Origin of the sequence: Pseudomonas ulcerans (genome assembly GCF_036324125.1) — a bacterium.
Taxonomy (GTDB): Bacteria; Pseudomonadota; Gammaproteobacteria; order Pseudomonadales; family Pseudomonadaceae; genus Aquipseudomonas; species Aquipseudomonas ulcerans.
Genome location: NZ_JAZDQN010000004.1, coordinates 114,258 through 169,876, shown reverse-complemented (window position 1 = coordinate 169,876; position 55,619 = coordinate 114,258). Strand labels below are relative to the sequence as shown.

Annotated in this window: 54 protein-coding genes (2 of these 54 cut by a window edge); 17 read left to right on the top strand and 37 right to left on the bottom strand. The window is 65.8% G+C overall.

The window, feature by feature from the left end; all coding sequences use genetic code 11:
* The 4 genes from V0R59_RS05705 to V0R59_RS05690 all read right to left on the bottom strand — a co-directional run.
* On the bottom strand, positions 1-189 hold the 5' portion of the coding sequence (locus V0R59_RS05705) for a sulfonate ABC transporter substrate-binding protein (protein WP_330072729.1). Its footprint begins 777 nt before the window's first position; only the first 189 of its 966 coding nucleotides appear in the window; the start codon lies at positions 187-189; its stop codon lies beyond the left edge, outside the window.
* 99 nt (positions 190-288) lie between these two features.
* The gene (ssuE, locus tag V0R59_RS05700; RefSeq protein ID WP_330072728.1) at positions 289-882 is read right to left on the bottom strand and encodes an NADPH-dependent FMN reductase; all 594 of its coding nucleotides are present in this window, start codon (positions 880-882) and stop codon (positions 289-291) included.
* 328 nt (positions 883-1,210) lie between these two features.
* On the bottom strand, positions 1,211-1,849 hold the full coding sequence (locus V0R59_RS05695) for a peroxiredoxin (protein ID WP_330072727.1): 639 nt from the start codon (positions 1,847-1,849) through the stop codon (positions 1,211-1,213).
* A 170-nt stretch (positions 1,850-2,019) separates the two neighbouring features.
* Positions 2,020-3,351 carry an OprD family porin gene (locus tag V0R59_RS05690; protein ID WP_330072726.1) on the bottom strand — a complete coding sequence of 444 codons (1,332 nt, stop codon included), beginning with the start codon at positions 3,349-3,351 and terminating at the stop codon, positions 2,020-2,022.
* 344 nt (positions 3,352-3,695) lie between these two features.
* Here V0R59_RS05690 and tauA point away from each other — a divergent pair, with 344 nt between their 5' ends.
* Entirely contained in the window at positions 3,696-4,670 is a 975-nt protein-coding gene (gene tauA / locus V0R59_RS05685) for a taurine ABC transporter substrate-binding protein (RefSeq protein WP_330072725.1), read from the top strand.
* 36 nt (positions 4,671-4,706) lie between these two features.
* On the opposite strand, the gene V0R59_RS05680 is transcribed toward tauA, so the two are convergent.
* The 3 genes from V0R59_RS05680 to V0R59_RS05670 form a co-directional block, all read right to left on the bottom strand.
* Complete coding sequence (locus V0R59_RS05680) at positions 4,707-7,163, bottom strand: TonB-dependent siderophore receptor (protein WP_330072724.1); 2,457 nt, start codon at positions 7,161-7,163, stop codon at positions 4,707-4,709.
* Between the two features lie 88 nt (positions 7,164-7,251).
* Positions 7,252-8,235 carry a FecR domain-containing protein gene (locus V0R59_RS05675; protein WP_330072723.1) on the bottom strand — a complete coding sequence of 328 codons (984 nt, stop codon included), beginning with the start codon at positions 8,233-8,235 and terminating at the stop codon, positions 7,252-7,254.
* Positions 8,232-8,753 carry a sigma-70 family RNA polymerase sigma factor gene (locus tag V0R59_RS05670; RefSeq protein ID WP_330072722.1) on the bottom strand — a complete coding sequence of 174 codons (522 nt, stop codon included), beginning with the start codon at positions 8,751-8,753 and terminating at the stop codon, positions 8,232-8,234. The genes V0R59_RS05675 and V0R59_RS05670 overlap by 4 nt, the downstream gene beginning before the upstream one ends.
* Positions 8,754-8,932: 179 nt before the next feature.
* Here V0R59_RS05670 and V0R59_RS05665 point away from each other — a divergent pair, with 179 nt between their 5' ends.
* Positions 8,933-9,835 carry a hypothetical protein gene (locus tag V0R59_RS05665; protein ID WP_330072721.1) on the top strand — a complete coding sequence of 301 codons (903 nt, stop codon included), beginning with the start codon at positions 8,933-8,935 and terminating at the stop codon, positions 9,833-9,835.
* Between the two features lie 12 nt (positions 9,836-9,847).
* On the opposite strand, the gene V0R59_RS05660 is transcribed toward V0R59_RS05665, so the two are convergent.
* The 13 genes from V0R59_RS05660 to pobA all read right to left on the bottom strand — a co-directional run bounded on the left by V0R59_RS05660 (position 9,848) and on the right by pobA (position 28,904).
* Positions 9,848-11,122, bottom strand: a complete 1,275-nt coding sequence (locus tag V0R59_RS05660) for a VWA domain-containing protein (protein ID WP_330072720.1) — start codon at positions 11,120-11,122, stop codon at positions 9,848-9,850.
* Positions 11,123-11,124: 2 nt separating this feature from the next.
* Entirely contained in the window at positions 11,125-12,378 is a 1,254-nt protein-coding gene (locus V0R59_RS05655) for a VWA domain-containing protein (protein WP_330072719.1), read from the bottom strand.
* 45 nt (positions 12,379-12,423) lie between these two features.
* The gene (locus V0R59_RS05650; RefSeq protein WP_330072718.1) at positions 12,424-12,927 is read right to left on the bottom strand and encodes a hypothetical protein; all 504 of its coding nucleotides are present in this window, start codon (positions 12,925-12,927) and stop codon (positions 12,424-12,426) included.
* Positions 12,928-12,937: 10 nt separating this feature from the next.
* A complete protein-coding gene (locus V0R59_RS05645) occupies positions 12,938-13,639 on the bottom strand; it encodes a hypothetical protein (protein ID WP_330073013.1) in 702 nt (233 codons plus the stop codon).
* A 70-nt stretch (positions 13,640-13,709) separates the two neighbouring features.
* Positions 13,710-15,158, bottom strand: coding sequence for a formylglycine-generating enzyme family protein (locus V0R59_RS05640; RefSeq protein WP_375547335.1), 1,449 nt, complete (start codon positions 15,156-15,158; stop codon positions 13,710-13,712).
* 91 nt (positions 15,159-15,249) lie between these two features.
* A complete protein-coding gene (locus V0R59_RS05635; RefSeq protein ID WP_330072716.1) occupies positions 15,250-16,470 on the bottom strand; it encodes an ABC transporter permease in 1,221 nt (406 codons plus the stop codon).
* On the bottom strand, positions 16,457-17,152 hold the full coding sequence (locus V0R59_RS05630) for an ABC transporter ATP-binding protein (RefSeq protein ID WP_330072715.1): 696 nt from the start codon (positions 17,150-17,152) through the stop codon (positions 16,457-16,459). Before V0R59_RS05630 ends, V0R59_RS05635 begins: the two co-directional genes overlap by 14 nt.
* A gap of 6 nt (positions 17,153-17,158) precedes the next feature.
* On the bottom strand, positions 17,159-19,114 hold the full coding sequence (locus V0R59_RS05625) for a vWA domain-containing protein (RefSeq protein WP_330072714.1): 1,956 nt from the start codon (positions 19,112-19,114) through the stop codon (positions 17,159-17,161).
* On the bottom strand, positions 19,111-20,166 hold the full coding sequence (locus tag V0R59_RS05620) for a hypothetical protein (protein WP_330072713.1): 1,056 nt from the start codon (positions 20,164-20,166) through the stop codon (positions 19,111-19,113). The genes V0R59_RS05625 and V0R59_RS05620 overlap by 4 nt, the downstream gene beginning before the upstream one ends.
* The gene (locus V0R59_RS05615; protein ID WP_330072712.1) at positions 20,166-22,874 is read right to left on the bottom strand and encodes a virulence factor SrfC family protein; all 2,709 of its coding nucleotides are present in this window, start codon (positions 22,872-22,874) and stop codon (positions 20,166-20,168) included. Before V0R59_RS05615 ends, V0R59_RS05620 begins: the two co-directional genes overlap by 1 nt.
* The gene (locus V0R59_RS05610) at positions 22,871-25,951 is read right to left on the bottom strand and encodes a virulence factor SrfB (RefSeq protein WP_330072711.1); all 3,081 of its coding nucleotides are present in this window, start codon (positions 25,949-25,951) and stop codon (positions 22,871-22,873) included. Before V0R59_RS05610 ends, V0R59_RS05615 begins: the two co-directional genes overlap by 4 nt.
* A 17-nt stretch (positions 25,952-25,968) precedes the next feature.
* Positions 25,969-27,432, bottom strand: a complete 1,464-nt coding sequence (locus V0R59_RS05605; RefSeq protein ID WP_330072710.1) for an SrfA family protein — start codon at positions 27,430-27,432, stop codon at positions 25,969-25,971.
* A gap of 293 nt (positions 27,433-27,725) precedes the next feature.
* Positions 27,726-28,904: a 4-hydroxybenzoate 3-monooxygenase gene (gene pobA, locus V0R59_RS05600; protein ID WP_330072709.1), complete on the bottom strand. Its 1,179-nt coding sequence runs from the start codon at positions 28,902-28,904 to the stop codon at positions 27,726-27,728.
* Between the two features lie 155 nt (positions 28,905-29,059).
* Between pobA and V0R59_RS05595 the strand changes: the two genes are divergently transcribed.
* Positions 29,060-29,917 carry a helix-turn-helix domain-containing protein gene (locus tag V0R59_RS05595; protein ID WP_330072708.1) on the top strand — a complete coding sequence of 286 codons (858 nt, stop codon included), beginning with the start codon at positions 29,060-29,062 and terminating at the stop codon, positions 29,915-29,917.
* 17 nt (positions 29,918-29,934) lie between these two features.
* Here the strand turns inward: V0R59_RS05595 and flgN are convergent, their stop codons facing one another.
* The 3 genes from flgN to flgA form a co-directional block, all read right to left on the bottom strand.
* Complete coding sequence (gene flgN, locus V0R59_RS05590) at positions 29,935-30,363, bottom strand: flagellar export chaperone FlgN (RefSeq protein ID WP_330072707.1); 429 nt, start codon at positions 30,361-30,363, stop codon at positions 29,935-29,937.
* 39 nt (positions 30,364-30,402) lie between these two features.
* Positions 30,403-30,699 (bottom strand): flagellar biosynthesis anti-sigma factor FlgM, encoded by a 297-nt coding sequence (gene flgM, locus V0R59_RS05585; protein ID WP_330072706.1) that lies wholly within the window; start codon positions 30,697-30,699, stop codon positions 30,403-30,405.
* A gap of 89 nt (positions 30,700-30,788) precedes the next feature.
* Positions 30,789-31,466: a flagellar basal body P-ring formation chaperone FlgA gene (flgA, locus tag V0R59_RS05580; protein ID WP_330072705.1), complete on the bottom strand. Its 678-nt coding sequence runs from the start codon at positions 31,464-31,466 to the stop codon at positions 30,789-30,791.
* 159 nt (positions 31,467-31,625) lie between these two features.
* Here flgA and flgB point away from each other — a divergent pair, with 159 nt between their 5' ends.
* The 11 genes from flgB (at position 31,626) to flgL (ending at position 41,634) form a co-directional block, all read left to right on the top strand.
* A complete protein-coding gene (flgB, locus tag V0R59_RS05575) occupies positions 31,626-32,036 on the top strand; it encodes a flagellar basal body rod protein FlgB (protein WP_330072704.1) in 411 nt (136 codons plus the stop codon).
* Positions 32,037-32,052: 16 nt separating this feature from the next.
* Positions 32,053-32,460 (top strand): flagellar basal body rod protein FlgC, encoded by a 408-nt coding sequence (gene flgC / locus V0R59_RS05570; protein ID WP_330072703.1) that lies wholly within the window; start codon positions 32,053-32,055, stop codon positions 32,458-32,460.
* Between the two features lie 3 nt (positions 32,461-32,463).
* Positions 32,464-33,135 (top strand): flagellar hook assembly protein FlgD, encoded by a 672-nt coding sequence (locus V0R59_RS05565; protein WP_330072702.1) that lies wholly within the window; start codon positions 32,464-32,466, stop codon positions 33,133-33,135.
* 28 nt (positions 33,136-33,163) lie between these two features.
* Positions 33,164-34,312 (top strand): flagellar hook protein FlgE, encoded by a 1,149-nt coding sequence (flgE, locus tag V0R59_RS05560; RefSeq protein ID WP_330072701.1) that lies wholly within the window; start codon positions 33,164-33,166, stop codon positions 34,310-34,312.
* A gap of 4 nt (positions 34,313-34,316) precedes the next feature.
* The gene (locus V0R59_RS05555) at positions 34,317-35,072 is read left to right on the top strand and encodes a flagellar basal body rod protein FlgF (protein WP_330072700.1); all 756 of its coding nucleotides are present in this window, start codon (positions 34,317-34,319) and stop codon (positions 35,070-35,072) included.
* Between the two features lie 29 nt (positions 35,073-35,101).
* Positions 35,102-35,884 carry a flagellar basal-body rod protein FlgG gene (gene flgG, locus V0R59_RS05550; protein WP_330072699.1) on the top strand — a complete coding sequence of 261 codons (783 nt, stop codon included), beginning with the start codon at positions 35,102-35,104 and terminating at the stop codon, positions 35,882-35,884.
* Positions 35,881-36,543 carry a flagellar basal body L-ring protein FlgH gene (locus V0R59_RS05545; protein WP_330072698.1) on the top strand — a complete coding sequence of 221 codons (663 nt, stop codon included), beginning with the start codon at positions 35,881-35,883 and terminating at the stop codon, positions 36,541-36,543. The genes flgG and V0R59_RS05545 overlap by 4 nt, the downstream gene beginning before the upstream one ends.
* A gap of 16 nt (positions 36,544-36,559) precedes the next feature.
* The gene (locus tag V0R59_RS05540) at positions 36,560-37,666 is read left to right on the top strand and encodes a flagellar basal body P-ring protein FlgI (RefSeq protein ID WP_375547334.1); all 1,107 of its coding nucleotides are present in this window, start codon (positions 36,560-36,562) and stop codon (positions 37,664-37,666) included.
* Positions 37,666-38,544, top strand: coding sequence for a flagellar assembly peptidoglycan hydrolase FlgJ (flgJ, locus tag V0R59_RS05535; RefSeq protein ID WP_330072696.1), 879 nt, complete (start codon positions 37,666-37,668; stop codon positions 38,542-38,544). The genes V0R59_RS05540 and flgJ overlap by 1 nt, the downstream gene beginning before the upstream one ends.
* A gap of 271 nt (positions 38,545-38,815) precedes the next feature.
* Positions 38,816-40,420 (top strand): flagellar hook-associated protein FlgK, encoded by a 1,605-nt coding sequence (flgK, locus tag V0R59_RS05530; RefSeq protein ID WP_330072695.1) that lies wholly within the window; start codon positions 38,816-38,818, stop codon positions 40,418-40,420.
* Between the two features lie 17 nt (positions 40,421-40,437).
* Positions 40,438-41,634 carry a flagellar hook-associated protein FlgL gene (gene flgL, locus V0R59_RS05525; protein WP_330072694.1) on the top strand — a complete coding sequence of 399 codons (1,197 nt, stop codon included), beginning with the start codon at positions 40,438-40,440 and terminating at the stop codon, positions 41,632-41,634.
* Positions 41,635-41,788: 154 nt separating this feature from the next.
* Here the strand turns inward: flgL and ycaC are convergent, their stop codons facing one another.
* The 14 genes from ycaC to fliF form a co-directional block, all read right to left on the bottom strand.
* The gene (gene ycaC, locus V0R59_RS05520) at positions 41,789-42,415 is read right to left on the bottom strand and encodes an isochorismate family cysteine hydrolase YcaC (protein WP_330072693.1); all 627 of its coding nucleotides are present in this window, start codon (positions 42,413-42,415) and stop codon (positions 41,789-41,791) included.
* 140 nt (positions 42,416-42,555) lie between these two features.
* A complete protein-coding gene (gene fliR, locus V0R59_RS05515) occupies positions 42,556-43,344 on the bottom strand; it encodes a flagellar biosynthetic protein FliR (protein WP_330072692.1) in 789 nt (262 codons plus the stop codon).
* Between the two features lie 6 nt (positions 43,345-43,350).
* Positions 43,351-43,620, bottom strand: coding sequence for a flagellar biosynthesis protein FliQ (fliQ, locus tag V0R59_RS05510; protein ID WP_330072691.1), 270 nt, complete (start codon positions 43,618-43,620; stop codon positions 43,351-43,353).
* Positions 43,621-43,633: 13 nt separating this feature from the next.
* Positions 43,634-44,377: a flagellar type III secretion system pore protein FliP gene (gene fliP, locus V0R59_RS05505; protein ID WP_330072690.1), complete on the bottom strand. Its 744-nt coding sequence runs from the start codon at positions 44,375-44,377 to the stop codon at positions 43,634-43,636.
* Positions 44,374-44,769, bottom strand: coding sequence for a flagellar biosynthetic protein FliO (fliO, locus tag V0R59_RS05500; protein WP_330072689.1), 396 nt, complete (start codon positions 44,767-44,769; stop codon positions 44,374-44,376). The genes fliP and fliO overlap by 4 nt, the downstream gene beginning before the upstream one ends.
* On the bottom strand, positions 44,766-45,236 hold the full coding sequence (fliN, locus tag V0R59_RS05495) for a flagellar motor switch protein FliN (RefSeq protein ID WP_375547331.1): 471 nt from the start codon (positions 45,234-45,236) through the stop codon (positions 44,766-44,768). Before fliN ends, fliO begins: the two co-directional genes overlap by 4 nt.
* Positions 45,229-46,308 (bottom strand): flagellar motor switch protein FliM, encoded by a 1,080-nt coding sequence (gene fliM / locus V0R59_RS05490; protein ID WP_330072688.1) that lies wholly within the window; start codon positions 46,306-46,308, stop codon positions 45,229-45,231. The genes fliN and fliM overlap by 8 nt, the downstream gene beginning before the upstream one ends.
* A 3-nt stretch (positions 46,309-46,311) precedes the next feature.
* Positions 46,312-46,776, bottom strand: a complete 465-nt coding sequence (locus V0R59_RS05485) for a flagellar basal body-associated FliL family protein (protein WP_330072687.1) — start codon at positions 46,774-46,776, stop codon at positions 46,312-46,314.
* 308 nt (positions 46,777-47,084) lie between these two features.
* On the bottom strand, positions 47,085-48,251 hold the full coding sequence (locus tag V0R59_RS05480; protein ID WP_330072686.1) for a flagellar hook-length control protein FliK: 1,167 nt from the start codon (positions 48,249-48,251) through the stop codon (positions 47,085-47,087).
* Between the two features lie 8 nt (positions 48,252-48,259).
* Positions 48,260-48,709, bottom strand: a complete 450-nt coding sequence (fliJ, locus tag V0R59_RS05475) for a flagellar export protein FliJ (RefSeq protein ID WP_330072685.1) — start codon at positions 48,707-48,709, stop codon at positions 48,260-48,262.
* 5 nt (positions 48,710-48,714) lie between these two features.
* Positions 48,715-50,085, bottom strand: a complete 1,371-nt coding sequence (gene fliI, locus V0R59_RS05470) for a flagellar protein export ATPase FliI (protein ID WP_330072684.1) — start codon at positions 50,083-50,085, stop codon at positions 48,715-48,717.
* Positions 50,082-50,771 (bottom strand): flagellar assembly protein FliH, encoded by a 690-nt coding sequence (locus tag V0R59_RS05465; RefSeq protein WP_330072683.1) that lies wholly within the window; start codon positions 50,769-50,771, stop codon positions 50,082-50,084. Before V0R59_RS05465 ends, fliI begins: the two co-directional genes overlap by 4 nt.
* A complete protein-coding gene (fliG, locus tag V0R59_RS05460; protein ID WP_330072682.1) occupies positions 50,758-51,756 on the bottom strand; it encodes a flagellar motor switch protein FliG in 999 nt (332 codons plus the stop codon). Before fliG ends, V0R59_RS05465 begins: the two co-directional genes overlap by 14 nt.
* Positions 51,749-53,449, bottom strand: a complete 1,701-nt coding sequence (gene fliF, locus V0R59_RS05455; RefSeq protein ID WP_330072681.1) for a flagellar basal-body MS-ring/collar protein FliF — start codon at positions 53,447-53,449, stop codon at positions 51,749-51,751. Before fliF ends, fliG begins: the two co-directional genes overlap by 8 nt.
* A gap of 152 nt (positions 53,450-53,601) precedes the next feature.
* Here fliF and fliE point away from each other — a divergent pair, with 152 nt between their 5' ends.
* The 3 genes from fliE to fliS all read left to right on the top strand — a co-directional run.
* Complete coding sequence (gene fliE / locus V0R59_RS05450) at positions 53,602-53,919, top strand: flagellar hook-basal body complex protein FliE (RefSeq protein ID WP_330072680.1); 318 nt, start codon at positions 53,602-53,604, stop codon at positions 53,917-53,919.
* Positions 53,920-54,030: 111 nt separating this feature from the next.
* A complete protein-coding gene (fliD, locus tag V0R59_RS05445) occupies positions 54,031-55,416 on the top strand; it encodes a flagellar filament capping protein FliD (protein ID WP_330072679.1) in 1,386 nt (461 codons plus the stop codon).
* A gap of 24 nt (positions 55,417-55,440) precedes the next feature.
* Positions 55,441-55,619: the 5' end (the start) of a flagellar export chaperone FliS gene (gene fliS, locus V0R59_RS05440; protein ID WP_330072678.1), read on the top strand. Its footprint extends 217 nt past the window's final position; only the first 179 of its 396 coding nucleotides appear in the window; its start codon is at positions 55,441-55,443; the stop codon falls past the right edge of the window.

Genomic DNA, 55,619 nt, shown 5'->3' with positions numbered 1-55,619 from the left:
CCATTGCACTTGCACGCCCTGGGCGGCGAGGCGTTTTTCCAGGGAGCCCTTGGCCTTGAGCAGGACCAGGGTGCCGTATTTCTGGTAGCCGATACGCAGGGTCTCGGCCTGGGCTTGGGTGATGGCGCCGAAGGTGACAGCCGCAGCGAACAGAGCGGCCAGACCACGACGCAAAACGACAGTGCGCATAGCGCTCTCCTTTTGCAGTTGTTGGGTTCGGGCTGCACCTGCTTGCCTCGTTGTCGGGCGAGTAAGGTGGAGGTGACACGATGAAACGGTTGTGGCCGGTCAGATGCTCCAGCGGGCACTGATCAGGCGTTCGTTGAGCAGGCCGGGCGCCAGGGGTTTCGGGCGGCGGGCCAGGGCACTGTGGAACAGCTCCAGCGATTCGTTCAGGCGCTGCTCCAGGGCAGGCGCCAGGTGGGCCGGGAGGTTGCCCTGGCCGTAGGCGATCTGGCTGTCGTCGGCGAAGATCCCTTGCAGGGTCTCCTGCGCCTTGAGGGCCGAAAGCACGGGCTTGAGGGCGTAGTCCACGGCCAGCATGTGGGCGATGCTGCCGCCGGTGGCGACGGGCAGCACGACCTTGTGGTTCAGGGCGCGCTCGGGCAGCAGGTCGAGCAGGGTCTTCAGGGCGCCGGCGAAGGAGGCCTTGTACACCGGGGTGGCGACGATCAGGCCGTCGGCCTGTTCCACCAGTTGCTGGAAGTGCTGCACCTGCGGGCTGTCGAAGCGGGCATGGAGCAAGTCTTCGGCGGGGAAGTCCCGCACCTGGAAGGTCACCACTTCCACGCCCTGGCCCTGCAGCCAGTCGCGGGCGCGTTCGAGCAGGACGCCGGAGCGTGAACGCAGGCTGGGACTTCCACCAATAGAAACGACCAACATTGAATGCGCATCCTTGGAACTGAACTGAAGGGCCCGCGAGTTAGGTGGCTCGCTGGAATGGAGTGACAGTAACAGGGTGTCGCATATATCTAGAAATCATATTTTTTCATTTGTTTATATGAATTGGAGATAAGACATCGGCCGGCACAAAACCCTGTGGGAGCTGGCTTGCCAGCGATGACGTTGGTGAATTCACTGCCGCAATCGCTGGCAAGCCAGCTCCCACAAGGTTCTCCACAAGGTTCGAGAGTGGTGAACAGCAGGCAAAAAAAAGGGCCGTCGAAACGGCCCGAAAATCCCTGCTATGGCTAGAGCACTACGATGAATCTCAACGGTTCGGCTGCGGGGTCAAGCGCAGGTATGGCTTGACCGCGCGGTAGCCCTTCGGAAAGCGGCGCTTGATCTCTTCCTCGTCCTTCAGCGACGGCACGATCACCACTTCGTCACCGTCCTGCCAGTTGGCCGGGGTGGCGACCTTGTGGTTGTCGGTGAGCTGCAACGAGTCGATCACCCGCAGGATCTCGTGGAAGTTGCGCCCGGTGCTGGCCGGGTAGGTGATGGTCAGGCGGATCTTCTTGTTCGGGTCGATCACGAACAAGGAACGCACGGTGAGGGTGTCGCTGGCGTTGGGGTGGATCAGGTCGTACAGGTCGGAGACCTTGCGGTCGGCGTCGGCCAGGATCGGGAAGTTGACCGTGGTGCCCTGGGTCTCGTTGATGTCCTCGATCCAGCGGTGATGGGAATCCACCGGGTCCACCGAGAGGGCAATGGCCTTGACCCCGCGTTCGGCGAACTGCTCCTTGAGCTTGGCGGTGAAGCCCAGCTCGGTGGTGCACACCGGGGTGAAGTCGGCCGGGTGCGAGAACAGCACGCCCCAGCTGTCGCCGAGCCACTCGTGGAAGCGGATCTTACCGGCGCTGGAATCCTGTTCGAAGTCGGGGGCGATGTCGCCGAGTCTGAGGCTCATGGTGCGGGTCCTTGGCTGGGTGCGTTGATGGTTCAACTGTGCCTGCGAAGGATGAAAAATAAAAAGAATAAATATCGATTTATTCAGAACTTAAACGAATAACAAATGGCAGACAAAACAACGCCCGCGCGGGATGGGGTCCGGGCGGGCGTTGGTTATCTCGCGGCGGGTTACAGCAGCGGGATGGAGTAGCTCAGGATGACGCGGTTTTCGTCCTGGGCGTGGTTGGTAGCAGCCAGGTCGCTACGCCATACGGCGTTTTTCCACATCACGCCGAAGTTTTTCAGCGGGCCTTCCGGTACTACGTAAGCCACGGTGATGTCGCGTTCCCACTCGGAACGGTCACCGACGGCGGCGTCGATGTTGTCGCCCTTCAGATAGACCACACCGGCGGTCAGGCCAGCTACGCCAACCTTGGCGAAATCGTAGGAGTAGCGAGCCTGCCAGGTACGCTCGCCGGCACGACCGAACTTCTGGATCTGCGAGTCGGTGATGGTGTAGTTGGACGAGCCGTCACCCTGGTTCAGCCAAGGGAAGTCGCTGTCGCCGTTGCTGACCTGATAGCCGCCACCGAAGGTATGACCAGCGACGGTGTACAGGAACAGGGCGCTGTACAGGTCGTTGTCGACTTTACCCTTGGTGTTGCCGCCGCCGTAGTAGCCGGTGGTGTACCAAGCTGCAGTGTCACCGTTCTTGCCGTCATCGGTACTGTGGAAGTAACGGAAGTCAGACTTCAGTACGCCCGGGCCAATCGCCCAATTGTGCACGGCGCCCAGGTAGTGCTGCTTGTAGAAGTCTTCCAGGCCACCGTACCAGTACTGAACCAGCAGGTCCTTGGTCAGCTTGTAGTCGGCACCGGCGTAGCGGAACTGGTTGCTGAACCGGCCGTTACGGTAGGTGGTGCCGCCGTTGGCGCCGCCGATGGACAGACCTTCGGTGTTCGAGGAGTTACGACCTTTGACGTGCTCGATCTGGCCTGCGGTCAGGGTCAGGTCCTTGATCTCGTTCGAGACGATCTGACCGCCTTCGAAGGTTTGTGGCAGCAGGCGACCGTCGTTGTACGAGATGACCGGGGTCTTCGGCAGCAGGGTGCCGTAGCGCAGTTCGGTCTGGGAAATCTTGACCTTGGCGGTAGCGCCCAGGCTGGAGAAGTCGTTGACAGCTTCGCCGTTGCTCTCGGTCGGGAACACGATGCCGCCGTAGGCTCTGCTGTTCGCGTTACCGTGGTGCGCCCGGCTCGAATCCAGACGAACGCCGTAGAGGCCGATCGCATCGACACCGAAGCCGACGGTGCCTTGGGTGAAGCCCGAGGTGTAGTCGAGCTGGAAGCCTTGGCCCCACTCTTTCTGGGTAGCGCCGCTGTTGGCGTTGCGGTTGTCGCTGTTGATATAGAAGTTACGCAGCTTCAGCGTAGCTTTGCTGTCTTCGATAAAACCGGCAGCGCCTGCTTGCTGGGCCAGAACCCCAAGGGCCACGGCAAGAGTCAGGGTCGACTTCTTCATAAATGAATTGCTCCTCTCGTTTTCTAATTCTTGTGGTTCGTTAACGGCTGGATCTTGGTGTCCGGCTCGTTGTCGATGGGCGATTAGCACCAAAGGGTGACCATCGAGTCAATCGTAACTAGTCGTTTCAAGACTTTGGTCTAATGCGCCATGCTGGGGGCGAAGGATAATTACAATTTCATAAATCCAAAAAGAATTATTTGCGAATTTTTAAGATTTTTTTGACATAACCAACAAATTTTTCACAAACCTTCCGTCACATAAGCTAATTCCAAAAAAGTATTTTTTTGTTTGTTTTTAGATCATCTAGCTTTATGGCCTTTCCCCAACAGGATCCGGCCGCCATGAAACCGTCACGCCCGCTCAGATTATTCACCGCCCTGGCCCTGACCGGCTTGACCCTGGTCAGCCACGCGGCCGGCCTTACCGTCGGCTACCAGACCGGCATCGACCCCAGCAAGGTGCCCCAGGCGGATGGCACCTACGAGCAGGCCATCGGCGAAAAAATCGACTGGCGTCGTTTCAACAGCGGTCCGGAAGTGGTTACCGCCATTGCCTCCGGCGACGTGCAGATCGGCAATCTCGGCTCCAGCCCCCTGGCTGCCGCGGCGTCGCGCAAGCTGCCCATCGTGGCCTTCATCGTCTCCGCCCAGATCAACGCCGCCGAGGCGCTGGTGGTGCGCAACGGCAGCGGCATCGACAACCCGCAGGACCTGGTGGGCAAGACCATCGCCACGCCCTTCGTCTCCACCTCGCACTACAGCCTGCTCGGCGCGCTCAAGCACTGGGGCCTGGACACCCGCCAGGTGAAGGTGGTGAACCTGCAGCCGGCGGAAATCGCCGCGGCGTGGAAGCGTGGGGATATCGATGGCGCCTTCGTCTGGTCGCCGGCCTTGGGCGAGATCCGCAAGACCGGCAAGACCCTCACCGACGCCGCCGAGGTGGGTGGCTGGGGCGCGCCGACCTTCGAGGTGTGGGTGGCACGCAAGGACTTCGCCGAGAAGCACCCGGACGTGGTGGCGAAGTTCGCCAGGGTCACCCTGCAATCCTTCGCCGACTACACCGCGAACAAGGCGCAGTGGACCGCGGATTCGGTGCCGGTGCAGAAGATCGCGAAATTGACCGGCTCCAACCCCGCCGACGTGCCGGAACTGCTCGCCGGCTCGGCCTTCCCCGATGCCCAGGCCCAGGCAGGCCTGCTGCAGAGCCAGACCCCGGCCGCCATTGCCGAGACGGCGAAGTTCCTCAAGGAGCAGGGCAAGGTGGAAACCGTGCTGCCGGACTACGCGCCGTTCGTGAGCGCGAAATTCGTGCAGTAGAAAACTGGGGCCGCTAAGCAGCCCCCATTGCGGTTATCAGAACAACCGATAGCGCGCCGTCACCATGAAGTTGCGCGGCTCACCGACGAAGTTGCCCTCGGTCGGCCCGGTGATGGTCGAGTAGTAGTGCTTGTCGAAGACGTTGTTGAGGTTGAAGTCCAGGTCCAGGTGGCGGGTCACCGCGTAGCTGCCGTTCAGGTCGAACACGGTGTAGCCACCTTGCTCCACGCCCCACGGACTGTAGATCCGGCTCTGGGTGCGCATGCCGCCGCCGACCTGCCAGCGCTCCAGCTCACCGGGCAGGCGATAGCGGGTGTAGAGCTTGAACAGGTTTTCCGGCAGGTTGGTCCCGTAGCGCTTGCCCTTCGAGAACGCGCTGATCGGGCTGTAGTCGGACTCCTTGATCCGCTCCGCATGGTTGTAGGTGTATCCCGCCGAGACCTGCCAATCCGGAGTCAGCGCACCGCTCAGTTCCAGCTCGATGCCGCGACTGCGGATCTCTCCCGCCGAGGCATAGCAACTGGCGAACGGATCGCTGCAGGCGCTCTGCGTCAGGGACTCCGGCAGGTTCTCCAGGTCGACCTGGAAGATCGCCAGGCTGCTGTTGAGGCGACCGTCGAAGTGTTCGCCCTTCAGGCCGATTTCGTAGTTGGTGCCCTGGATGGGTTCGAGCACGCCACCGGAGGCCGTCTGCTCGCTCTGTGGCTGGAAGATCCGCGTCCAGCTGGCGTACACCGAGTAGTGCTCGTCGAGGTCGTAGACCACGCCGACATAGGGGGTGAACTCGCCGGTGACGCTGAAATCCGCCTGTCCGTACGGGTAGTCGCCGTCGTAGAACACCTTGTCCATCTTGTACCAGTCCAGGCGCGCACCGGCGATCAGCGTCAGCGGGTCGCTCAGGCTCAGGCGGACGGTGCCGTAGAGCCCGCTCTGCTCGACGCGCTGCTGGCTGGACACCGCACCGTAGGCGGTGATGGGCGGCTTGGCCATGCTCTTCGGATCCCAGTTGGTCGGGTCGAAGGTGATGATGTCGAGGGCATCGAGGTCGAAGCTGTCGCGGGTCTTGAACGGGCCACCGATGTTGTCCCAGTCGCTGACCCGGCGGCTGGCGCCGAACACCGCCGAGTGGGTGCGCCCGCCCAGGCTGAACGGACCGCTGACATAGCCATCCAGGCTGTACTGGTCGCGGTCGTAGTCGTAGGCACCGCCGCGCAGGGTCATGCTCGGGCGGCCGTTGGCGTCGACGCTGCTCTGGCTGATGAAGGTGCCTTCCATGTTCATTTCGCTGGTGATCCTGGTTGCCGCGGCGCGGGCTTTCCAGTCGTTGGCGAAGCGGTGTTCGAGGTCGGCGAAGACGGTGGTGCTTTCCTTGTTCCAGTACGACCAGCTCGGGCTCATGCGGGTCGAGCGCGATACCGGCAGGAAACTGCCGTCCGCAGCGGTGCCGATGCCGTTCCAGTCGGCGCCTGGGTTGTTTTCGTTGCTGTAGGACACGCCCACGGCCAGGGTGGTGGCGTCGTTCAGATCGGCTTCGACGATGCCGTAGAGCAGGGTGCGTTCATTGCTCAGGTCGTCGATGAACGAGTCCTTCTTCTGGTAGCTCAATACGGTCCGGCCACGCAGCGACCCCTGTTCATTGAGTGCGGAGCTGGCATCCAGCTCGAACAGACGGTTGTCCCAGCTGCCGAAACCGCCGTTGAGCGAGACCTGCGGTGCCACGGTGGGACGCTTGCGCACCAGGTTGATCGAGCCTCCCGGCAAGCCCGCGCCCTCCATCAGGCCGGTGGCGCCGCGGACCACCTCGACGCGGTCGTACATCGCCAGCGAGCCTGTGGATAGCGCCGCTTCCTCGTAGGCCACGGGGACACCGTCGTACATCAGGTTTTCCAGGGAAAACCCGCGGGAGTTGAAGCGCGGGCGCTCGGCGCCCCATTGCGTCAGGGTCAGGCCGGGGGTGTGCTTGACCACGTCGCTGAGGGTGGTCATGGCCTGGTCGTCCATGCGCTGGCGGGTGACCACGCTCACCGACTGTGGGGTTTCCCGGGGCGACAGGGCGAGCTTGGTCGCCGAGGCCATGGCGCCCGTGGTGTAGGAGCCGGAATGTTCAGTCACCTCGCCCAGGCCGCTGCCCGATACCGTGGTCGCGCCCAATTGCACCGAGCCGTCGGTGGCCGCCGGCTCCAGGGTCAGGCTGCCATTGGCGGTCACCCGCAACTGCAGACCGCTGCCGGCCAGTGCTTGTTGCACTGCCTGTTGCACGCTCAGGTCGCCGCGCACCGCACGGGCCTGGCGCCCTTCGAGCAGGGCCGGGTCGGCGACGATGCTCTGCCCGCTCTGCCGGGCGATCTGGCGCAGCACGTCGTCCAGCGGTGCGGCGGGAATGTCGTAGCGCTGCACGGGCTCGGCGGCATGGGTGAATGGCACCAGGGCCAGGTTCAAGGCCAGCGATACCGCCAGGGCCAGGTGGGCGGGACGCAACAGGACAGGACGCATCGGGGGAACTTTCCTCGCTGAAATCAGTGGATGTTTCCTGCTAGGTCAAACGAAGCGGGAAATCCCCTCACTCCAGGCGAAAGATTTTTCAGGCGTGACCCTGGCGTCGCTCGATCAGGGTCAACGGACCGTAGTCGCGCACCTCGATGGGCAGGGTCTGGGCCAGGGTTTCCAGGGCACGCTGGGTGTCATCGAGGGAGAACACGCCGAATACCCGCAGGCTCGCCGCCGCCTCGGAAATCCGCAGCAGGCCATGGCGGTACGGGCGCAGGCTGTCGATCACCGCGCCCAGCGGCTCGTCGCGGACATCCACCAGTCCGTCCAGCCAGGCGTCGGCACGGTTCTGTCCCACGGCCAGCGGGAACAGTCCGTCATCGTCGAAGCGCAGGCCGTTGCCGGCGTCGACCGTCATGCTCTGGTCCTGGCTGTTGCGCACCAGCACGCTGCGTTGCTGGACCGCGACGCGGGTCTGGTCGGCCAGCCGGCGCACGGTGAAACGACCGTCCAGGGCGATGATCCGGCCTTGCGCGGTGCGCACGTGGAACGGTCGTTGCGGGTCCGCCGCGACCGTCAGGCTCAGTTCGCCATCGTGCAGGCGCAGTACCCGGCGTTGCTCGCTGAAGTCCATGTCCACGCTGCTGCGCGCGTTGAGCACCAGATCGCTGCCATCGGGCAGGTGCACGCGCTTGCGCTCGCCGGTGGCGCTGTGCAGGTCGGTGAGCAGCGCGCCCAGCGGCATGTGCCGCTGCAGCGCAAGCAAGCCCGGCAAACCCAGCATGACGGCCAGCGCGGTGCCCCCGCGCAGCAGCTTGCGCCGCTCCAGCGACAGCCCCGACGAACGCAGGGCACCGATGGCCGCGCGGGCGCTGCCCGGGTTGTTGCGGTTGGCCTGGCGCAGCGGGTCGAGGCTGGGCTCGAAGGCACCTTGCAGCGCTTGCCACGCCTGGCGGTGACCGGCATCGGCGTCGAGCCAGCGGTTGAAGGCCTGGTGTTGCTCGGGCCTGGCAAGGCCGGAGTCGAGCAGCACCATCCAGTCGATGGCGGCCTTCACGGTATCGGGCAGCGGGTTCATCCGTGGGGCGCCTCGTAGCGGGCCAGGTAGCAGTGGGTCAGGGCGCGGCGGATCCAGCGTTCCACGGTGGCCAGGGAAACGTTCATCTCCACGGCGATCTGCGGATGCGTCAGGCCTTCCAGCCGATTGAGCAGGAACGCGTGGCGCACCTTGCCGGGCAGGCCGGCCAGCAATTGGTCCACGGCCATCACCGCTTCACGCAGGAGGGCGAATTCTTCCTCCGACGGTGCCACCGCCTCGGGCAGGCTGGCGAGGGCTTCGAGGTAGGCCCGTTCCAGCTCGCTGCGGCGCCAGAAAGTGTAGAGCACGCGCTTGGCGATCACGCAGAGGAATGAGCGCGGTTCGTCGATGCGCTCCAGTTGCGGCGAGGTCAGGGTGCGCAGGAAGGTGTCCTGGGTCAGGTCGGCGGCATCGGCGTGGCAATGCAGGCGACGCAGTAGCCAGCCCATCAGCCAGTGATGGTGCTCGGCATACAGGCGCTGGAAGTGCTCCCGCGCAATGGCGTTGGACTCGGGCATGGGAATGAGGTGTCAATGTGAATTGTTCTCATTCTTTTCTTTTTGTTCTGGCCATTGCAAGAGGCAGGTGATGTCATTTCGCTGCTTACGCTTCTAGGCAGCGTCTTCGCAGGTTAAATTGCCAGCACTTTCCGGCATGTGCCCATGCCGGGCCGTTCATCGAAGAAGGAGCTGCGAGCATGAGTCTTTGGGACGACTTGAAGAAAAAGGCCATCGACGCCAACCCGGAACTGGCCGCCAAGGCCGCCCAGGCAATGGAAAAGGCCCGCGAGCTGGCAGTGGAGGCCGGGCAGAAGGCTGCGCCGTTGCTCAAGGAAGCCAGCGAAAAGGCCACTGCCTATGCCCAGGAAAAGACCCCGGTACTCAAGGCCCAGGCACTCAAGGCCATCGACGATGCCAAGGTCCGCCGCGCTGCCCTGCGTGAACAGGCCAAGCGCGACAAGGCGGCCCGCGCAGAGATGATCCGCACCATGTACGACATCACCCTCGAACCCGGTGACGTCAACTTCATCGAGGAGCCCTTCCACCATTTCGAGCGCCAGTTCGCCTTCTTCATGGTCACCGGCGAAGTGCTCGATACCCAGAAGCGCAACCACAACGAGCTGCATGCCAGCCATTACCACAACGGTGGTGGCGGCTACATGCACAACGGCTATGGCTCGATCAGCGGCGGTTCGTCGTCGATGCAGGTCAGCTCCACCAGCGTGCAGGAGCACGAGTTCTGGATCCGTGACGACGAGGATGGCAAGGAGTCGTGCTTCAAGGTGCATGACTCATCGCTCAGCCTGCGTGCAGGCCAGAAGGTCAGCATGGTGTTCATGCATCCGGCGGACAGCCGCACCGGCAAGATGGTCGCGCTGTACAACCACAATGCCGAGCGCAACTACGTGATCAATGGCCCCCAGGAGATCAACCGGCTGTTCGGCATCTACCTGGAGGAGCCGGGTTTCTTCAACCAGAAGGAAGTCACCGAGACCCGCCAGCGCCTGCTGCAGGCGCTGGACCAGCGGATCGGCCAACTGGCCCATTACATGGCGCTGCATGGCAAGCGCAGCGGGCACCTGATCGAAGGCGGTGAGTGAGCCCAGGCGGGCTCAGCAGCCCTTGTCCTGGGAGACTTCCTGGGTCGCCTCCTGCAGCGCTGCCGCCACGGCGGCGGCGTCATCGGCGTTGTAGACCCGGCCACCGGTGTTTTCCGCCGCACAGTTGGAGCCGGTTCTGGCGCTGATATTGACGATATTGATGCGCAGCCGCGGCTTGCTCCGGGCGATGTTCTCCGAGACCTCGCAGATATCGGTCCCGCAGCCGTCGCGGCCATCCACGAACATCACGATCACGCCGTCGCGGTACGCCCCGTCCATCTCCTGCGCCGCCGCTTGCAGGCTGACACCCAATGCGGTGCCGCCGCCGGCGTTGATCTTGCCGATACGCTCGACCAGCTCGCCGCGCTTGTGGAGCCCGAACACGCCATGGTCGACCGGCGTGCGGCAGCCGTTGAACGTCACCAGGCGCATCGCCACGTTCTCGTCGAGGTTATTGATGACCGAGGTCAGCGAGCTCTTGGCCACGTCCATGCGCGTGGTGCGCTTGCCTGGCCCGGCCGGCACGAAGGATTCGACGATCGGGATCTTCGCCATCACGCCGTAGTACCACGGGTCGTCCTCGCGCTTGACCCGCAGGTGCTCGTTCATCGATCCCGAGGTATCGAGGATCACGGTGAACTGTGAGGGCTGGAACGTCTGGCCCGGCGTGCACATGCCGGTCGGGTCGGACTGCCAGCGTGCCCACAGCAGCGGCCAGCTCAGCCATAGCCAGTAGAGCAGGGCAAACAGCAAGCCGAGCAGCAGCCACGGCCAGAGACGCCAGCGACGCCGCTCGACGGCGACCACCACGGGGGCAGGCCGGGGTGGTGGCGGAGGCGGCGGTGCTTTCCTGGGCTGGGGTGGGGGTGGCGGTGGTGGCGGCGGTGCCACCACCGGCTCGGGCTGGCCCCAGCGGACCACCAGCGGCTCGCCGTTGACACTGAACAGGTTGGCCAGGTCGGGCGTACCGATCAGGTTCTGCAACGATCCGGCAGCGCTGCCCTGGTTGCGCTGCTGGAGTTCGGCGGCGAGCTGGGTGACAGCGCCCTGGCGCTCCTGGTAGCGCTGCATCAGGGCCGCCTGCTGGTCCTTGTTCAGGCTCGCATAGGGCTGCGGCTGGCCTTCCAGTTCGGTCCACCATTCCAGTACGCCGTCCCGGCCTTGTCGGGGAATGGCGTAGAGATGCGCGATGCTCGGCGGAAAGTGCTGACGGATCAGCGCCACGCGCTGTTCGAGGGCAGCGGCGGCGTCCTGGCTGGCGAGGGTGTCGCGGAGAACCCGTTGCATCGTTATTCCTGGTTGCAGTTGTTGGTGACTTCCCGGCTCGCCTGCTCCAGCGCGTTTGCGACCTCGGCAGCGTTCTCGCCGCTGTAGACGCGGCCTCCGGTGGTTTCGGCGACACAGTTGGCATCGCTGCTATGGCTGATGTTCACCAGGTTCACCTTCAGTCGCGGTTGTTCCTGGGCTATCTGCCGGGCGACTTCGCAGACATTGCGGTCGCAGCCGTCCGGGCCATCGACGAACATCAGGATCACGCCATCGCGATCACGCCCGTTCATCTTGCCGGCGGCCACTTCCAGGCTGGCGGCCAGGGCCGTGCCGTCGTCCGGCTGCAGCCTGCGGATGCCCTCGATCAGCGCCGGGCGCTGGGCGGGGGTGAACAGGCCATGGTCGATCGGCGCGCGGCAGCCATCGAAGGTGATGATGCGCATGTCGATGGCGCCGTCCAGGTTATCGATCAAGCGCGTCAGGCTCTGCTTGGCCACCTCCATGCGCACCGGCTGACGCGTGACCTGCGCCTTGCGCTGCGAGTCCATGGCCGGGTTGTCGATATTGCGGAAGAACCATTGTTCATCGGCGGAGCTGGCTTCCACGCTCAACTGCATGGAGCCGGAGGTGTCGAGCACCACGGTGAACTCCGGCGGCAACTCCTGCTGCGGCCGCTTGCACGCCTGTTGCGTACTGGTGACGGGCGGCTCGGGCAATGGCGCGCCGGGCTCGAACCAACGCAGCAACCAGGGCCAGGCCAGCCACAGGGCCAGCGCCAGCAACAGCAGGCCGAGCAAGGGCAGCAGGAACCACGGCAGCCAGATCCAGCGCCGCGGCGGGACCACCGGCGCAGGCGGGACAGTGGGGGCAGGCGCTGGCGTCGGGGGTGGCTCGCTCCAACGGATGACCAGCGGCTCGCCGTTGACGCTGTAGAGATTGTCCAGTTTCGGTGGGCCGACCAGCCGCTGCAGCAGCGCGGCCTCCTGCGCCTGACCACGCCCGCGCAGTTCGTTGACCAGTTGCTGCAAGGCATCCTGGCGTTGTGCATGGACATCGAGCAGGGCGGCCTGTTGCTCCGGCGTCAGGTCGTGGTAGCGCTGCGGCTGCCCTTGCAGCTCGGTCCACCACTCGCGGGCGCCGTCCTGACCATTGCGTGGAATGGCGAAGAGTTGCGCCACGCTGGGCGGGAAGTGCCGGGCGATCAACGCCGTGGCCTGCTCCAGCAGCGCTGGGTCGTCCTGCAAGGGACGGGTATCACGGATAACCCGCTGCATGTCGGTGTCCTGGAAAAAGTCGGCAGCCGAAGCTGCCGTGGGGGCTTACTCGTAACCCAGGCTCAGCTGCAAGCGACTGACCTGTTGCTGCAGGTTTTTGAGTTCCTGCTTGCGCGCTTCCAGCTCGGCGCTGCTGGCATTCTTCGCCGGCGCGGCCTGTGCGGCCTTGAGCTGTTGCTCCAGCCCGGCGATCTGCCGCTGTACGTCCTGCTTGTTGCCGTGACGAGCCTTGAGCGTGGCGAGCAGGCCGTTCAGCGATTTCTCCAGGCTGGCCTGCTGGCGTTGCTGGCTGGCCAGGTCCTGGCGGGTGTTGGCCTGCATGGCGCGCAACTCGTCATACACCTGGTTGAACTGGCGGTTCTGCTCCCGTGCGGCCTGCAGGTCCTGCTCGCTGTTGCGCACGCCCTCGGCATAGCCACCGCCGTAGTCGCAATTGAGCTTGCCGACCAGGCTGGTGTCACTGTTCGAGGCGTTGCACTGCGAGGCCGTGGTGGCACAGCCGCCAAGGCTGGCCAGGAGCGCGGTGGCAAAAAGAACACGAAGCGTCATGGTCCGCTCCTTAGCCCAGGGTGATGGCCGAGCGCTGGCTGTAGAGGCCGTCGACCTCTTTCTGCAGCGAGGCGACCTTGGTGTTCATCTTGCTGATTTCAGCCTCGACCTTCTGCACGTCGGCAGCCTTGGCGCCGGAAGCGCGTTCTGCCTGGGCGACCTTCTGGTACTCGGTGACGTTGGTCTGCATGGTTTTCAGGTCACGCTGCATCAGCACCAGGTTCTCGTCGATGTTGGCCAGGTCCTTCTGCGCCTTGGCCTTGTCCAGGTTCTTGGCCTTGATGTTCTTCTGGATGTCGGCGATCTGCTGCTTGTCGTCGGCGATCACGCGTTCCAGGGTGCTGCTGCGTTCGGCAAGCTGGGCGTTCTTCTGCTGCACTTCGCCGGTCATTGCGTTCAGGCGCTCGGTGGTGTTCGAGTACTGTGCGCGACGCTGGTCGAGGTAGTAGTTGGCGCCCATTGCCACGCCACAGGCGGCGACGCCGGCAATCACGGCGCAGGTGGCCTTGTTGCCGGAGTTGGACAGCACGCAGGCGAGGACGCCGGCACCGGCGGCCACGGCGCAGGCCTGGTAGCCCGAGGTGCTGAAGAACTTGGCGTCCTTGCCCTCGGTCAGGCGTGGGTCGGCGGTGCCGCTGGAGCCGGAGGTGCTGCCGAGCATGGAACTGCCGGTGCTGGCGCAACCGGTGACGGCCAGGGCGGCGACCAGCATCAGGCTGATCCACGAGCTGAAACGGGCGGGTTTGTTGAAGTTCACGGTTGCGCTTCCTTGTGGGCTGGATTCAGTGGGTGACGGCCTTGCAGCGGTTCAGCCAGGCCTCGGTGTCGATTTTCTGGGTCTTGAGGAACGCCTGCTGGTTGGCCCAGTGGGTGCGCAGGTAAGGCGTCAGTTCCTTGAGGTTCTTGTTGGCGGTCAGCACGCCTTCGAGCACCGGTACCTGGGCTTCGATCAGGGCCTGGCCGTACAGCGAGCCGGAGTCCACCAGCGAGCTGGCGTAGTAGCGGCTGAGCTTGTGCAGGCGGTCGTTTTGCTCGTCGAGCTTGGTCTTGCGCATGCCGCAGGTCGGGTCTTCCTCACCGGCCTTGCAGTTGGCGTTGTAGTTCTTCTGCAGGAAGTCGAGGTACTGGCCGTCGTCGAGCATCTTGGTGCAGAGGAAGGCGCCGAGGTTGAGGCTGGCGCGGATGGCCTGGTCGCGGGCTTCCTGCTGCTGCTGGTTGCTGGCGCGCAGCTGGTTCTCGACGGTCTTGAGCTGGCCCTTGAGCGCGGCATCGTCGACGCTGGAGGCGAGGTCTTCGAGCGCCTTGACCGTGCCCTTGTCCTTGCTTTCGGCCACCGGCTGGTCGGCGCCGAGGGTGCTCCAGCTCTTCTCGATGCTCTTGACCCGCTCGCGCGAGGTCAGGGTCGGCGACACCAGGGCCAGGCGCAGGCCGTTGGTCTTCTTGCTGACCGCGCCGTTGGCGTTGTAGTACGGCTCTTCCTGGCGCAGGGCGGTACGCAGTTCGCCCTCGGCGGTCAGGTAGCTGCCGCCACGCACGACGAAGCCACCGGCCTGGCCGTGCTGACGGTCGAGCTTGTTGAGGCGGAAGGGCTCGAACATCATCTCGCCGGCGTTGCCGAGCATGTCATGCAGGCCCAGCGGGTTGGGCTTGAGCAGGCCGCCCAGCTGCAACTGGCCGTTGGACGACTGCGAGCCGGCGAACCACTCGTAGGCGTTCAGGCCCTCGGGCATGGGGTAGCGGTTGTCACGAAATTCCGCGGTATTGACCTGCAGGCCGCCACGGGCAGCGAATTCCCACTCGATCTCGGTCGGCAGGCGCAGGAAGCCCAGGGCACCGTCTTCCTTGGGCAGCTTGGCCGCGGCGTTGGCGCGCAGCCAGCGGTTGTACTTGTCGGCGGCCTGCAGCGCGTCCAGCCAGCTCACCGAGACGATCGGCAGGCGCTGCTTGTTCGACGGCGTCGGGCAGGTCTCGTCCATCAGCGCGCGGTACTGCAGTTGGCTCATCTCGTACTTGGCCATCAGGAAGTAGCGGGATTTCTCGCCCTTGGCGCTGGTGAAGCTGCCGGCGATGAAGGTGGGCCGGGTCTGTTCCACGTAGCCGTATTCGGCGCTGTCCTGGCCGATGTTGATCGGGTAGTCGTCGAGGGGGCCGGCCACCGGCACCAGCACCTTGCGAAAGACCATGGCGCCGTCGCAGGGCATGGGCAGGACCACGTCGTCGGCCTCGGCCATCGGGTTATAGAATTTCTCGTCCCAGGTTGCTGCCGTCGCATTCAGCAGGCAACCCAGGGTCAATGGCGCGAGGGCCAGGCGAGCGCAGGTTCTAGAGTTCACGCAGACTCTCCGCAGGTTGTATCCGGATCGCCCGCAGGGCGCCGATCAGGGCGACCAGGCCGGCGACGAGGAACGCCAGAAGCAGGGCCACCAGGCCATGCCAGACAGTGATGTGACAAATGAAGGTGCCGGTGGCCGCGCTGCTGCCGAGCAACTGGTCGAACAGCAGGCTGCCGAAGTAGTAGCAGGCGAGGCCGCCGAGGTAGCCGGTCAGGCTGAGCACCAGGGCCTGGAGGACCACGTAGGCGGCCACCGCCGGGCTGGTGAAACCGAGCAGGCGCAATACCGCCAGGTGTCGCCGCTTGCGGTCGATATTGGCGAGGAAGGCCCCCACCAGCGAGGCGATGCAACCGATCAGGGCGGCGCCGGCGATCACGCCGAAGATCAGGCCGAGCACATGGTTGATGGCCTTGACGTTGTCGATCTCGGCCAGGCGGCTGGCGGTTTCGATGCGCTGGCCGTTGAGCCACTGCTCCAGGGGCGCAACGCTGTCGATGTCGCGGGCATAGACCCGGGCGCGGGCGTAGCCGACCTTGACGCCGTCGAGCGGCTGACCGCTGCCAGCACCGAGTTCGGGCACCCGGTAGCCGTCGCGATAATGTTCCAGTTCCAGCAGCAGTCCGGGGCTGACGAAGGCCGCCGGGCGGGCGAAGCGCACGTTGTCGAGGACCGCCCGCACCTGGAGCAGCCGCTCGCCGCGTTCGTTGACTTCGTTGAGGCGGCGCGTCACCCGCAGGCGAATGCTGTCGCCGGCCTTGGCTTCCAGGCGCTGCGCGGCGCGCTCGCTGAGAATCACCTGATCGCCTTGCAGTGCGCTCAACTCGCTGGCCAGCAGCGGGTCGCCGGCGTCGGTGGGAATCACCTCGACGTTGTCGGCGAAGCGCCCATGGCTGCCAAGCAGGTCGGCCTGGGTGTTCAGCGAGCGGGTCTGGCCGATGGCGAAGCCGGTTTCCGGCAATGCCCGCAGGCGTTGCAGCCAGTCCTGGTCGTAGTGGCCGCTACTGAGCATCTTCACTTCGAGGTTGCGCGGGTCGCTGAGCAGTTCCTCCTGCAACTGGCTGACCACCCCGTGCTTGAGGCCGAACAGCAACAGCAGCGGGGCGATTACCGCGACCAGCGAGGCGGCCATGCACAGCGAGACGTTGCGGTCGTGCCAGAGGTCGGCGAGGGACAGCCGGGCGAGCAGGGCCAGGCGCTTACAGCGGTTCAAAGCGTGTCTCCCCGTCGGCGTTGACCGCGCCCAGGCGAGCCAGGCCGAAGCTGTCCACCAGGGCCCAGTCATGGGATACCAGCAAGGCGCTGATACCCAGTTCATCCACCAGGTTCAGCAGCAGTTCGAACAGGCGCCGGGCATTGTTCGGGTCCAGCGCTGCGGTCGGCTCGTCGGCCAGCAGTACCCGCGGCTCGTGCGCCAGGGCACGGACACAGGCAACCCGCTGGCGCTCGCCGATGGACAGCGCCTGGGGCAGCTTGTCCAGCAGTGGCGCGAGGCCGAGGGCGGCCACGGCCTTGTCCACCGCCGCGCTGTGCGGCGCCAGGCCGAGCATGCGGCGCGGCAGCTGGATATTGTCGCGAACCTTGAGGAACGGCAGCAGGCCACCGCTCTGCAGGACGAAACCAAGCTCCCGTGAGCGCAAGGCGGCCAGGGCCGGTTGCTGGTCGTCGGCGAGCAGGCGGGCGACATCCTCCTGGCTGGCGCCGAGGCGGTAGTGCTCCAGGCGCTCAGGCTTGAGCAACAGGCCGATGGCTTCGAGCAGGGTGCTCTTGCCGCAGCCACTCTCGCCGGTGATCGCCAGGATCTGGCCCGGTTGCAGTTGCAGTGTGTCCAGGCGCACCGCATGCGCCTGTGGGCCCTGTCCGCGGACCACTCTCAATCCCTTGATATCGAGCATGAGCGGTCAGGGCATCATTTCCAGGGGGACGGGGTAGACGTTGTCGCGGCTGTCGGCGCCCGGGGCCAGGGCCACCCAGCGGTCGACATCGGCGTTGTAACGCTGGTAGTGGCGCAGCTTGGTGCTCAGGTTGCGGATGAATTTCTCCTGGGCCAGGCCATCCCAGCCTTTCCAGGTTTCCTCATCCAGGTTGAGCACTTCGCTGTGGTACGGCAGGTCTTCCAGGTACTCGCCGAGCACGCCCAGGTCAGCCACGCGAGTGGTCGAGCCCTGTTTCAGCTGGTTCGGGTCGGTACCCATGGTCGCGGCCACCGAACGCAGGCGGGTGAACATCTCGGCGGGCGAGATCATGCCTTCGTTCGCGGCGTTCAGGACCTGCTTGAGCACATCGCTCAGATCGCTCAGCTGGGCCTTGGTCAGCAGCACGCGGACGTCGGTGGTCGGTACGTTCTGCTTGATCAGGTCACGGTCGCTGATCCATGCCTGGAACACCGGTGGCGCCTGGGTACCGGTGGTCTTGCCGAGGTAGGCCAGCTGCATGGCATGGCCGATCAGCGCGGCGTCCTCGAGCATCTTCTTCTCGGCCGGAGCGGCCTTGGCGTTGGTCGCGCTGCCGATGGCATCTTCGCCCATGTAGGCGGAACGCACCTGCTGGGTGATCGCGCTGGCCAGGCTGTCGACCTTCTGGCCGAAGGCATTCACGTCACCGGCGTTGACCGGGTAGTACAGCGAGGTGTTGGTGCCGGGGAAGTTCGACAGCACGCGGTACTGGGCTTCGGCGCTGCTGTGGTTCTTCGCCCCGCTCGGGGTCTTCAGGTGCAGGGTATAGAGGGCGACGCCGGGATTGCTGGCCTCGATCTTCACCTGTTCGGCACCCAGGCCGGTGCTGGACAGCTTGTCGCCGCCGTCGATGGCCCCGGCATCGGTGATGAGCACTACGTAGCGTGCACCGAACTGGCTCCAGTCGACCTTGTCGATGGCATGCATCACACCGGCATAGGCATCCTCGTCGAAGGCGCTGCTGGAGACCTTGGCTTGCTTGAGGTCGGCCATCTTGGCCAGGAAGTCGGCGCCGTCCTTCACCGTGTTGGGGTCGGCGTACATCTTGCTGACGTACTCCAGCCCCGGCACCGCCTTGGTGTTGGAGCGGAAGGCGACCAGGCCGAACTTGACCTGGTTGCCGAGGTTTTCCTTCTCGACCTGCTCATACACCCGCTTGATCGCCTCGCGGGTGCGCTCGATGTACGGGTCCATGGAGATGGTCGAGTCGATGACGAACACCACGGCGGCGCTGAACGCCTTCATCTGCGTCTTGGCGCCGGCCGGGTCCGCCGGGTTGGCCTTGGCGGCGCTGGCGGCATCGGCCTTGCTCACCGAGGCGACGTTGAGGATACGGGTGCGGAAGCCTTCCTCGGTCATCACTTCTTCGCCGCTCAGGACGGGCAGCAGGTAGAAGTTCTTCTGCAGGTCGACGAAGTATTCTGGCTCCTGGGCCAGTACCCCTGGCACCTCCTTGCCGTTTTTCAGCTGGGCACGGATCGGTGCCACCTGGCTGACCGGATCCGGGGCATCGAGGACGCCTTCGAGCTGCTTGCGCTCCTTGAAGAACAGCAGGCGGTCGCGGTTGGCCGGGTTGGTGAAGGCCAGGGTCAGTTGCATCTTCCACTCGACGGTGCAGTCGCCCGGCAGCCAGCCGATGCTCTTGCCCTGGGTGTCGGGGCCGACGCGCAGCCAGTCATGGCCGTCCACCGCGGCGCGCTCGTAGACATAGAAGCGGCTGAAGGCCGGTTGCGCGGTCCCGGCTGCGCCCCCGGCAGCGCTGCTGAGTTTGCAGCTCGGGGTGGTCAGGACGCGCTGGAACAGGGTCTTCTTGCCGTCCTGCAGCAGCGGTTTGTCCGCCGCCTGCAGGGCCGGGCTCAGGCTCAGGGCCAGCAGGGCGGCGCCAAGGCCGCGCAGGTTCATGGCTTGAGCTCCTCGAAGCGTGCTTTGGCCTCGGCGTTGTTTTCATCGAAGCCGAGGATGGTCTCGTACCAGTACGCGGCAGTGGCGTTGTCCGGTGCCTTGAAGCACTCGCTGGCCTGGTGGTACTTGGGGTCGTACTCGTGGGCATAGGCGCTGGCGATCTCGATGTCGCCGGCCTGCGCACGGTTGGCGTACAGCCGCTGGGCCACGCCGCAGTGGTTGTTGGCCTTGGCCTGCTTGATCACTTCGAGCAGCGTGGTGCTGTCCGGCTTGTTCTGGATGCAGGCCTGGACGAAGGCCAGCTCCGGCTGGCTCTGCATGCTTTCCAGGGTGCAAGGGAGCGCCGCCGTGGTTTCCGGGATTGGCGCCGGGGTGGGTGCCGGTACCGGCTCGTCCACTACGGGGGCCGGGTCCTGCTTGTTGAACCACCACCAGGCGCCGGCGGCGATCACGGCCAGCAACACCAGGAGCAGTAGCGGCAGCAGCCAGCGGTTGCCCGGTTTACCTGGCGGGGGCAGTACCACCGGCTCGGGCACGATTGTTGGCTCGACCGGGGTCTCGGGGGCAGGCGGCGGTGCAGGCTCGCCCTTGGGTTCGGGCGCTGGTGGAGTCTCGACCTTGGGCGGTAGCGGCGGTGGCGTCGGTGCGGGCGGTGGCGTTGGTTCGGGAGGTGTCGGGATCGGCGAGTTGAGCTCAGCCGAGGCGATCAGCGTCGGATTGAGGCGGACCATGTGCACTTCGGACTGGCCGGTAGCCGGCTGGCTGACCTCGATACGGAAGTTCGCCGTGCCGCTGGCCTGCAGCAGCGGGTTGATCAGGTTCGGACCGATACGGGTCTCGATCGCGCCGCCCTCGGCAGCACTCATGCCGTCCAGGGGGAACCAGTGGGCGACATCGTTCCACTGTCCGCCCTCGTGCAGGAACTTCTGGGTCTGGCTGCTTTGCAGGGAACATTGCAGGCCCTCGCTGGAACCCTCCCAGCCGGTGATCCGCAGCACGCCATGGCCTGGCGTGTTCACGTCCAGCGGCAGCACATCGACTCTGATACCCATTACGCTCGACTCGCTTCAAAAGTGTTGAGCAGGACGGCCAGCTGGCGCCGCTGCTCGGTGGTGATTTCCGGATCGGAGCCGCTCTTGGCGTTCTCCTTGATCAGCCATGCCAGGCTGGACAGCCAGTCCATATGGAAGCGCTGCTCCTGATGCGAAGGCTCCTCCGGCAAGTCCGGCAGATCGCCCACGGCAACCTTGCCGTAGAAGTCGAACACCGGGCCCCTGGTGCCCTGCATGCGCGCTGGCCGCTGTTCGAGCGGTTTGCCCAGCAGGCCGAACCACGACAGGAAATCGCGCATCACCAGTTGCACCTCCAGCACCTGGCGCTGCACCAGCTGGTCGCGGCGAGCACCGCCGATGATGCGCCGGGTCACTGCCGCGTCCAGTTGTTCGAGCAGGGCCGGGCGCCGTGCGGCGCTGACCAGTTCTTCGACCAGGCCGTCCATCAGCTCGCGGGTCATGCGCAGGCTGACCAGGCGCTGGGGCTGGTTGCCGATTTCGCGCATGTGTTTGATCCACGCCTTCAGCGCCGCACGGGCAAAGCGCTGCTCGGCGTTCAGGCGCCTGGCCAGCGGCTTGGCGGCTGGTGCTGAAGCCGGCGCTGGCGCGTCGTCGTGGAAGTCGTCGAAATCGAAGTCGATCGCCGGTGCCTTGTTGGCGGGCGCGGTGAACGCCGGCTCGGCTTCGCCGGCCTCTTCTTCGTCATCGTCGACGTTGTACACACCGCTCAGGTACAGCTCGCGCAACTGCTCGGTGGGCAATTGCAGGGCGAGAAGCACTTCGCTGATGACGTCGGGGTCGGCCCCTAGCGGCCTGAGCAGGAACTTGATCTTCTGCATCTTGCGCGCCAGCAGCGCCTCGAAGTCCTCTTCGCGCCAGGCGTAGAGGCCGTTCTCGAGCACGCCTGTGCGGCACTTGTGCAACTGTTCCTCGATGCGCGAAAGCTTGAAGCCGATGTCGGCGAACGGCGTGAAGCTGGAGGCGAAGCGGCTGATGCCGCCGTCATTCAGCTTCATCACTGCGGCGAAGGATTCCTCGGGCTCTTTCACATGGCGCACGACGTGCGGGTACACCTTGAACTCGGCCGCGAGCAGGTCAAGATGCTCGCCATAGCGTTCGGAAATGCTGACTTCGTCGCGATTGTCATCGGTCACGATGAACGAATTGGCATGGCGCGGCTTGCGCACCAGGAAGGTGTTGTTGAATGGCTGGCCGGACCAGTCCTTCATCCACTCCTGATTGCCAAAACGTTCCACGATGGTCATTTTCAGCAGGTTTTCGCACGACTCGATGCGTTGCGGGCGGTTCTGCTTTTCCAGTGTATCGCTGAGCCAGATGTCCATCATGGTGATCGCCCAGATCAATCCTGGCGGCCGCGCTGCGCGCTCCTTCGGCGTATAGCCCTGGGTTTTCTCGATCCATTTGCTCAGTACCGGGCCGACACTGACCACCTCGCTCTGGCCCTTGCTGCTGGTGCAGATGACCAGCGCATTCATTTCCTGGGCGTCGCTGTAGCGCTCGAACAGGTACGCCACCTTGCCACGCAGGAACAGGTTCCAGACCGGGCTGACTTCATCCGGGCTTTGCTCGCTTGCCGCCTGGCGAATGTCGCTGAAGCTGTCCCGCGAGCGATAGCCGGGGAAATCCAGCAGGTCGACTTCGTTCACCACCTCGTCATTCGGCGGGTTGACCAGGCGGAAGGTCATTTCCACGGTCAGTGCAGCCAACTGGGCAACCGTGATGCCGATACCGGACTGGACCTTGCCCTCTTTGGACGGCAGGACATTGATCGGGATATCCCGACGGGTGCCGAGCCGATTGAGGATCGTCACCGCCATGATGTTGTAGCGCGCCTCGTCCGTGTCCTGGAAGAACGCGGTCAGCGGGGCATAGACCTTATCGGGATGCCCAAGCTTCTGCAGGGCGCCGGCCAGCACCTCGTAGAGTTCAGTCAGCAACGCCTGCTCGCCCCACAGCGGCGCCAGCAGCCTGGCGCGCTGGCGCAGGTTCAGGCGCGGTGCGAGCTTGATGACCCGCGGCCAGTAGAGGTCTTCGAGCAGGGCGAGTGGCTTGGTGTAGTTGCTCGACAGATATTCCCACAGGCTGACGACATCATCGCCGTCGACCCCGGGCTGCGGCAGTTCGGCTTCCTGACCTTCGAATTCACGCAGCAGCGCTTCGATGCGCTGCGGGGTGATCTGGTAACCGGTCTTGTCGTGGTTGAAGTCTTCGAACCAGGTGTTGCCGAGGATCTTGGCCAGCTCGATTTCCCGGAGCATCTTCAGCTCGATCGGGTAGTTGGCATCCGGCGCCGGCTGCGCACGGCGGCTGAAGCGAGTGACCACACCGGTCGCCTCCGCGCCGCCGCCAGTGGGGTTGACGTGCTTGAGGAAGTCCAGGGTGCGGCCACCGAAGTCGCTCTCCAGAACCCCCTCGCTGTTGGCTGCAAGCGATGAAATCAGGTACGACTTGCCGGCCTGGGACAGGCCGAAGAAACCGACGCCCATGGGGGTCGACGCCGCGTGCTGGAGGCTCCTGGCCTGGTTGCGCGCCTTGCGCAGCCGCAGGCTCAGGTCATCGGCCTCGGCCTCGACGCTGGCGGCATTGCCGCGCACTTGCTCGATCCACTCCAGTGCCTCGCCGGCGCCCTTGTAAATGGCGCCCCAGGCATTCATCAACTGCTGTTGCTTCGGCGTAAGGTCGCTCATTTTCCTTTGACGTTCCCGCTGTCGAGCCAATAGTCGCTGTCACTCAGGCTTCCGGTTGGCATGGTGTTGAGTGAGAGCTCCAGATCCCGGTCGTAATCGAAATCGGCGTCCTGGATGTTCGTTTGCAGGTCGCAGATCACCAGTTTGTCGCTGATCAGGCCTTGCTCCAGCAGCAGGTCCGACGGCTCTTCGACTTCCAGGCGAATGCGCAGCACCGGGGTTTCGCCGTTCTTGCCCTGGGCGGTGGAGAAGCTGGCGCTGCCGCGCGGGGTGAAGCGCAGGGTGTACAGCGGCGAGGCCGACCAGCGCTCGGCGGACAGCTGGCGGTAGCCCAGGTGCATGTCGCCACGCATTTCCAGCCACGGCGTGCCGCGCTGCTCGCCTTCGCCGACGATGGGCAGTTCGATGCGGCCCTTGGACGACTTGAGGTCGTGGTAGACCACGTTGCTGTGCGCGATGGTGCCCGCTTTGTCGATCGGGCCGAAGTGCTTGATGATCGAGTAGGGCTTGAGCTCGACGGTGCGGAAATAGAAGTTCGGCACGCTGTGCTTGGAGCACAGCAGGCAGATCATCGCGCCCACCGAAGCGGTGCTCTTCGGATCGTCGATCAGGCCGTTGCGGTGGAACGGATACCAGCCGCCGGTACGGTAGTTCTGCAGCGGCAGGATGCGTCCGGGCGGCAGCGGGATGCACTTGCGGATGAAGGCCTGGATGCCCGGCAGGCGCGACGGCCGGCCGGTGAGCAGGAGCATGTCGCAGGGATAGTGGGCGACCACCTCGCACAGCTCGGTCAGGGCCCGGGTGATGTTGATCTGGCCGCCGATGAAGGCGTTGTGGACCTTGGCCAGGTCAAAGGTGATGGCGGTCTGCAGCAGGTCGAGGGTGCCGTCCTGGCCGACTTCGCGACGTACCGCCGCGTGGACGAAGTCCAGCACGCCGTCGTTGACCGCGGTGTCGCCGAGCACCTCGCGCCAGGTCTGGGTCACGGGCTGCTGGGGCTGCGCCGGGTCGTACTGCTCGTAGGCCTTGAGCAGGGCCAGGCCCAGCGGTACGAAGACCTGCAGGTTGAGTTGCTGGCGCAGGATCCGCTCCGGCGCGGTGGCATCGCCGTTGCCGCACAGGCGCGACATCAGGGCATCCGGCGCGCTCACGCCGGCGTCGCCCAGGGCGTTGCGGAACGACGGCAGGATGAACTCCTGGATCACGTCGAGGACGATGTCGTCGCCGGCCACCTTGAAGCCATCGCGAAAACGCTGGCTGGGGATGATGTGCCCATGGCCGCCGGTGCCGCCGTTGCTGCCGCGGTCGAAGCGGTAGTCGGTGATCACAAGGTCGGTGGTGCCGCCGCCGATATCGATGGTGGCGAGAGTGATCTGGTCACGTTCCTGGCGATCCGGGCGGGCCAGGGCGGCGAAGAACTCTTCCGGGTGTCCGTCGAAGTTCTCGTTGATCTCGTTGTACAGGTACACCAGCTGGCCGCAGCTGGCTTCGTCCCAGTCCACGCGGATGCTCGGCAGCGGCGTGCGCGGCAGCACACTCTTGTCCTTGAACGGGTTGCTCTCGCCGGCGTGCCACCCGAGGCTCTTCCACACCAGCCCGACGGCTTCGTACAGGCGGTTGCTGAGGATGCTGCGCTCGGCCTGCGGCATGCCCGGCGGCACGGTCAGGGTGATGCTGTTGAGCTGGCGCGGCACCCGGGCGTGGCCCTGGCGCGAGCGCTGGGCCGGGCTGTTGATCTGGGTCAGGGCCTGGGTGACCACCTCGGCGAGCATGAAGGTCATCAGGCTACTGCGCGAGTAGCGCGGGGTGAACACCGGCATGTCGTTCTTCGGCGGCAGGTACAGGGCCTGGCCGAGCTCGTTGATCAGGTGCGAGAACGGCGCGGCAGTGGCCAGCGGCTCCTTGTCGGACTTGACGTAGGCGGTGTTGAAGCGCCAGCCGTGGCCGTAGGGCTTCTCGTCCCACAGGTAGCGTTTCGGGCTGGACAGCCCGGTCGAGCCTTCGGTGCCGCGGCGGCGGCCGGCCAGGCGTCCGGCCTCGGCGCCGACGCGGGCGATGGTCGGCCACTGGAAAGCGTTGTGGCGGCCGCTCTTGACCGAGCAGTGATCCTTGCCGAAATAGGCCTGGGTGAATTCCACGCGGCTTTCGAAGGCGGTGTCGTAGACCTTTTCCGGATCGCTCAGGTCGCGCAGTTGCAGCACGTAGTTGTTCTTCAGGCCCGAGCCGGACTGGCCGTGGTCCTCGATGAGAATGCCGCAGGTGCGCGAGTTGCCGACGTCCAGTACCAGGTCCACCGGGATCGGCTTGACCACGCCCTGGGTTTCGTTGGCGATGACCTTGAGCTCGGGGATCTCGACCTTGGGTTTCTCGGTGCTCTGCTCGGCCGGGACCGGGCGGCGCAGCAGGCTCAGCACGTTGAGGTAGTGGGCGATGTGGCGGTTGCCCTGCAGGTCGCGGTCGCGACGTTCGCGGGTCCACTCGGCGCGAGCCTCGACGTACAGTTCGGCGATCCACTCGCGAATCCACACATGGGTCAGGAACCAGCCGTATTCACGGGCGCTGGTGGCCAGCTTGAAGGCCACGCCGGAGCGTACGTCGTCCTCGTTCGGCGCCAGGTAGGCGGAGCCGGCGACGGTCGGCATGATGCGGCTGTCGAAGGCCAGGGTCAGGCGGTGGGTATTGCCGTCCACATCCGGCTGCGGCAGCTTGACCAGGCGCATCCGCGACCAGTTGTTCGGGCCCTCGTCGAAGCGATTGGGCGGCATGAAACGCAGGAACGGCAGCGGCAGCCAGATGCCGTCGAACAGCTTCAGGCTGTCTTCCATCGGCACGCGGAAATGGTTGTCGTCGGTGGTGTCGAACTCCACCTGGACCACCTTGTCCGGCTCCGGCTCGTAGAAGTCCTTGTACTCGCGGGACCACAGCAGCCGCGTCGGCACCATGCCGTTGTTCAACTGCACGAACTTGCCGGCCTGCTCGCCATCCGGGCCGAGACGCAGGGCGAAATCCATGAATTGAATGCCGGTATCGCTGACCAGCGTGACCGTTTCTTCGAACTGGGTGATTTCGGGCAACATCGTCTGCGTTTCTCGTGTTATTGACCGGCTTGTTTCATCAGCATCGGGAAGGCTTCGGCACCGTAGTTGCCGGAGCAGTCAGCGACGCCTGATGCGCCTGGTTTGCAGTTCACCTGCGGGAGGTCGTAGCTGCTGCCGTCGGCACAGGCCGCCTGGCCCGCGCTGTTGATCGACAACTGGCCCTGGTTCATCGCGGCCGCTACCGGCGCCTGGCACTTCACCCCGTCGGAACGGCTGACCACGGCCTGGCCCTTGCCGTCCTTGAAGTCGTACTTCAGGCGCAGCGGCTTGCCGGTGCCCACTTCCTGGATGCCTGCACCGGCATAGTCGCCGTTGAGGAAATCGGCGGTGCCGTTGGCGACGTCCGGCGGGATGCTCAGCAGGTTCTGTGCATTGGCCGGTGCTTTCTGCTCTTCCGGCAGCTTCGGCGGTGCGGGCGTTGGCGGAGTGGGCTCTGGCTGCGGCTCGGGTGCAGGTTCAGGAGCCGGTGCCGGTTCGGGGGCCGGCGTCTCGGGAGCGGTGGTGTCCTGCGGGGTTTTCTCGTCGGGCGACGGCGCAGGGGCCGACGGACCGGAGTCGTTGCCCGGAATCTGGCCATCCTGTGGCAAGCCAGCGCTGCCCGAGCCATCCGGGGCGCTACCCGAGCCAGTGCCCGGACCAGTGGAGCCGTTGCCGCTGCCTGGCCTGCCCCAGCCGTTGCCGGTGTGGTCCGGCATCAGCACCGGACCGTCGGGTTTGTTCAGGTCGATGTTGCCGAGGCCGGGAATGAGCCCCGGGGCGCAACTGCGCAGGCCGAACAGCAGCAACAGAAGCAGCAGGAGCAACAGCGGTAGCCACCACCAGCGGCGCCACCACGGTGCTGATGGCGTGACCGCAACGGGTGCCGGTGCAGGGGCCGGTGGTGGTACGGGTGTTGGTGCTGGAGGGGCCAGAGGCGGTTCCGCAGCCTTGGTCACCTTCGGATACAGACAATGCAGGGGCTCGCGGCTGCGCTCGGCGCCGGCATGGACAAAGCCCCAGAAGGTCAGGACCGGACGGCCATCGACCAGGTACACATAATTTTCATCGGGGAAGGGCACCACGCAGGTCAGCAGCTTGCCGAACACCGTGCTGTCGCCCTGGGCAGCATTGCGGGCGCCGGCCAGGGGTTGGCCGCTGGCGTCGAGGCCGAGCAGGTTGTTGCTAAGGTCGTTGATGCGCGCCTGGAGGAGTTCCAGTTGGGCACGGGCAGGGGTGCGTTCTTCCTCGGTGGCGCTGGTCCACGGAATCACGTCGCCTGGGCGTTCGCTGTACCAGTCGAGGGTGCTGCCTCGTTCGTCGCTTTGCGGAATGGCCAGGTGCTCGACCAGTTCCGGGTATTGCGGATACTTGCGCCGAATCGCCTCGCGAATCTGCAGCGCAGCACGATAAACGGGTTGGCCAGTCTCACCCAATGCGGTGAAGTCTTCACTTCTCCCGCTACGCAGCAATACTCCACGCATCCTTGAAGACCTACCTAGTCTCTAATCCGAATCCATCCGGTATCTTGATTTCAATACCGAAAAACCGAGCAACACTAATGGCAAAATGATTTCTGCGTCAATTCGTGACAGACCAATTCGCTCGAATTGACGTCAAAAAGCCGTAGTTGCGAATGAGGGGCCGCAGTGCTTCTAGAACAGGCGTTAGCGGGCCGTCCCCCCGGAATTGCTCGGTGTGCCGACGAAGTTGCCTGGGGGGAGCACTCATTAAAGGGGCCGCTGCAGAGCCGGCCCCTTTTTTCGTCGCTCCGGCCTCAGCACACCTCTTCGTACGGCAAGCCCACATAGTTCTCGGCAATATTCACCAGCCCTGCGGTGGAGCTTAGGAAGTAATCGCGGTCGGCCTCCTGCATCTTGCGGTCCCAGGCGTCCTTCTCGCCGTCGAAATCATGCAGCAGGTTGGTCATGAACCAGCTGAAGCGTTCGCCTTTCCACACCCGGCGCAGGGCCAGTTCGGAGTATTTCTCCAGCAGGTCGGTGCGGCCCTCGCGGTAGACCTTGACCAGGATGCGGTACAGGTAGCAGACGTCCGACGCCGCCAGGTTGAGGCCCTTGGCCCCGGTGGGCGGGACGATATGGGCGGCGTCGCCGACCAGGAACAGCTTGCCGTACTGCATCGGCTCGACCACGAAGCTGCGCAGCGGCGCGATGCTCTTTTCCAGCGACGGGCCGGTGACCAGGCGCGCGGCGACGTCTTCCGGCAGGCGGGCCTTGAGTTCGTCCCAGAAGCGCTCGTCGCTCCAGTCCTCGACCTTGTCGCTCAGCGGCACCTGCAGGTAGTAGCGGCTGCGTGTCAACGAGCGCTGGCTGCACAGGGAGAAGCCGCGCTCGTGCTGGGCGTAGATCAGCTCTTCGTTGACCGGCGGGGTGTCGGACAGCAAGCCCAGCCAGCCGAACGGGTAGACCCGCTCGTACTCGGTCAGCACGCCTTCGGGGATGGTCTTGCGCGACACGCCGTGGAAGCCGTCGCAGCCGGCGATGTAGTCGCAGTCGATGCGCTGGCGCTGGCCATCCTTCTCGAAGGTCACCCAGGGGCGCTCGCCCTTGAGCTCATGGAGCTGGACATCGCTCGCCGAGTAGATGATCGGCGCGCTGCGGGCTTCCATCAGGTCGCGGGTGACTTCGGTCTGGCCGTAGACCATCACGCGCTTGCCGCCGGTGAGTTCGCTCAGGTGGATGGGCACGCGCTTGCCGTCGAACACCAGTTCCACGCCGTCATGGACCAGCCCTTCGGCGTCCATCCGCGCGCTGACCCCGGCTTCCCGGAGCAGGTCGACGGTGCCCTGTTCCAGCACGCCGGCACGGATGCGGCCGAGCACGTAGTCCGGGGCCTGGCGTTCGATGATGATGTTGTCGATGCCGGCCTTGTGCAGCAACTGGCCGAGCAGCAGGCCGGACGGACCTGCGCCGATGATGGCAACCTGAGTTTTCATTGTTCTTGTCTCGTTCTGGACGTTTGAGGTCTGCGCGCTCCTGTATTTTTTGCCTGCCGCCAGTCGAATAGAAGGTGATTTACTGTGGGTAAATTGCACTTTTGCAAAATGTGTCCGATTATCGCCCCTTCCTGTCCCGTCCGTGGTGTCCGCCCATGAAGGATCCCGCTGTTCCCGTCTTCAAGCTGTATGGCGAAAGCCAGGCCTGGCCGACCCCGGACCTGCTGCACTGCGAATCGATTCCCCAGCGCAGCAGCCTGCACCACTGGGAGATCAAGCCGCACCGGCATGCCGACCTGTACCAGTTGCTCTACGTGCAGCGTGGCCAGGCGGTGGTGGACGTGGAGGGGCGCCGGGGCGAGATCGTCGAGCCTTCGATCCAGGTCACGCCGCCACTGTGCGTGCACGGCTTCCAGTTTTCCGAGGACATCGAAGGCTATGTGCTGAGCCTCGGCGCGCCACTGGTGGCGCAGCTTGAGGCCCGGCTTGGCGCGCCGCTGGCGTCGGCGGGCTGCTATCCGCTGGGGGAGGATCGCGGGTACATCGATACCCTGTTCGCGGCCTTGCTCCGGGAGTACGAAGGCAGTGCCCTGTCACGCGACCTGGTGCTCGGCTCGCTGGTCAACGTGCTGATGGTGTGGATCAGTCGCTGCCGCCAGCAGAACCGGGCGCCGAGTGGTCGGGACGAGCGCAACCGGCAGTACCTGGGAGGCTTCATCAAGCTGGTGGAGCAGCATTACCGCGAGCACCTGACGGTGGAGACCTTCGCCCATCGCCTGGGCATGTCGGCGGTGCACCTGAACAACCTGTGCCGCCAGCTGGCGGGGCAGACCGCGTTGCAGATCATCCACCAGCGGCTGTTGCTGGAGGCGCGGCGCAACCTGGTCTACACGAACATGACCGTTGCGCAGGTGTCGGACCAGCTGGGGTTCGCTGACCCGGCCTATTTCTCGCGGTTTTTCCGGCGGCTGACGGGGCAGTCGCCGAACGGGTTCCGGCGGGGCGGGGAATAGGTCGGGAGCAGCCGCCATCACAGACTTGGCAACGGCCTCCCGTTCGGCCCGTACAAGCGATCCGCCGTGACGCGATCGAGAAAGTCGAGGATCTGCTGGTTCCCCTTCAGGCGCTGGCTCACCGCCTCGCCATTGATCCGGTTCAACGCCCGCGCGCGCAATGCCGAGCGCCGCAAGCGCTGCCAGGTCGCCAGGCAATCCGCTGCCCGCGCCGCGCGCAACGCACCCTCGCGCCCCGGCCCGTAACCCAGCTTCAGTTGCGCGCCGATGCGCATCGCCTCCAGCTGTTCCAGGCGCAGCAGCGCCGCCTGCTTGCCCGCCACCAGCTCGCGCAGGCGCTCGGCGTCGACCCGCGCCTGGGCCAGGGCCAGGCGCTCCTGCTCCAGCAGCTGCAACAACTGCTCGACCACCTGGTGCTGCAGATCCAAATGCCTGTCCAGACTCATGAACACTCCATTCTCAACACGAACCGGGCGCGCCAGCGTTCAGGTCGGCGCGCTGCTCAACATTTCCCGGGCATCGGCCACCAGGCCGTCATAGATGGCCTCGGCATCGACCTGGAAGCTGCCGCCGGCAATGGCCTGGCGCAGCGCGGCGACCTTTTCCAGGTCGACCGCCGCCGAGGCGTCGGTGTCGCCGAGGCTGCTGACCTGGGACAACTGCACCGCGTCGTCCTGGCTCAGGTCCAGGTCCTCGGGCAGCGCGCGGGTGGCGCCGGTGCCGGGCAGCTCGCTGTCGGCGGGGGGAAGGGGCGGGGTGATCGGCGTATTGGTGATGTTCACGATGGCAGGCTTCGTTGGCTGTGATGAACCCCACTATCGGCACCGGCGAGGGCCACCTTTGGCCGGTGAGGGGGTTTCGACGAAAAAAATCAGTGACGCAGCAGCAATTCGTTCTTGCCGACCACCTGGGCCTCGAACATCCGCCCGTCGTTGCCGACGAAGCGCACGCTGCTGCCCAGGTTGCCGTTGTCCAGCGCCTTGCCCTCGCGACTGAGGCTGAAACCGTTGCCTTGCGAGCGCAGCGAGACCCGGCCATTGCGCTCCACCAGCCAGCGTTCGCGCACGCCCTTGAGCGTGACCACCGCGCCGCGGGCGATGGCCCGCGCAGCCTGGCGCCCGAGCAATGGCTCGACGCCCGGCGCGCTGTCCCTGGGCAGGTCCTCCAGGGCGCCGCGCTGGCGCACCAGCATGTCGGCGGCGATCACTTCGCCCGCGTCGATGCGGCGGGAACTGACCACATAGTTGCCCTGTGCACCGACCCGCACTTGCAGGTAACCCAGCACGCCTTCTTCTGCGCCGCAGCTCACGCCCACCGCCACTCGCCCCACCGGCAGCCGACCTGGATGCACGAGCCAGGGTCGAGGATCGCCACAGTCGCGGATTCGCGCCGCCGGCTGGCCGATGTCCAGCGTGGTCAGGTGGCTGCCGGCGGGCAGGCCCTTCTCCAGCAACTGCCGGACCCGTGCCTGCAAGTCGTCGGCGGCGGCCAGCATTGGCAGCACGCAGAGCAGCAGGCACAGGGCCTGACGGGGAATTGATCCTGGCACCGCGCAGCGCCTCTGGCAGGGATTCAGGCGGAGCATTCTAGGCAGCCGGGCGAACGGGCAAAGCTCGAATTGCTCGGAAAATCGTCGTCTGTTCCGGCCTTTGCCCTTTGCCTGCGACCACTAACCTGCTGGCCGTCATAGACCCACGGGCCCGCGGACATGATCGACAAACTCGACAACGAGCTGCGCTTCCAGCAGGACGCCATGAGCCTGCGCGCCGAACGCCAGCAGGTGCTGGCCAACAACATCGCCAACGCCGATACGCCGCAGTTCCGCGCGCGGGATTTCGATTTCGCTGCCGAGCTGGCGAGCTCGCTGAGCGAAGACAAGAGCCTGCGTGGCATGAGCCTGGCCACCACCTCCGATCGTCACCTGCGCGCCTCATCCGCTGCCGGCGCCAGCCGCGAGCTGCTGTACCGCGTGCCCGACCAGCCCAGCCTCGACGGCAACACCGTGGACATGGACCGCGAGCGCGCCCAGTTCGCCGACAACAGCGTCCGCTACCAGGCCAGCCTGACCTTCCTGACCAACCGCCTGCAATCGCTGAAGACCGCGATGCAGGCCGAATAATCCCGGGGATTACCGCATGTCCATGTTCAGCATCTTCGATATCGCCGGCTCGGCGCTCAGCGCCCAGTCCGAGCGGATGAACGTGACCGCCAGCAACCTGGCCAACGCCGACACCACCAGCGGCCCCGACAGCGAGGCCTACCGCGCGCGCCAGGTGGTGTTCGAAAGCCAGTACCAGGGCGGCAGTGACATCGGCGGCGTGCGGGTCAGCAAGGTGGTCAGCGACGACTCGCCGCTGCGCCAGGAATACCGCCCCGGCGATCCCCTGGCCGACGACGCGGGCTACGTGACCATGCCCAACGTCGAGCCGGTGGGCGAGATGGTCAACATGATCTCGGCGTCGCGCTCGTACCAGGCCAACGTCGAGGTCATGGCCACCAGCAAGGAACTGATGATCAAGACCCTGACCCTGGGCGAGGCATAAGACATGACCAGCACCATCGCCAGTTCGGTCCTCGCGACCATGAACAGCAGCAGCGACACCAGCGCAAGCTCCAGCGCAGCGGAACTGCAGGACGAGTTCCTCACCCTGCTGACCACCCAGTTGCAGAACCAGGACCCGACCGACCCGCTGGACAACAGCGAGATGGTCACCCAGCTGGCGCAGATCAGCACCATCAGCAGCATCGAGAACGTGACCACCACCCTCGAAGGCATCTCCAGCCAGATCAGCGCCGCGGAAACCCTGCAGGCCTCGGCGCTGGTGGGCAATGGCGTGCTGATCGAGGGCAACGGCATCCAGGTCGCGGACGGCAGCGCCACTACCTTCGGCGTGACCCTGGCCAGTGACGCCGACGACGTCAGCGTGACCATCAAGAACAGCAGCGGCACCGTGGTCGCCACCCTCGACGTCGGCGACATGAGCGCCGGCACCCAGTCGCTCACCTGGAACGCCACCCTCGACGACGGCAGCACCGCCGCCGATGGCAGCTACACGTTCAGCGTCAGCGCCAGCAGCGACGGCAGTGCGGTGACCGCCACGGCATTGAAGTACGCCCTGGTCACCGGCGTGACCACCGACAGCAGCAACCAGGTCGCCCTCGACCTCGGCGGGGTCAACGACAACGTCGGCCTCGGCGACATCAAGCTGGTGCTGTGACCCCCACTCGTTCATCTGGAGAACACCCATGGGCTTTTCCCAAGCGCTGAGCGGCCTGACCGCCGCATCCACCGACCTGAACGTGGTCAGCAACAACATCTCCAACTCGCAGACCGTCGGCTTCAAGAGCTCGACCGTGCAGTTCGCCGACGTCTACGCCGATGCCGACGTGGGCCTGGGCACCACGGTATCGGGGGTGGTGCAGAACTTCGGCGCCGGCAGCCTGACCACCACCGACAACAGCCTCGACCTGGCGATCAACGGCGAGAGCTTCTTCACCTTCACCGACGGCACCCAGACCGTCTATTCGCGCAACGGCCAGCTGACCCTGACTACCGAGGGCTACCTGGTGAACGCCTCGGGCGACCAGCTGCTGGGCACCAACGGCGTGATCCAGATTCCCACCAGCGGCATGGCGGCCAGCGCCAGCACCGAGCTGGACGCCTCGCTGAACCTGGATTCCAGCGAAGACATCATCACCGCGACCTTCGACGCCACCGACGCCTCGACCTACTCGTACTCGACTACCGCCACGATCTACGACTCGCTGGGCAACAGCCACACCTCGACGCTGTACTTCACCAAGTCCGCCGAGAACACCTGGGACGTGCACACCGCCATCGACGGCAATGTGCTCAGCGAAACCCAGACCGTGGCCTTCAACTCCAGCGGCCTGATCACCAGCGGCGCCAGCGGCACCTACACCTACGATCCGGCCAATGGCGCCGCGCAGATGTCCATCGAGCTGGACCTGACCGGCTCCACCCAGTTCGGCAACGACTTCTCGATCACCGACATCGACCAGAACGGCTACACCTCGGGCAGCCTGGTGAGCTTCAGCATCGACGACACCGGCACCGTGGTCGCGACCTATTCCAACGACCAGACCCAGGACATCGCGCAGATCCAGTTGGCGACCTTCGCCAACGAGAACGGCCTGAAGTCCAATGGCAACAACACCTGGCTGGCCACCAGCTCGTCCGGGCAGGCCTTGCTGGGCGTGGCGGGCAGCGGTTCGCTGGGTTCGATCCTCGCCGGCACCACCGAGGATTCCAACGTCGACCTGACCGCCGAGCTGGTCGCCCTGATCGTCGCCCAGCGCAATTTCCAGGCGAACGCCAAGTCGGTGACGGCGCAGAGCGAAGTGCTGCAGCAAGCCGTGAACATCGGTAACTGATGCCATGGACCGGATGCTCTTCACCGCCATGAGCGGGGCCGACCAGGCACTGGAACAGCAGGCGGTGGTGGCCAACAACCTGGCCAACGTGGTCACCCCGGGCTTCCGTGCGCAACTGGTGCGCATGGAGGCCGCGCCTGTGGCCGGCGAGGGCTTGCCGACGCGGGTCTCGGTCAGTGCGCAGGGCGCCGGCGTGGACTGGAGCGAAGGGCCGATCACCCACACCGGGCGCAACCTCGACGTGGCCCTGGGCAGCGACACGATGCTCGCGGTGCAGGGCAGCGACGGCCAGGAAGCCTATACCCGGCGCGGCGACCTGCAGGTGGACAGCGAGGGCGCGGTGACCGTGGCCGGCCTGCCGGTGATCGGCGATGGCGGGCCACTCAGCGTGCCGCTGGGCAGCGAAGTGAGCATCGGCAGCGACGGCACTATCAGCGTCCGTGAGCTGGGCATGGAGCCGCGCGGCTTGAGTCCGGTGGGCAAGCTCAAGCTGGTCGCGGCCCTGCCGGGCGAGCTGGAAGCCGGCAGCGACGGCCTGTTCCGCCAGCCCGCCGATGCCAACGGCAATCGCGGCAGCCTGGCCGCCGACGACAGCCTGCGCCTCGCTCCCGGCGCGCTGGAGGGCAGCAACGTCAGCCCCACCAGCGCCATGGTGGCGATGATCGACAACGCCCGCCGCTACGAGATGCAGATGAAGGCCATCAGCACCGCCGACGAAAACGCCAAGAGCGCCAACGCCCTGCTGTCCCTTCAGGGCTGAGCCGGCGCCGAACCAACAGGAACCTCTCGATGATCAGATCGCTGTGGACGGCCAAGACCGGCCTCGAAGCCCAGCAGGACCAGCTCGACGTGATCGCCAACAACCTGGCCAACGTCAGCACCAACGGCTTCAAGCGCTCGCGGGCGGTGTTCGAGGACCTCGTCTACCAGAACGTGCGCCAGCCGGGCGCGCAGAGCAGCACCGACACCCACTTGCCGTCCGGCTTGCAGGTCGGCACCGGGGTGCGCCAGGTGGCCACCGAGCGCCTGCACACCCAGGGCAACCTGGAGCAGACCAGCAGCTCCAAGGACCTGGCGATCAACGGCCTCGGCTTCTTCGAAGTGGACATGCCCGACGGTTCCACCGCCTACACCCGCGACGGCAGCTTCCAGCTCGACGCCAACGGCGAGATGGTCAGTTCCAACGGCTACAAGCTCACCGCCGGCATCACCATCCCGGCCAACGCCACCTCGGTCACCATCAGTTCCGACGGCATCGTCTCGGTGACCCAGCCGGGCAGCTCCACCTCGACCCAGGTGGGCCAGCTCAACCTGGCGCTGTTCATCAACAACGCCGGCCTGCAGAGCATCGGCCAGAACCTCTACCTGGAGACCGACGCCTCCGGCGCGCCCACAGAGACCACCCCGGGCCTGAACGGCGGCGGCACCCTGAGCCAGGGCTATGTCGAAACCTCCAACGTCAACGTGGTGGAGGAAATGGTCGGCATGATCCAGACCCAGCGCGCCTACGAAATCAACAGCAAGTCGGTGGAGACCTCGGACGAGATGCTCCAGCGCCTGGCCCAGCTATGACCTGGCATCCGCTGTCACTGCTGCTCGTGGCCGCGCTGCTGTCGGGTTGCGGGCAACTGGCGCGGGAGCCGGTGGTGGCCGACGAGTCGATGTATGTGCCGTCGCCGCCGCCGCGCCTGGCCAATGGCTCGATCTACCAGGGCCGGCGCGGCCCGCAGCCTCTGTTCGAGGACCGTCGCCCGCGCATGGTCGGCGATACCCTGACCGTCGAGCTCAACGAGCAGGTCAGCGCCAGCAAGACCTCGTCCTCCAATGCCGACCGCAGCGGGAGTATCGGGCTGGCGTTCGCCACCAAGTCCAGCCGTGATTCCCAGGTGGGCAACTACGGACTCAATGCCTCCACCGACAACGAGTTCGCCGGCAGCGGTGGCTCGCGGGCCAACAACTCGTTCACCGGCACCATCTCGGTGACGGTCATGGAAGTGCTGCCCAACGGCAACCTGCGGGTACGCGGCGACAAGCAGATCGCAATCAACCAGGGCACCGAGTTCATCCGGTTCTCCGGGGTGGTCAACCCGCGCACCATCACCGGCGAGAACACCGTGCTCTCGACCCAGGTCTCCCTGGCCCGCATCGAGTACGTCGGCGAGGGCTACATCAACGAAGCGCAACGGATGGGCTGGCTGCATCGCGTGCTGCTCAACCTGTCGCCTTTCTAGCGAGTGAATCATGGCCCTGTTCCCGTTCTTCCGCGTCCTGCTCGGCGCCTGCGCGCTGCTGTCGGGCCCGCTGGCCCAGGCCGAGCAGATCCGCGATATCGCCGACTTCGCCGGGATCCGCAGCAACGACCTGGTGGGCTACGGCCTGGTGGTCGGGCTCGACGGTACCGGCGACCAGACCACCCAGAGCCCGTTCACCGAACAGGGCCTGACCAACATGCTCTCGCAGTTGGGCGTGACGCTGCCGGCCAACGCCAACATGCAGATGCGCAATATCGCCGCGGTGATCGTCACCGCCGATCTGCCGCCCCTGACCCGGCCGGGGCAGCACATCGATATCGTCGTCTCGTCCATCGGCAACGCCCGCAGCCTGCGCGGCGGCACCCTGTTGATGACGCCGCTGAAGGGCGCCGATGGCGATGTCTACGCCATGGCCCAGGGCAACCTGCTGGTGGGTGGCGCGGGGGCGGCGGCCAATGGCAGCAGCGTGCAGATCAACCAGCTGGCCGGCGGGCGCATACCCCGTGGCGCGGTGGTGGAGCATACGGTGCCGCTGGCGCTGGGGGCCGACCGTGGCCTGCTGGAGCTGCAGTTGCGCGAGCCGGATCCGGCCACGGCGCAGCGGGTGGTGTTCGCGATCAACACGGAAATGCGCAACACCGTGGCCTCGGCGGTGGACGGTGGGCTGGTGCAGATCCAGGGACCGCTGTCGGCCAACGAGCGGGTCAACTTCATGGCCCGCATCGACAGCCTGGAAGTGCTGCCGATGCACGCGCGGCCCAAGGTCATCCTCGATTCGCGCACCGGCTCGGTGGTGCTCAATGGCTCGGTGAAGCTGTTCCGCGCCGCCGTCGCCCACGGCGACCTGTCGGTGACCATCGACACCACCAATACCGTCAGCCAGCCGGGCGCCCTGAGCGGCGGGCAGACGGCCGTCACCTCCAACAGCAGCATCACCATCGAGACCCAGGCCCGCGCCCTGCACGTGGTGGAAGGCGGCGCCGACCTGATGGACGTGGTCAAGGGCCTCAACGCCCTTGGCGCCACGCCCCAGGACCTGATGGTGATTCTGCAGGCGCTCAAGGCGGCGGGTTCGCTGCGCGCCGAACTGGAGATCATCTGATGAGCGTGGCCGACGGCGCGGCGGGTTTCGCCCTCGATGTGCAGGGCCTGCAGCGCCTGCGCAGCCAGGCCGGGCGTGACGGCGAGGCGGGGTTGAAGGAGGCGGCGCGGCAGTTCGAGGCGCTGTTCCTGCAGAGCATGCTCAAGAGCATGCGCGCGGCGATTCCCAAGTCGGAGATGTCCAGCGACTCGCAGACCGAGCTCTACACCGAACTGCTCGACCAGCAGTGGGCGCAGGCCCTGGCGACGCGCGGCATGGGGCTGGCCGAGCACTTGACCAAGGGGCTGGCGGGAAGGACGCAGGCGGCGCCGGCGGCCGAGTCGCCGTTCGCCAGCCTGTCGCGGCAGAGCCCGGCCTTCGAATCGTGGAAGCGCCATGCGGTCAGTACCGACGACAGCGACCGTGCGGCCCATGTCGAGGATTTCGTCAATCGCCTGGCCGGCCCCGCGCAGCGTGCCGAACGCAGCAGTGGCGTGCCCGCCGAGCTGATCCTGGCCCAGGCCGCCCTGGAAACCGACTGGGGCCGGCGGCGCATCACCACTGCCAGCGGCGCGGACAGCCACAACCTGTTCGGCATCAAGGCGGGTGGTCGTTGGGAGGGCGAGAGCACGCGTGTCATGACCACCGAGTATGTCGGCGACGAGGCGCAGAAGCAGGAAGAGAGTTTCCGCGTGTACCCCAGCCTGGAAGCCGCCTTCGACGACTATGCCCGGCTGATTCGCAGTCGTCCCGGTTATGCCGGCGCCCGCACGGCGACGGACAGCGCCCAGGCGGCGCAGGCCCTGCAGCAGGGCGGGTATGCCACCGACCCGCGCTACGCCGACAAGCTGATCGCGGTGATGGCCACCATCGGCCCGCTGCCTACGCCGGGGTTGTGAAGGACTATTGATTTGGCTGTTCCTACAGAGGTTGAGAGAGCTACGCGGACTCTGTGGGAGCTGGCTTGTCGGAGCGCCGAACCGCAGCGATAGCGGTAGTGACTTCACCGACGTCATCGCTGGCAAGCCAGCTCCCACAGGGTCCGCGTTGTCCTTGACCGAGATGTGTAGATATCCATGCCCGGTATTCAGCCTTTATTTTTTCAGCAACGGGTCAAGACGCCCTTTCGCCAGGCCGATGTTGCGCAACATGCAGCCCAGGAGCTAACCGATGAGCATCGTTTCCATTGGCGTCAGTGGCCTCAGCGCGGCACAGATCGCCCTGACCACCAGCAGCAACAACACCACCAACGCCTACACCGACGGCTACAGCCGCCAGGTGGCGACTTTCAGCGAGTCTGCTTCGGGCAGCGGCGTGACCATCTCCAGCGTCGCCCGCCAGTACAACCAGTTCGTCACCACCCAGCTCAATGCCTCCATCAGCGCGGAAAGCGCGCTGTCCACCCAGCAGACCCAGGTCGACCAGATCGACAGCCTGCTGGCGGACAGCGATGCCAGCCTCGATACCCTGATGCAGAGCTTCTTCTCGGCGATCCAGACCCTCACCTCCGACGCCAGCGATACGGCGGCGCGGGAAGAGGTGGTGGGCGCGGCGCAGACCCTGGCCAGCCAGTTCAACCAGCTGGGCAGCTACCTCTCGGCCATGGGCGACGACGTGAACAACCAGATCGCTGACCAGGTCAGCCAGATCAACGACCTGAGTTCGCAGATTGCCACGCTGAACAAGCAGATCAGCCTGTCCTCGGCGCTGGGCGGCACCTCCAACGACCTGCTCGACCAGCGCGATCGCCTGGTCAGCCAGCTCAGCGAGCTGGTGGACGTGGATGTCACGGTGCAGGGCAACGGCAGCTACACCGTCGCCCTCGGCAACGGCATGGCCCTGGTGTCCGGCAACGACAGCTTTGAGCTGGACACCAGCGCGTCCGCCAGCGATGCCAGCCAGGTGTCGATCAGCTACGTGGATGCCGCCGGCAACAGCGTTGCCCTGAGTGACAGCACCTTCGACGGCGGCTCCCTCGGCGGCCTGCTGGAGTTCCGCAATACCACCCTGACCCAGGTGCAGAACCAGTTGGGGCTGATCGCGGTATCGTTGACCCAGTCCTTCAACAGCCTCCAGGCGCAGGGCATCGATCTCAATGGCGATGCCGGCACGGACTTCTTCTCGGTGGCCGACCCGGTGGTCTACGGCAATACCGGAAATACCGGCGATGCCACGTTCTCGGCCACCTTCAGCGACGATGTCAGCGCCCTCGGCAGCAGCGACTACACCGTCAGCTACTCGTCCAGCGGCGGCTTCAGCGTCACCTGCAACGACACCGGCGCCAGCGTCGAGGCCAGCTACGACAACGGCACCCTCAGCTTCGCCGGCATGCAGCTGACCCTCAGCGGCACGGCGCAGGATGGCGACAGCTTCCTGGTGCAGCCGACGCGCAATGCCGCCAGCAGCTTCACCAGCCTGGTCAGCGACGGCGACCAGATCGCTGCCGGTACCTCCAGCGGCAGCGGCGACAACAGCAACGCGCTGGCCATGCTGGCCTTGCAGAGCAGCGATATCGTCGGCGGTGGCAGCACCTTGAGCGAATCCTATGCCGCCCTGGTGAGCACGGTGGGCAGCACCGCGACGCGGGTCGCCGCGCAGCTGGAGACCCGCTCGGCGCTGACCGAGCAACTGACCACCCTGCAGCAATCGGAATCGGGGGTGAACCTCGACGAGGAAGCGGCCAACCTGATCGTCTACCAGCAGTACTACCAGGCCTGCGCCAAGATCGTCGAAGTCGGCGTGACCATCCTCGACACCCTGCTCGATATCAACTGATCCCGGGAGAGTCCGTCATGCGCCTGAGCAGTGCGACCATCTACAACCAGAACCTCAACTCCATGCTGACCCAGCAGAGCGAGTACCAGGCCGCGGCGCTGGAAGTCTCCAGCGGCACCCGGGTAAGCAAGCCGTCCGACGATTCCCTGGCGGCGTCGCAGGCGGTGACGGTGCGCCAGTCGATCGCGACGAACCAGCAGTACGCCGACTCGCGGGCGAGCATCACCACGGCCTTGTCCCAGGAAGAAAGCACGCTGGACAGCGTCAACGATGCGATCACCAGTGCCATGACCCTGGTGGTGCAGGCGGGCAACGGCACCTTGAGCGATGCCGACCGCGAATCCATCGCCACCTCGCTGCAGGGCGTCTACGACACCCTGGTGACCCTGGCCAACAGCACCGACAGCAACGGCAACTACCTGTTCGCCGGCTACCAGACGCAAAGCCCGGCCTTCGCCGTGAACGATGCTGGCGAGCTGGTCTACCAGGGCGACGACAATGTGCCGACCCAGCAGGTCAGTGCCACCCAGACCATGGCCAGCGGCGACAACGGCGCGAGCATCTTCCTCTCGGTGAACAGCACGGCGGGGTTCATTGCGCAGGCGGGGGACAACGGCGGGACACTGACGTTCGACGGGCCGGATATCGCCGATACCAGCGCTGCCGACTACGGCAGCGGCTTCACCCTGACCTTCAGCACCGCGGCCGATGGCACGCTGCAATACAGCATCGACGGGCAGGATCCGCTGGCCTACACGGATGGCGAGACCCTGGAGATCAATGGCCTGAGCCTGACCCTCAGCGGCACCCCGGCGGATGGCGACACCCTGACGGTGAGCCAGGCGGCGGACGCCGATCCCGATGTGTTCGCCACCTTGCGCACGCTGATCTCGGCGTTGCAGACGCCGGTGGAAGATGCCTCGGACCAGGCGGCGCTGAGCAATACGCTGTCCACTGCCAGCCGGCAGTTGAGCAATGCCCAGGACAACGTACTGACGGTGATCACCTCGGTGGGCGCGCGCCTGAGCCAGGTGGAGGTGCTGGACACCATCGGCGATGATCTGGCACTGAGCTATACCGAGCGCCTGTCGGGGTTGGTGGATGCCGACTACACCGAATCGATTTCCCGCTATGTGACGTTGCAGGTGGCGATGCAGGCTTCGCAGCAGACCTTCGCCAGTGTCCAGCAGCTGTCGTTGTTCGAGTACATCTAGAGACAACAGCGTTGTGATTGCCGTCCTCATCGCTGGCAAGCCAGCTCCCACAAGGACCGGTGCATGCGGTACCTGTGGGAGCTGGCTTGCCAGCGATGAGGCCATCAGAAACAACAAAAAAGGGCCTGCTCGGATGAGCAGGCCCTTTCTTCATTTACTTGGCAGTGAACGCCGAGTAGCTGTTCATCAGGTTGCGATAGTTGGGGATCCGTTGCGACAGCAGGTTGCCCAGTCCTTCGATATCGTTGCGCCAGTCGCGGTGCAGCTCACAGGCCACCGAGAACCAGTTCATCATCTGCGCGCCGGCCTGGGTCATGCGGTTCCACGCGGCCTGCTGCACGGTGGTGTTGAAGGTGCCGGAAGCGTCGGTCACCACGAACACATCGAAGCCTTCGGCCAGTGCCGACAGGGTCGGGAAGGCCACGCAGACGTCGGTCACCACGCCGGCGATGATCAGTTGCTTGCGGCCGGTGGCCTTGATCGCCTTGACGAAGTCTTCGTTGTCCCAGGCGTTGATCTGGCCGGGGCGCGGGATGTACGGGGCATCCGGGAACATCTCTTTCAGCTCTGGCACCAGCGGGCCGTTCGGGCCTTGCTCGAAGCTGGTGGTGAGGATGGTCGGCAGGTCGAAGAATTTCGCCAGGTCGGCCAGCGCCAGCACGTTGTTCTTGAACTCGTTCGGCGAGAAGTCCTGCACCAGGGAAATCAGGCCGGTCTGGTGGTCGACCAGGAGGACTACGGCGTCGTCTTTGTTCAGGCGGTTGTAGGTGGCGTTGGTCATGGCGAAGATCCTTTTGTTCGAGAAGTTTGTCTGGGTTGTTGTCGCTAAGTGAGGCCAGATTAAGGAGTTCTCGAAAAAGGATAAATCGGCTGAAAACGGTATGACTGTCTCAATTGGATGGACAATGACTACCTGGCGATTCATGGCCGGCCCATATGCAGTATCAACACCTCCATGAACTCCAGGGCCCGATGCAACACCCCCGCCAGGAACTGCCCCAGATCCCCCATCAGCACCGTCAGCAACAACATCCCCACGAACAACGTTGCCGGGAATCCCACCGAGAACACCGTGAGTTGCGGTGCCACGCGGTTGAGGATGCCCATCGCCAGGTTGATGATCAGCAGCGCGCCCACCATCGGCAGCGCCAGCAGCAGGCCGCTGGAAAAGATCACCCCGCCGTGCCGCGCCAGGGCATTCCATGCCTGCGCGTCGAGGCCGAACTGGCCGATGGGCAGGCGCACGAAGGTCGAGGCCAGCAGTTCCAGCACCATCAGGTGCCCGTCCAGGGCGAGGAACATCAGGATCGTCACCAGCCCGAGAAAGCGCGACAGCACCTGGCTATTGGTATTGCTCTCGGCAGAAAAGAACGAGGCGAAGGCCAGGCCCATCTGCATGCCGCAGATTTCCCCGGCCATCTCCACCACCGCCAGGGTGATGCGCATGACCATGCCCAGGGCCAGGCCGACCAGCAACTGCTCGACGATCACGCCAAGGCCCGCCCAGGAAAACAGGGCGATCTGCGGCATCGGCGGCAGGTTGGGCGCGAGCAGGACGGCAAGGGTCAGCGCCAGGCCGATCTTCACCTGGCTGGAGATGGACTTGTGCCCGAAGATCGGGTCGCTCATGAGGAACGCCAGCAACCGGCAGAACGGCCAGAAGAACGCGCTCACCCAGAGCTGCAACTGCTCCCAGCCGACCTCGATCAACGCTGCTCAGCCAATCAGCGAGGGCAGGCTGGTGAACAGCGCGCGGGTGTAGTCCACCAGCATCTCCATGAGCATGGGCCCGGCAAGGATCAGCACCAGGCACACCGCGACCACCTTGGGGATGAACGAGAGGGTGGATTCGTTGATCTGCGTCGCGGCCTGGAACAGGCTCACCAGCAGGCCTACGCAGAGGGTCACCAGCAGCAGCGGCGCGGCCATGGTCATGCTCATGCGCATGCCCTTGTAGGCCAGGTCCATCACCATTTCCGGGGTCATCGCGGTGTTCCTCTCAAACCGGGTAGAAACTCTGCGCCAGCGAGCCGAGCAGCAGCTGCCAGCCATCCACCAGCACGAACAGCATCAGCTTGAACGGCAGGGAAATGGTCGAGGGCGGCACCATCATCATCCCCAGCGCCATGAGCACGCTGGCCACCAGCAGGTCGATGATCAGGAACGGGATGAAGATGGTGAAGCCGGCCTGGAACGCGGTCTTCAGTTCGCTGGTGACGAAGGCCGGGAGCAGCACGCGCATGGGCACGTCTTCCGGGCCCTTGAGGTCGGCGATGCGCGCGAGGCGGGCATACAGGGCCAGGTCGTTCTGCCGGGTCTGCGCCAGCATGAAGGTGCGAAACGGCTGGCTGGCCTGGTCGAGGAACTGCTCGACGTTCATTTCGTCCCTGGAAAACGGTAGCCAGGCCTTTTGGTAAGCCTGCTCCAGGGTCGGCGACATGACGAAGAAGGTGAGGAACAGCGCCAGCCCCAGCAGCACCTGGTTGGGCGGTGCGCTGGTGGTGCCGATGGCCGTGCGCAGCAGGCCGAGGACGATGATGATGCGGGTGAAGCCGGTCATCATCAGCAGCACCGCCGGGAGAAAGGCCATGGCGCTGAGCAGCATCAGGGTCTGCAGGCTCAGCGACCATTTCTCGCCGCCGGCCTCGCCGGTGAAACCGGACAGGCCCTGCACCACCGGTGCGGCTTCGGCGCTCGGCGCCAGGATCAGCAGCAGTGCCAGCACGACCAGGCAACGGCTCATGCCGGATGCTCCGGATCGCGTGCGCCGCCGCGCTTGAGGGCATCGGCCAGGCGCAGGGCGAAGCCGCGGGAGACCGGCTCGCCGGGTGCGTCGTCAGCGCCCGGTGGTGCCTCCAGTTCGGACAGGCAGGCGACCTGCTGCGCGGTCACCCCGAGCACCAGCCAGCGCCCACGCACCTCGACCACCACCACTTTCTCGCGTTGGCCCATGCGCGCGCTGCCGATCACCTTCAGCACCGAGCCGGCGGCGGAAGGCCGTACGCCCAGGCGCGAGACCAGCCAGCCGCACAGCAGGATGCAGGCGGCGACCATGCCCAGGGCCAGGGCGGTCTTGCCGAGCACGGTCAGGCCGACCAGGTCGTCGGCGGGGACGCCGATGGCGGAAGCGCTCATCGGTTGAGCTTCTGCACACGCTCGGACGGCGTGATGATCTCGGTGATGCGGATGCCGTAGCGGTCATCCACCACCACTACTTCGCCCTGGGCCACCAGGTAGCTGTTGATCAGGATGTCCATGGGCTCGCCGGCCAGGCCGTCGAGGGCCAGTACCGAGCCCTGGGCCAGTTCCAGCAACTGCTTGATGGTGATGCGGGTGCGCCCCAGCTCGACGCTGAGCTTCACCGGGATGTCCATGATCATTTCCAGCTCGCGCGGCGAGGCGTTCGGCTGGACGTTGCCGAGGGGCTTGAACACCGCGGCCTCCGCCGTGCTGGCGGGCGCTGCCGGGGCGGCTGTCGCGGCTTCCTGTTCGGCCAGGGCCATGGCCCAGGGATCGTCGTCCGGGCTGGCGCCGGCCTGTTCGGCGAGGGCGTCGGCCCAGCCGTCGTCTTCGCGCGGTTCGGGAAGGGTCGGGTCACTCATCATCGGATTCCTTGGCTATGGGCAGGTGGCCCTTGACGAATCGGCTGGAGGAAGCGGGCTTGCCGATGGAGTGATCGATCAGCTCCTTCACCAGCAGGGCGCGGGCGCCGTTGTAGCTGCCGTACTCGCAGGTCATCACCGGGACGCCGTCGACCCGCACCTTGACGCTGTCGGGCAGCTCGATCGGCAGGACATCGCCCACCTTCAGCGCCATGACCTCGCCCAGGCGCGATTCGACCTCGACGAAGTCGGCGACCAGGTCGACCTGGGACTGGGTGATCTCGCTGGCCATGCGCCGGTTCCACTGGCGCTCTTCCTCGGGATTGACGTCGGTGAGCGGGCCGTTGAGCAACTGGCGCATCGGCTCGATCATCAGGTAGGGAATGACGATGTTGAAATCGCTGGAGAGGTTGCCCACCTCCAGGTGGAAGGTGGCGTTGACCACGATTTCATTGGGCGAGCCGGTGATGTTGGCGAACTTGGCCTGCATCTCCGAGCGCAGGTATTCGATTTCCAGCGGGTACACCGACTTCCAGGCATCGCGGTAGGCGTCCACGGTCAGCCCGAGCAGACGGCGGATGATGCGCATCTCGGTGTGGGTGAACTCGCGGCCTTCGGATTTGGTGACGAAGCGCCCGTCGCCGCCGAACAGGTTGTCCACCACCATGAACACCACGCTCGGCGGGAACACCACCAGGGCGGTGCCGCGCAGCGGTTTCATCGCCAGCAGGTTGATGTTGGTCGGCACCGGCAGGCGCAGGGAAAACTCGCTGAAGCTCTGGTAGCCGATGCCTTTCACGGTGATGTCGACGTTGCGCCGGATCAGGTTGAACAGGCTCATGCGGAAGTAGCGGGCGAAGCGACCGTTGATGATGTCGAGGGCGTGCAGGCGCTCCTGGATCACCCGGTGCTGGGTCGCCGGGTTGTAGGGGCGGATGCGTTCGTGCTCGTCGGCGCCATCGCCGCCCTCGAAGTCCAGGCCGTCGTCGGGGAAGTGGCTGGTATCGAGGTCGTCGCTGCCGCGCAGCAGCATGTCGATTTCTTCTTGCGAGAGCACGTCGTTGGTGGACATGGCTTACTGCACGATGAAATCGGTGTAGAGCACGCCGAGCAGCGCCACGTCGGGCTGCACGCTGCCCAGGCTTGCGCGCAACAGGTCGAGGATGCGCGCCGCCAGCGCGTCCTTGCCCTGGGGCGTGGCCAGGGCCGTGCTGTCCTGGCCGCTGAGGACGGTGAGCAGCTGGCTGCGGATCTTCGGCATGTACAGCTCGATGAGTTTGCGCGTGCCCTCGTTGCCCACTTCCAGGCTGAAGCCGACGTAGAGCATGTTCGATTCGTCGCGATCGTTGCGCAGGTTGACGGTCATCGGCGCGACGGTCACCAGCAACGGCGCCTGCGGGGGCGCCACCTCGGGCCGGGCCGCCTGGACATTGGCCCGCTCGCGCATCACGTAGGTGTACACGCCCGCGGAACTGGCCGCCGCGGCGACCAGGGCCAATGGAATGAACCAGAGCCAGATCTTCTTGGAGGGGGTGGGCATCGACAGCGGCCTTGGGAATGAGACTGGGCGCGAGTATGAACAGCGGGCAGGGCGCGCGAAGGGGCGATAAGCGCGGGTTCGGGGCGTTTCTTTGTGGCTTTGGCCTGTAGCAGCCCGTCCCGCCTTTCAGGCTGCGCTGTCGCGCAGAGACCAGGTCCAAAGAGCGACGCGAACCCTGTGGGAGCTGGCTTGCCAGCGATGACATAGGTGAATTCACTACCGCTATCGCTGGCAAGCCAGCTCCCACAGGGTTCCCGCTACATCAATTAGGAATCTGTTGTTCCATGAGACCCTGAGTGGCCGTAAGGTCAGAGGTACAGATCAACCCCCATCCCGCCCACCGCCAGGGGCTGTGCCCGGACCACCTCGGTGGCCGCCGTGGCGCGGGGCTGGCGCGAGCCACCGCCCGGCGATTCCCGGCGCGGCTGCTCGCCGCTGGCCTGGCGCGAGGCGCCGTCGTTGACCGATGCTTCGCCGAGCGTCAGCCCCTGCGACGCCAGCGCCACCTGCAATTGCGGCAGCGCCTGTTCCACCGCCGCCCGCACCGAGGCATGCAGCGACTGGAACTGCGCCTGCACGCCGCTATCGCCGACGTTGAGGCTGATGGACAGCGGGCCGAGGTCGGCAGGGTTCAGTTGCATGTCCACCTGCTGGTCGCCACGGCGGACCATGGCAACCACCTGCTGGCCAAGATCCTCTTGCCACGCGCTGCTGCCCAAGGCCGGCGTTGGCTGCGGACTGTCATCGAAGCTGATCGGGTTGCTGGCGACGCTGGTGCTGATCGCTGCAAGGCCTGTCGGCACAGTCGGGGTGGTGTCCGTCGAGGGTGCTTCGAGCCGGGAACGGGTGGTTGGGTGCAGCGGCTGCTCGACCGCCTCGACGACCTCGGCCACACGCGTCTCCACCGGGCTCGTTTCGATCTCCGGGCTGTCCGCTTCGGGTGGCGACCATTCCACCGCTGTGCTCGATGGGCCGGTGTAGCTGTCATCCGCTTCGGGGGCGACTGGCGCAGGGGCCGACTGTGGTGCTTGCACCGGCACGACCAGCGCGGCATAGGCCAGTTGCCCGGCATTGTCGATCAGGTCCAGGCGCTGGCGAATGGCGTCCAGCGGGTCCTTGGGCTGCTCGGCGATGTCATCGCGCTTCGGCTGGTCATCCGTCTGGCTGGGTGGTTCCGTCGGCTCCGCTTCGTCGGCCAGTGGCGCCACGTCCTCGATGACTGGCGCTTCGGCCAGCGAAGGCAAGGGGGCCGCCGGTGTGGTGCTTTCCTGGGGCAGGACCGGGGCAGGTGTTTCGCTCGCCGGTACCGGTTCGGGATTGACCGCAACCAGCGGAGCCGGGACGGGGCTGGCCGTGGGTGCCTGCACCAGGCTGAGCGCTTCGGCGAATGCGGTCGTCGTGACGTCGCCGCTGGTTTCGGGCGCTTCGGCCTGTGCTGTCGGGCCCACGGGAGCGATGGCGGCAAGGATGTCCATGAACGCGTCTACAGACCTCTGAACGAAGAGTGATGGGCACGACCGGCCATTTCATCGGTGCGCCGTTGCTCGGCGCGCCCGGCGAGCAGGCGCTCCTGTTCCAGGCGCCGGGCCAGCAGGGTTTCCAGGGCGTTGACCTTGCGCCAGGCCTGGCGCCAGGTGTCCTGGTGCTGGGCGACCAGGGTGCGATGGCGGGCCAGGTTGCTTTCGGCCCGCTCGATCGCCCCTTCCAGTGATTTCAGGAAGCCGCGGTAGTTGGCCAGCGTGGCCGGGTCCATGCCGGCGCCCAGCAGTTCCTGCTGCAGGCCCTGGCGGTATTCGCGCTGGTAGCCGTCGAGGGCGCGCAACTGCTCGGCCATCTGCTGCTCGGCACGGCGCGCCTGGGCCAGGGCGGTGGCGGCAGTTTCCCGGGCGCGGGCGGTGAGTTCGACAAGGAGCTGCAGGCATTCATGGGCCATAAGGGTCATTTGCCGGGAAACAGCAGGTTGAGGGCGGCGAGGGTGTCTTCCAGCGACGTGCGCTCGTGGGTGCGCTGCTGGAGAAACCGCTCGATATGCGGATACAGCCGCACCGCCTGGTCGAGCTGGGCATCGTGCCCCGGCGCATAGGCGCCGACGCCGATCAGGTCGCGGTTGCGCTGGTAGCGCGACAGCGCCTGCTTGAGCTTCTGCGCCTTGCGCTGCTGGGGTTCGCCGACCACGGCGCTCATCGCCCGGCTGATCGAGGCTTCGATATCGATGGCCGGGTAGTGCCCGCTCTCCGCCAGGTGCCGGGACAGCACGATATGCCCGTCGAGAATGGCCCGCGCCGAGTCGGCGATGGGGTCCTGCTGGTCGTCGCCTTCGCTGAGCACGGTGTAGAACGCGGTGATCGAGCCGCCTCCCCGGGGACCGTTGCCGGTGCGCTCCACCAGCTTCGGCAGCTTGGCGAACACCGACGGCGGGTAGCCCTTGGTCGCTGGCGGTTCGCCCAGGGCCAGGGCGATTTCGCGCTGCGCCATGGCGTAGCGGGTCAGGGAGTCCATGATCAGCAGCACGTCCTTGCCCTGGTCGCGGAAGTCCTCGGCCAGGCGCGTGGCATAGGCCGCGCCCTGCAGGCGTTGCAGCGGCGAGGCGTCCGCCGGCGCGGCCACCACCACCGAACGGCTCAGGCCTTCTTCGCCGAGGATGCTGTCGATGAAATCCTGTACCTCGCGACCCCGCTCGCCGATCAGGCCGACCACCACCACGTCGGCGCGGGTGTAGCGCGCCATCATTCCCAGCAGTACCGACTTGCCCACGCCGGAGCCGGCGAACAGGCCCAGGCGCTGGCCGCGCCCGACGCTGAGCAGGGCGTTGATGGCGCGGATGCCGACATCGATCTGGCGATCGATGGGTGCCCGTTGCAGTGGGTTGATCGGCTGGCCGTGCAGGCTGCCGCGCGGGGTGGCCGGCAGCGGGCCCTTGCCGTCGAGGGGCGTGCCGCCGCTGTCCAGCACCCGGCCGAGCAGGGCCATGCCCAGGGGCACGGGACGTCCGCCATCGCTGGCGCCCGGCTCGTCGGCCAGGGCGAAGACCCGGGCGCCGGATTGCAGGCCATGGATGTCTTCCAGGGGCATCAGGTACAGCACCTCGCCGGCAAAACCGACCACCTCGGCTTCGGCGAATACCGCGTCGTTGCGCTCGATACGGCAACCCGCACCCAGCGGCAGGCGCAGCCCGACCGCCTCCAGCACCAGGCCGGTGGCGCGGGTGATGCGTCCGCTGCGGCGATAGGCCGGTACCTGCAGCGCGGTAGCGGAAAGGGCGTCCAGCCCGCGGCTCCAGCGGCGCAGGTGCGGGTTTTCGTGGCTCATGGCTGGTCGAGCTGCCATTGGCCGGCGTCGCTGAACATGGCTTCGCGGGTCTGCCGGGTTGCGTCCAGCTCGCCCGTCGCGCTGGTGACACGGCAGCCACCGGGCAGGATGGCCGGGTCGGCGCGCAGGCTCCAGCCCGCCGCCTCCAGGTCCTCGCCCAGGCTGCTTTCCACCCAGGGCAGATCGTCCGGGTTCAGGCTCAGGCGCGGCTTGCCACTCAGGTGCGGTTCGCTGGCGAGCATCTGCCGCACCAGGGTCTCCACCTGCGCCGGCTGCACGGCCAGGGCCTCACCGGCCAGGCGCGCGGCGAGGTCGAGGGCGACCCGGCCGACCTGTCCGGCGAGCAGGCCGTCGACTTCGTGCAGGGCGGCGTCGAACGACTGGCACAGGCTGCGCAAGGGCTCCAGGGTCTGCCGGACCTGCTCGCGCAGCTCCTCGGCGGCTGCCGCGCGACCTTCCTCCAGGCCCACGGCATAGCCTTGCTCGCGGCCTTCGGCATGGCTGATCTGGCGCGCCTCGGCCAACGCCTCGTTGCGTTGCCGTTCCAGTTCCAGGCGCTGCTCGAAGGCGCGCCGGCGCAGGCGTTCGCGCTGGGCGGCATGGGCCTCGTCGGTGGCCGCGTCGGCGCTACCCAGGGGCTCCATCTGCCAGGTCTGCCAGCGGGCCATGGCGTCAGACATAGGCATCGTCGCCCCGCGCGGTGATCATCTCGCCGGTCTCGGACAGGCGCCGCACCACCTGGAGGATGGTCTTCTGCTCGGCCTCGATCTGCGACATGCGCATCGGCCCGCGGGCTTCCATGTCCTCGCGGAACAGCACCGAGGCGCGCTGCGACATGTTGCGCAGGAAGCGCTCCATGAGCGGTTCGGAGGCGCCCTTGAGAGCGATGGCCAGGGAGTTGCTGTCGATGTTCTGCAGCAGCGTCTGGATGCTGCGGTCGTCGACATCGGCCAGGTTCTCGAAGAGGAACATCTCGTCGAGGATCTTCTGCGCCAGGTCGGCGCTGTGGTTGCGCAGGCTGTCGATGGCCGAGGACTCGTGGCTGGAGCTCATCAGGTTGAGGATTTCCGCCGCGGCCCTTACGCCGCCCATCTTGCTGCGCTTGAGGCTCTGGCCGTCGAGCATCACGCCGAGCACCTCGGTCAGCTCGTGCAGCGCCACCGGCTGCACGCCGCTGAAGGTGGCGATGCGCAGGACGATGTCGTTGCGCAGGCGCTCCGGCAGCAGTTGCAGAATCGCCGAGGCCTGGCCGCGCTCCAGGTGGACGAGGATGGTGGCGACGATCTGCGGGTGCTCGTCGCGGATCATCTCGGTCACCACGGCGGCTTCCATCAGGTTGAGCTTGTCGATGCCGGAGCCGGTATTGGTGGTTTCCAGGATGTCGTCGATCAGGCTGGCGGCGCGCTCGCTGCCCAGGGCCTTGGTCAGCACGGCGCGGATATGGTCGCTGCTCTGGATGCTGATGGCCGCGTACTGCTCGGTCTCGTCCATGAACTCGGAAAGCACCTGGCGCATTTCCTCGTGGGACACCTGGCTGAGCCGGGCCATTTCCAGGCTGATGGTCTCCACGTCCTCGCCCGGCAGGTACTTGAGCACCTCGGCGGCGCTGTCGGCGTCCAGCGACAGCAGGAGAATGGCGCTGCGGCGCGGGCCGCTGATCTTGTTACTCATGCTTCTTCATCCAGCCTCGCACGATCATCGCCACCAGGCGCGGGTCTTCTCCGGCGAGCCGCTTGAGGCTTTCCAGGTTCTGCTCGTAGAGCGCCGACTTGCGGGGCAGCGCCGGACGCGCGCTGCCGTCCTGGCCGACCACCAGGCTGTCACTGCCGCGCGGGGCGGGCGCGATGACGGCATCGTCGTCGTCCAGGCTCATCAGGTCGGTGCCGGTGCTGCTGCGCCGCTGCATGGGCTTGAGTACGAATTTCCACAGGGTCAGCGCGGCCAGGCCCACCAGCAGGTAGCGCAGCACGCCCATGGTCAGGTTGTAGGCTTCCGCGGTCTTCCACCACGGCTGCTCGTCGAGGGGCTCGGTTTCGGTCACGAAGGGGCTGTTGAGCACTTGCAGGGTGTCGCCGCGTTTCTCGTCGAAGCCCATGGCCTGGCGCACCAGGTCGTTGATCCCGGCCAGTTCTTCCTTGCTCAGTGGCTCGGTGCTGCCGGTGCCGTCCTTGACCACCGTGCGGTAGTTGACCACCACTGCGGCGGTCAGGCGCTGCACGCCGCCAAGGCTGGACTTGGCATGCTCGATGGTGCGGTCGACCTCGTAGTTGACCATGCGCTCGCTCTGCAAGGGGCGAGTGGCGTCGTTGCTGGCGGTCTCGCTGCTGCCGGTCGTGGAGGCGGGCGGGGTGGCCTTGGTCGGCGGCGGCGTGTTGGGTGGCGAGTTGGTCAGGGCGCCGGGCACGCCACGGGCGTTGTCGCCGGCCTGGCTCATGCGTTCGGACGTCTGCTGGCTGCGCACTGCGGCGCTCTTGTCGTCCTGGTTGGGGGCGTAGCGCTCGGCGGTGCTCTCGCGGGTCGAGAAGTCCACCTGGGCGGTCACCCGGGCATGCACGTTATGACTGCCGAGCAGCGGCGCGAGAATCTCCTCGATGCGCTGCTGGTAGATGCGCTCGATCTCGCCGACGTAATCCAGCTGCGAGCCGTCGAGGCCGTTGCCGCCCTGGCTGCGGGACAGCAGGCGGCCGTTCTGGTCGACCAGGGTGACGCCGTCCACCGACAGCCCGGGCACGCTGGAAGTGACCAGGTGGATGATCGCGCTGACCTGGCCCTGGCCCAGTTCGCGGCCGGCTTGCAGGGTCAGCGCCACCGAGGCGCGGGCTGCCTCGCGGTCGCGGGCGAACACCGATTCCTTGGCCATCACCAGGTGCACCCGGGCGCGGGAGACCGGGCCGAGGGATTCGATGGTGCGCGCCAGCTCGCCTTCGAGGCCGCGCTGGTAGTTGAGGTGCTCGGCGAACTGGCTGATGCCGAAGGCCTGCTTGTCGAGCAGTTCGAAACCGACGTTGCCGCCCTTGGGCAGGCCCTGTTCGGCCAGTTGCAGGCGCAGGGCGTTCATCCGCTCCGCCGGGACCAGGATGGTGTGGCCGCCTTCGCCCAGGCGATAGGGCACGTTGCGCTTGTCCAGCTCGCCGATGACCTGGCCGCCGTCGGCCTCCGAGAGGTTGGAGAACAGCACCCGGTATTCCGGCTCCCGCGCCCACAGCAGCAGCGCCACCAGCACCGCCACGGCGGCGGCGCCGGCCAGCAGCAGCGGCAGCATCGGGCGCCCGCGCAGCAACGCCGCCAGCGCATCCACGGGGCTGGCGGGAAGGGGGATCGGCAGGTTCTTTTTCGCGGCCTTGGCCTGGGCGGCAGTAGTCACGCGTACCTCGCGGGATGGACTTGGGCGCATTCTGGTGAATGCCTTGGCCGGCAAAGGGCGGAAAAGCCTGCTGTTTTGCGGTCAATTGGGCGGATTCGCCGGGGCGCGGCCTTGTTAATCTGCGCGCAGTCGTCAGTCACGAGCACCGCACCATGACCCCGCAAGCCCTAGTCGATGTCGTGCAACAGATGAACAGCCTCGCCGAGCAGGCCCAGGGCGTCTCCGCCCTGGGTGCGGGCCAGGCCATGGGCGGTTTTGCCGGCGAGCTGGAAAACTCGTTGCAGCGCATCAATCGCCTGCAGCAGGCCGCCGGGCGCCAGGCCAACGCATTCCAGGCCGGCAGCCCCGAGGTGTCGCTGGTGGACGTGATGGCCGATTCGCAGAAGGCCAGCGTCGCCTTCCAGATGGGCGTGCAGGTGCGCAACCGCCTGCTCACGGCCTACAAGGACGTGATGGCGCTGCAGGTCTGAAGATTTTTTCGTTGTCGCGGTAAAGACTCCCTAAAGACGAGGTTGGCGATTGCCGATGTTGCGCCCGAAGGTACCCCGCCAGCCGGTCAGCACATCAGGACGGATACGCACATGACGACGACCACCAGCTCTACCGCAAGCATCACCTCACTGGGCGTAGGCTCGGGGCTCGACCTGGACAGCATCCTGGAGAGCCTGGAGGAATCCAAGACCGCCAGCCTGCTGGATCCGATCACGGCCCAGGAAGAGTCGGTGCAAGCGGAGATCTCGGCCTATGGCACCCTGACCAGCGCGCTGACCACCCTGCAGACCGCCGCCGAGGCGCTGTCCAAGGCCAGCCTGTACCAGACCCTGACCACCAGCGTTTCCGGGAGTGGCGTGGCGGTAGCGACCACCAGCGACGCGGTGGCCGGCAGCTACAGCGTCGAGGTGACCCAGCTGGCCCAGGCGCAGAGCCTGGCCACCACGGGGATCAGTTCCACCAGCACCACCCTGGGCACGGGCACCCTGAGCCTGCAGGTCGGTGACGGCGATGCGGTCTCGATCACCCTCGACAGCAGCAACAACACCCTCGCCGGCCTGCGCGACGCGATCAACGCGGCGGATGCCGGCATCACCGCGACCCTGGTCAACGACGGTAGCGACACGCCGTATCGCCTGGTGCTGACCTCGCAAAGCACCGGCACCGACTCGGAACTGACCGTCAGCTATAGCAGCGACGACAGTGCCGACCTGGCCTCGTCGCTGTTCGGCGACAACCTGACGGAAACGGTCGCGGCCAAGGATGCGCAGCTGACCATCAACGGCATTTCCATCACCAGCCAAAGCAACACCGTGGAAGGCGCGCTGCAGGGCGTGACCCTGACCCTCAGCGCCACCGGCAGCGCGCAGACCCTGACGGTCAAGCGCGACACCGACGCCATCCTTGACGCCATCACCACCTTCGTCGACGCCTACAACAGCTTCGTCACCAGCGTGGACACGCTCACCGCCTACGACGCCGACTCCGGCACCACCGGCGAACTGCTGGGCGACTCCACCACCCGGCGCATCAGCACCCAGCTGGCCAGCGACCTGTACAGCCAGATCGGCAGCGGCACCTTCACCTACCTGTCGCAGCTGGGTATCGGCCTGGAATCCGACGGCACCCTGTCGATCGATGACGACAAGCTGCAAAGCGCGCTGGACGACAACATCGATGCGGTGTCCGAGTTCTTCATCGGCAGCGACGGCAAGTCCGGCTTCATCACCCGCATGACCGATCACCTGGACAGCTACCTCGACGAGGACGACGGCCTGATCGCCGCCCGCACCGACAGCCTGGCGTCCAAGCTCGACCAGCTGGAAGAGCGCTACGAGGAAAAGCAGGCGCTGATCGACGCCGAGATGGAGCGCTGGCGCGACCAGTTCACCCAGCTCGACACGCTGATCTCGACCCTGACGTCGACCGCCGACTACCTCACCACCCAATTCGAGGCCTTGAACAGCAATGACTGATAACCCCGCGATGGAGCGTGCCTGATGTTTTCGCCCCAGGACGCAAGCGCCTATGCCCGGGTCGGCCTGGAGAGCGGCATTCTTGCCGCCTCGCCGCACCAGCGCATCAGCATGTTGTTCGACCAGTACCAGGCTTCGCTGCGCATGGCCCGCCTGCAGATGCAGGCCGGCAACGTCGCGGAAAAGGGCAAGGCGATCACCCG

What these genes read in the sequence shown, in the direction of transcription:
- ssuE (WP_330072728.1), bottom strand. Translation starts at nt 882, where the DNA reads ATGTTGGTCGTTTCTATTGGTGGAAGTCCCAGCCTGCGTTCACGCTCC.
- V0R59_RS05695 (WP_330072727.1), bottom strand. Translation starts at nt 1,849, where the DNA reads ATGAGCCTCAGACTCGGCGACATCGCCCCCGACTTCGAACAGGATTCC.
- V0R59_RS05690 (WP_330072726.1), bottom strand. Translation starts at nt 3,351, where the DNA reads ATGAAGAAGTCGACCCTGACTCTTGCCGTGGCCCTTGGGGTTCTGGCC.
- tauA (WP_330072725.1), top strand. Translation starts at nt 3,696, where the DNA reads ATGAAACCGTCACGCCCGCTCAGATTATTCACCGCCCTGGCCCTGACC.
- V0R59_RS05680 (WP_330072724.1), bottom strand. Translation starts at nt 7,163, where the DNA reads ATGCGTCCTGTCCTGTTGCGTCCCGCCCACCTGGCCCTGGCGGTATCG.
- V0R59_RS05675 (WP_330072723.1), bottom strand. Translation starts at nt 8,235, where the DNA reads ATGAACCCGCTGCCCGATACCGTGAAGGCCGCCATCGACTGGATGGTG.
- V0R59_RS05670 (WP_330072722.1), bottom strand. Translation starts at nt 8,753, where the DNA reads ATGCCCGAGTCCAACGCCATTGCGCGGGAGCACTTCCAGCGCCTGTAT.
- V0R59_RS05665 (WP_330072721.1), top strand. Translation starts at nt 8,933, where the DNA reads ATGAGTCTTTGGGACGACTTGAAGAAAAAGGCCATCGACGCCAACCCG.
- V0R59_RS05660 (WP_330072720.1), bottom strand. Translation starts at nt 11,122, where the DNA reads ATGCAACGGGTTCTCCGCGACACCCTCGCCAGCCAGGACGCCGCCGCT.
- V0R59_RS05655 (WP_330072719.1), bottom strand. Translation starts at nt 12,378, where the DNA reads ATGCAGCGGGTTATCCGTGATACCCGTCCCTTGCAGGACGACCCAGCG.
- V0R59_RS05650 (WP_330072718.1), bottom strand. Translation starts at nt 12,927, where the DNA reads ATGACGCTTCGTGTTCTTTTTGCCACCGCGCTCCTGGCCAGCCTTGGC.
- V0R59_RS05645 (WP_330073013.1), bottom strand. Translation starts at nt 13,639, where the DNA reads ATGCTGGTCGCCGCCCTGGCCGTCACCGGTTGCGCCAGCACCGGCAGT.
- V0R59_RS05640 (WP_375547335.1), bottom strand. Translation starts at nt 15,158, where the DNA reads ATGGCCGAGGCCGACGACGTGGTCCTGCCCATGCCCTGCGACGGCGCC.
- V0R59_RS05630 (WP_330072715.1), bottom strand. Translation starts at nt 17,152, where the DNA reads ATGCTCGATATCAAGGGATTGAGAGTGGTCCGCGGACAGGGCCCACAG.
- V0R59_RS05625 (WP_330072714.1), bottom strand. Translation starts at nt 19,114, where the DNA reads ATGAACCTGCGCGGCCTTGGCGCCGCCCTGCTGGCCCTGAGCCTGAGC.
- V0R59_RS05620 (WP_330072713.1), bottom strand. Translation starts at nt 20,166, where the DNA reads ATGGGTATCAGAGTCGATGTGCTGCCGCTGGACGTGAACACGCCAGGC.
- V0R59_RS05615 (WP_330072712.1), bottom strand. Translation starts at nt 22,874, where the DNA reads ATGAGCGACCTTACGCCGAAGCAACAGCAGTTGATGAATGCCTGGGGC.
- V0R59_RS05610 (WP_330072711.1), bottom strand. Translation starts at nt 25,951, where the DNA reads ATGTTGCCCGAAATCACCCAGTTCGAAGAAACGGTCACGCTGGTCAGC.
- V0R59_RS05605 (WP_330072710.1), bottom strand. Translation starts at nt 27,432, where the DNA reads ATGCGTGGAGTATTGCTGCGTAGCGGGAGAAGTGAAGACTTCACCGCA.
- pobA (WP_330072709.1), bottom strand. Translation starts at nt 28,904, where the DNA reads ATGAAAACTCAGGTTGCCATCATCGGCGCAGGTCCGTCCGGCCTGCTG.
- V0R59_RS05595 (WP_330072708.1), top strand. Translation starts at nt 29,060, where the DNA reads ATGAAGGATCCCGCTGTTCCCGTCTTCAAGCTGTATGGCGAAAGCCAG.
- flgN (WP_330072707.1), bottom strand. Translation starts at nt 30,363, where the DNA reads ATGAGTCTGGACAGGCATTTGGATCTGCAGCACCAGGTGGTCGAGCAG.
- flgB (WP_330072704.1), top strand. Translation starts at nt 31,626, where the DNA reads ATGATCGACAAACTCGACAACGAGCTGCGCTTCCAGCAGGACGCCATG.
- flgC (WP_330072703.1), top strand. Translation starts at nt 32,053, where the DNA reads ATGTCCATGTTCAGCATCTTCGATATCGCCGGCTCGGCGCTCAGCGCC.
- V0R59_RS05565 (WP_330072702.1), top strand. Translation starts at nt 32,464, where the DNA reads ATGACCAGCACCATCGCCAGTTCGGTCCTCGCGACCATGAACAGCAGC.
- flgE (WP_330072701.1), top strand. Translation starts at nt 33,164, where the DNA reads ATGGGCTTTTCCCAAGCGCTGAGCGGCCTGACCGCCGCATCCACCGAC.
- V0R59_RS05555 (WP_330072700.1), top strand. Translation starts at nt 34,317, where the DNA reads ATGGACCGGATGCTCTTCACCGCCATGAGCGGGGCCGACCAGGCACTG.
- flgG (WP_330072699.1), top strand. Translation starts at nt 35,102, where the DNA reads ATGATCAGATCGCTGTGGACGGCCAAGACCGGCCTCGAAGCCCAGCAG.
- V0R59_RS05545 (WP_330072698.1), top strand. Translation starts at nt 35,881, where the DNA reads ATGACCTGGCATCCGCTGTCACTGCTGCTCGTGGCCGCGCTGCTGTCG.
- flgJ (WP_330072696.1), top strand. Translation starts at nt 37,666, where the DNA reads ATGAGCGTGGCCGACGGCGCGGCGGGTTTCGCCCTCGATGTGCAGGGC.
- flgK (WP_330072695.1), top strand. Translation starts at nt 38,816, where the DNA reads ATGAGCATCGTTTCCATTGGCGTCAGTGGCCTCAGCGCGGCACAGATC.
- flgL (WP_330072694.1), top strand. Translation starts at nt 40,438, where the DNA reads ATGCGCCTGAGCAGTGCGACCATCTACAACCAGAACCTCAACTCCATG.
- ycaC (WP_330072693.1), bottom strand. Translation starts at nt 42,415, where the DNA reads ATGACCAACGCCACCTACAACCGCCTGAACAAAGACGACGCCGTAGTC.
- fliQ (WP_330072691.1), bottom strand. Translation starts at nt 43,620, where the DNA reads ATGACCCCGGAAATGGTGATGGACCTGGCCTACAAGGGCATGCGCATG.
- fliP (WP_330072690.1), bottom strand. Translation starts at nt 44,377, where the DNA reads ATGAGCCGTTGCCTGGTCGTGCTGGCACTGCTGCTGATCCTGGCGCCG.
- fliO (WP_330072689.1), bottom strand. Translation starts at nt 44,769, where the DNA reads ATGAGCGCTTCCGCCATCGGCGTCCCCGCCGACGACCTGGTCGGCCTG.
- fliN (WP_375547331.1), bottom strand. Translation starts at nt 45,236, where the DNA reads ATGAGTGACCCGACCCTTCCCGAACCGCGCGAAGACGACGGCTGGGCC.
- fliM (WP_330072688.1), bottom strand. Translation starts at nt 46,308, where the DNA reads ATGTCCACCAACGACGTGCTCTCGCAAGAAGAAATCGACATGCTGCTG.
- V0R59_RS05485 (WP_330072687.1), bottom strand. Translation starts at nt 46,776, where the DNA reads ATGCCCACCCCCTCCAAGAAGATCTGGCTCTGGTTCATTCCATTGGCC.
- V0R59_RS05480 (WP_330072686.1), bottom strand. Translation starts at nt 48,251, where the DNA reads ATGGACATCCTTGCCGCCATCGCTCCCGTGGGCCCGACAGCACAGGCC.
- fliJ (WP_330072685.1), bottom strand. Translation starts at nt 48,709, where the DNA reads ATGGCCCATGAATGCCTGCAGCTCCTTGTCGAACTCACCGCCCGCGCC.
- fliI (WP_330072684.1), bottom strand. Translation starts at nt 50,085, where the DNA reads ATGAGCCACGAAAACCCGCACCTGCGCCGCTGGAGCCGCGGGCTGGAC.
- V0R59_RS05465 (WP_330072683.1), bottom strand. Translation starts at nt 50,771, where the DNA reads ATGCCTATGTCTGACGCCATGGCCCGCTGGCAGACCTGGCAGATGGAG.
- fliG (WP_330072682.1), bottom strand. Translation starts at nt 51,756, where the DNA reads ATGAGTAACAAGATCAGCGGCCCGCGCCGCAGCGCCATTCTCCTGCTG.
- fliE (WP_330072680.1), top strand. Translation starts at nt 53,602, where the DNA reads ATGACCCCGCAAGCCCTAGTCGATGTCGTGCAACAGATGAACAGCCTC.
- fliD (WP_330072679.1), top strand. Translation starts at nt 54,031, where the DNA reads ATGACGACGACCACCAGCTCTACCGCAAGCATCACCTCACTGGGCGTA.